This is a genomic window from Paenibacillus sp. Marseille-Q9583, from assembly GCF_976954365.1.
This window is the reverse complement of sequence record NZ_CDRJTB010000057.1, coordinates 1-47298: the sequence shown is the minus strand read 5'-3', so window position 1 is coordinate 47298 and position 47298 is coordinate 1. Positions and strand designations below refer to the sequence as shown.

General features: G+C 45.3%; 42 protein-coding genes and 9 tRNA genes. 48 read left to right on the top strand and 3 right to left on the bottom strand.

The features are described from left to right. Positions 1–75: 75 nt before the first annotated feature. From ACWNM1_RS22395 to ACWNM1_RS22320, 16 genes are all read left to right on the top strand, one after another. A tRNA-Ser gene (locus ACWNM1_RS22395) sits at positions 76–167 on the top strand. A gap of 30 nt (positions 168–197) precedes the next feature. Further along, positions 198–274: transfer RNA gene (locus ACWNM1_RS22390), tRNA-Met, on the top strand. 8 nt (positions 275–282) lie between these two features. Next, positions 283–358: transfer RNA gene (locus ACWNM1_RS22385), tRNA-Val, on the top strand. Between the two features lie 33 nt (positions 359–391). Further along, a tRNA-Thr gene (locus ACWNM1_RS22380) sits at positions 392–467 on the top strand. A 13-nt stretch (positions 468–480) separates the two neighbouring features. Continuing rightward, positions 481–558, top strand: a tRNA-Asp gene (locus tag ACWNM1_RS22375). Between the two features lie 65 nt (positions 559–623). Beyond that, a tRNA-Phe gene (locus tag ACWNM1_RS22370) sits at positions 624–696 on the top strand. A 9-nt stretch (positions 697–705) separates the two neighbouring features. After that, positions 706–791 (top strand) — tRNA-Tyr (locus ACWNM1_RS22365). 5 nt (positions 792–796) lie between these two features. Then, positions 797–869 (top strand) — tRNA-Lys (locus ACWNM1_RS22360). A gap of 139 nt (positions 870–1008) precedes the next feature. Further along, on the top strand, positions 1009–2112 hold the full coding sequence (locus ACWNM1_RS22355) for a PucR family transcriptional regulator (protein ID WP_339302258.1): 1104 nt from the start codon (positions 1009–1011) through the stop codon (positions 2110–2112). 114 nt (positions 2113–2226) lie between these two features. Then, positions 2227–3348, top strand: coding sequence for an ABC transporter ATP-binding protein (locus ACWNM1_RS22350; protein ID WP_042123255.1), 1122 nt, complete (start codon positions 2227–2229; stop codon positions 3346–3348). A gap of 210 nt (positions 3349–3558) precedes the next feature. After that, a complete protein-coding gene (gene hprK, locus ACWNM1_RS22345; RefSeq protein ID WP_421899692.1) occupies positions 3559–4497 on the top strand; it encodes an HPr(Ser) kinase/phosphatase in 939 nt (312 codons plus the stop codon). Between the two features lie 12 nt (positions 4498–4509). Then, on the top strand, positions 4510–5541 hold the full coding sequence (gene lgt, locus ACWNM1_RS22340) for a prolipoprotein diacylglyceryl transferase (RefSeq protein WP_042183990.1): 1032 nt from the start codon (positions 4510–4512) through the stop codon (positions 5539–5541). Positions 5542–5546: 5 nt separating this feature from the next. Then, complete coding sequence (gene ppaX, locus ACWNM1_RS22335) at positions 5547–6203, top strand: pyrophosphatase PpaX (protein WP_449602688.1); 657 nt, start codon at positions 5547–5549, stop codon at positions 6201–6203. Then, positions 6200–6709 (top strand): acyltransferase, encoded by a 510-nt coding sequence (locus tag ACWNM1_RS22330; protein ID WP_179281711.1) that lies wholly within the window; start codon positions 6200–6202, stop codon positions 6707–6709. The genes ppaX and ACWNM1_RS22330 overlap by 4 nt, the downstream gene beginning before the upstream one ends. 293 nt (positions 6710–7002) lie before the next feature. After that, positions 7003–8199 (top strand): acyltransferase, encoded by a 1197-nt coding sequence (locus tag ACWNM1_RS22325; protein WP_449602687.1) that lies wholly within the window; start codon positions 7003–7005, stop codon positions 8197–8199. A 42-nt stretch (positions 8200–8241) separates the two neighbouring features. After that, on the top strand, positions 8242–9396 hold the full coding sequence (locus ACWNM1_RS22320) for an acyltransferase (protein WP_449602686.1): 1155 nt from the start codon (positions 8242–8244) through the stop codon (positions 9394–9396). A gap of 72 nt (positions 9397–9468) precedes the next feature. Here the strand turns inward: ACWNM1_RS22320 and gntK are convergent, their stop codons facing one another. Further along, positions 9469–10998, bottom strand: coding sequence for a gluconokinase (gntK, locus tag ACWNM1_RS22315; protein ID WP_421899782.1), 1530 nt, complete (start codon positions 10996–10998; stop codon positions 9469–9471). Positions 10999–11377: 379 nt separating this feature from the next. Between gntK and ACWNM1_RS22310 the strand changes: the two genes are divergently transcribed. The 26 genes from ACWNM1_RS22310 (at position 11378) to ACWNM1_RS22185 (ending at position 38614) form a co-directional block, all read left to right on the top strand. Beyond that, a complete protein-coding gene (locus tag ACWNM1_RS22310) occupies positions 11378–12595 on the top strand; it encodes an ATP phosphoribosyltransferase regulatory subunit (protein ID WP_449602685.1) in 1218 nt (405 codons plus the stop codon). A gap of 69 nt (positions 12596–12664) precedes the next feature. Beyond that, complete coding sequence (gene hisG, locus ACWNM1_RS22305) at positions 12665–13303, top strand: ATP phosphoribosyltransferase (RefSeq protein WP_042123270.1); 639 nt, start codon at positions 12665–12667, stop codon at positions 13301–13303. Positions 13304–13339: 36 nt separating this feature from the next. Next, entirely contained in the window at positions 13340–14650 is a 1311-nt protein-coding gene (gene hisD / locus ACWNM1_RS22300; RefSeq protein ID WP_076286830.1) for a histidinol dehydrogenase, read from the top strand. Then, positions 14637–15245: an imidazoleglycerol-phosphate dehydratase HisB gene (gene hisB / locus ACWNM1_RS22295; RefSeq protein ID WP_036687073.1), complete on the top strand. Its 609-nt coding sequence runs from the start codon at positions 14637–14639 to the stop codon at positions 15243–15245. The genes hisD and hisB overlap by 14 nt, the downstream gene beginning before the upstream one ends. Position 15246: 1 nt before the next feature. Beyond that, the gene (gene hisH / locus ACWNM1_RS22290; RefSeq protein WP_421899718.1) at positions 15247–15870 is read left to right on the top strand and encodes an imidazole glycerol phosphate synthase subunit HisH; all 624 of its coding nucleotides are present in this window, start codon (positions 15247–15249) and stop codon (positions 15868–15870) included. A gap of 42 nt (positions 15871–15912) precedes the next feature. Then, positions 15913–16650, top strand: coding sequence for a 1-(5-phosphoribosyl)-5-[(5-phosphoribosylamino)methylideneamino]imidazole-4-carboxamide isomerase (gene hisA / locus ACWNM1_RS22285; protein WP_421899721.1), 738 nt, complete (start codon positions 15913–15915; stop codon positions 16648–16650). Positions 16651–17165: 515 nt separating this feature from the next. Then, the gene (gene hisF / locus ACWNM1_RS22280; protein ID WP_042123282.1) at positions 17166–17924 is read left to right on the top strand and encodes an imidazole glycerol phosphate synthase subunit HisF; all 759 of its coding nucleotides are present in this window, start codon (positions 17166–17168) and stop codon (positions 17922–17924) included. After that, positions 17921–18637, top strand: a complete 717-nt coding sequence (hisIE, locus tag ACWNM1_RS22275; RefSeq protein ID WP_421899724.1) for a bifunctional phosphoribosyl-AMP cyclohydrolase/phosphoribosyl-ATP diphosphatase HisIE — start codon at positions 17921–17923, stop codon at positions 18635–18637. The genes hisF and hisIE overlap by 4 nt, the downstream gene beginning before the upstream one ends. Positions 18638–18652: 15 nt before the next feature. Then, positions 18653–19480 (top strand): histidinol-phosphatase HisJ, encoded by an 828-nt coding sequence (hisJ, locus tag ACWNM1_RS22270; RefSeq protein ID WP_421899727.1) that lies wholly within the window; start codon positions 18653–18655, stop codon positions 19478–19480. A 23-nt stretch (positions 19481–19503) separates the two neighbouring features. Beyond that, a complete protein-coding gene (locus tag ACWNM1_RS22265) occupies positions 19504–20454 on the top strand; it encodes a ribose-phosphate diphosphokinase (protein WP_042123288.1) in 951 nt (316 codons plus the stop codon). Positions 20455–20788: 334 nt separating this feature from the next. Then, complete coding sequence (locus tag ACWNM1_RS22260) at positions 20789–22525, top strand: tetratricopeptide repeat protein (protein ID WP_449602684.1); 1737 nt, start codon at positions 20789–20791, stop codon at positions 22523–22525. 41 nt (positions 22526–22566) lie between these two features. Continuing rightward, positions 22567–23520, top strand: coding sequence for a thioredoxin-disulfide reductase (gene trxB / locus ACWNM1_RS22255; RefSeq protein ID WP_421899735.1), 954 nt, complete (start codon positions 22567–22569; stop codon positions 23518–23520). A gap of 306 nt (positions 23521–23826) precedes the next feature. Then, positions 23827–25254, top strand: a complete 1428-nt coding sequence (uxaC, locus tag ACWNM1_RS22250) for a glucuronate isomerase (protein ID WP_421899738.1) — start codon at positions 23827–23829, stop codon at positions 25252–25254. 57 nt (positions 25255–25311) lie between these two features. Further along, complete coding sequence (locus tag ACWNM1_RS22245) at positions 25312–26310, top strand: LacI family DNA-binding transcriptional regulator (protein WP_421899741.1); 999 nt, start codon at positions 25312–25314, stop codon at positions 26308–26310. A gap of 163 nt (positions 26311–26473) precedes the next feature. Beyond that, positions 26474–27943 (top strand): tagaturonate reductase, encoded by a 1470-nt coding sequence (locus ACWNM1_RS22240; protein ID WP_421899744.1) that lies wholly within the window; start codon positions 26474–26476, stop codon positions 27941–27943. A 34-nt stretch (positions 27944–27977) separates the two neighbouring features. Next, positions 27978–29468: a UxaA family hydrolase gene (locus ACWNM1_RS22235; protein ID WP_449602689.1), complete on the top strand. Its 1491-nt coding sequence runs from the start codon at positions 27978–27980 to the stop codon at positions 29466–29468. Positions 29469–29669: 201 nt separating this feature from the next. Then, positions 29670–29897, top strand: coding sequence for a DUF1858 domain-containing protein (locus ACWNM1_RS22230; RefSeq protein WP_421899747.1), 228 nt, complete (start codon positions 29670–29672; stop codon positions 29895–29897). Between the two features lie 40 nt (positions 29898–29937). Next, positions 29938–31197, top strand: coding sequence for a DUF438 domain-containing protein (locus tag ACWNM1_RS22225; protein WP_449602683.1), 1260 nt, complete (start codon positions 29938–29940; stop codon positions 31195–31197). A 209-nt stretch (positions 31198–31406) separates the two neighbouring features. Next, positions 31407–32357 carry an ROK family glucokinase gene (locus ACWNM1_RS22220; RefSeq protein ID WP_421899753.1) on the top strand — a complete coding sequence of 317 codons (951 nt, stop codon included), beginning with the start codon at positions 31407–31409 and terminating at the stop codon, positions 32355–32357. Between the two features lie 45 nt (positions 32358–32402). Beyond that, complete coding sequence (gene rapZ / locus ACWNM1_RS22215) at positions 32403–33302, top strand: RNase adapter RapZ (protein WP_042123306.1); 900 nt, start codon at positions 32403–32405, stop codon at positions 33300–33302. Positions 33303–33359: 57 nt separating this feature from the next. Further along, complete coding sequence (locus ACWNM1_RS22210) at positions 33360–34307, top strand: gluconeogenesis factor YvcK family protein (RefSeq protein ID WP_179085868.1); 948 nt, start codon at positions 33360–33362, stop codon at positions 34305–34307. A 133-nt stretch (positions 34308–34440) separates the two neighbouring features. Next, positions 34441–35370, top strand: coding sequence for a DNA-binding protein WhiA (gene whiA, locus ACWNM1_RS22205; protein ID WP_042123310.1), 930 nt, complete (start codon positions 34441–34443; stop codon positions 35368–35370). A 97-nt stretch (positions 35371–35467) separates the two neighbouring features. Next, positions 35468–35737 carry an HPr family phosphocarrier protein gene (locus tag ACWNM1_RS22200; RefSeq protein WP_036687106.1) on the top strand — a complete coding sequence of 90 codons (270 nt, stop codon included), beginning with the start codon at positions 35468–35470 and terminating at the stop codon, positions 35735–35737. A gap of 151 nt (positions 35738–35888) precedes the next feature. Further along, positions 35889–36644 carry an SIMPL domain-containing protein gene (locus ACWNM1_RS22195; protein ID WP_421899761.1) on the top strand — a complete coding sequence of 252 codons (756 nt, stop codon included), beginning with the start codon at positions 35889–35891 and terminating at the stop codon, positions 36642–36644. 124 nt (positions 36645–36768) lie between these two features. Further along, a complete protein-coding gene (locus ACWNM1_RS22190) occupies positions 36769–37866 on the top strand; it encodes a PdaC/SigV domain-containing protein (protein WP_449602682.1) in 1098 nt (365 codons plus the stop codon). Between the two features lie 109 nt (positions 37867–37975). Next, positions 37976–38614, top strand: coding sequence for a GDSL-type esterase/lipase family protein (locus ACWNM1_RS22185; protein WP_449602681.1), 639 nt, complete (start codon positions 37976–37978; stop codon positions 38612–38614). A 94-nt stretch (positions 38615–38708) separates the two neighbouring features. Here ACWNM1_RS22185 and clpP read toward each other — a convergent pair whose 3' ends face one another. Both clpP and ACWNM1_RS22175 read right to left on the bottom strand, forming a co-directional pair. Beyond that, positions 38709–39305 (bottom strand): ATP-dependent Clp endopeptidase proteolytic subunit ClpP, encoded by a 597-nt coding sequence (gene clpP / locus ACWNM1_RS22180; RefSeq protein ID WP_042123316.1) that lies wholly within the window; start codon positions 39303–39305, stop codon positions 38709–38711. A 193-nt stretch (positions 39306–39498) separates the two neighbouring features. Then, positions 39499–39573 (bottom strand) — tRNA-Arg (locus ACWNM1_RS22175). A gap of 433 nt (positions 39574–40006) precedes the next feature. On the opposite strand from ACWNM1_RS22175, the gene ACWNM1_RS22170 reads away from it, so the two are divergent. The 6 genes from ACWNM1_RS22170 (at position 40007) to eno (ending at position 47151) form a co-directional block, all read left to right on the top strand. Continuing rightward, a complete protein-coding gene (locus tag ACWNM1_RS22170) occupies positions 40007–41059 on the top strand; it encodes a sugar-binding transcriptional regulator (RefSeq protein ID WP_042123320.1) in 1053 nt (350 codons plus the stop codon). A 102-nt stretch (positions 41060–41161) separates the two neighbouring features. Next, positions 41162–42172, top strand: a complete 1011-nt coding sequence (gene gap / locus ACWNM1_RS22165) for a type I glyceraldehyde-3-phosphate dehydrogenase (RefSeq protein WP_036687120.1) — start codon at positions 41162–41164, stop codon at positions 42170–42172. A gap of 116 nt (positions 42173–42288) precedes the next feature. Further along, positions 42289–43470, top strand: a complete 1182-nt coding sequence (locus ACWNM1_RS22160) for a phosphoglycerate kinase (RefSeq protein WP_042184036.1) — start codon at positions 42289–42291, stop codon at positions 43468–43470. A 27-nt stretch (positions 43471–43497) separates the two neighbouring features. Further along, complete coding sequence (tpiA, locus tag ACWNM1_RS22155) at positions 43498–44250, top strand: triose-phosphate isomerase (RefSeq protein ID WP_042123325.1); 753 nt, start codon at positions 43498–43500, stop codon at positions 44248–44250. Position 44251: 1 nt separating this feature from the next. After that, positions 44252–45796: a 2,3-bisphosphoglycerate-independent phosphoglycerate mutase gene (gpmI, locus tag ACWNM1_RS22150; protein WP_042123328.1), complete on the top strand. Its 1545-nt coding sequence runs from the start codon at positions 44252–44254 to the stop codon at positions 45794–45796. A gap of 68 nt (positions 45797–45864) precedes the next feature. Further along, positions 45865–47151, top strand: a complete 1287-nt coding sequence (eno, locus tag ACWNM1_RS22145; RefSeq protein ID WP_042123330.1) for a phosphopyruvate hydratase — start codon at positions 45865–45867, stop codon at positions 47149–47151. Positions 47152–47298: the final 147 nt, after the last annotated feature.

Below are 47298 nucleotides of genomic sequence, written 5' to 3'. Positions count from 1 at the left end.
AACGCAAATTCAATTCGGATTCAGTTTTCAGGGAGTCAAATTCCTGTTTGGATTGCTGTGGTACTGATATCGTTTGGAGAGATACCCAAGTGGCTATAAGGGGACCCTCTGCTAAGGGGTTAGACTGCGTAAGCGGTGCGTGGGTTCGAATCCCACTCTCTCCGCCATTTTCAATCCATAGCATTTCTAATTATTGTGGCGGTGTAGCTCAGCTGGCTAGAGCGTACGGTTCATACCCGTGAGGTCGGGGGTTCGATCCCCTTCGCCGCTACCATAATACCTGGAGGCTTAGCTCAGCTGGGAGAGCATCTGCCTTACAAGCAGAGGGTCGGGGGTTCGATCCCCTCAGCCTCCACCATTATTACTTTTTTAGAATTACTTTTTACACCGTGCCGGTGTAGCTCAACTGGTAGAGCAACTGACTTGTAATCAGTAGGTTGGGGGTTCAAGTCCTCTCGCCGGCACCATTATTATCAATGCGGAACCGTGGTGTAGTTGGCCTAACATGCCTGCCTGTCACGCAGGAGATCGCGAGTTCGAATCTCGTCGGTTCCGCCATTTTTTTCCACAAGACTAGGGTGGGAAGTTAATGCTACCACTTTATTTTTATGTCAATTTAATATGGCTCGATAGCTCAGTCGGTAGAGCAGAGGACTGAAAATCCTCGTGTCGGCGGTTCGAATCCGTCTCGAGCCACTTTTCCCTGGGGGATTAGCGAAGTGGCCAAACGCATCAGACTGTAAATCTGCTCACGTACGTGTTCGGTGGTTCGAATCCATCATCCCCCACCATTTATGAGCCATTAGCTCAGTTGGTAGAGCACCTGACTTTTAATCAGGGTGTCGAAGGTTCGAGTCCTTCATGGCTCATCCCAAACAGAAAGTCATCACCTTATGGTGGTGGCTTTTTTTGTGTTTTTGGTTGTATTATAGTAGCGCGCTACTGTAGCGATTAACATAATATAAGAGAATATGCTAAAATAGGCGAAAAGAGCAAAAGTGGTGGAGCATGGTGACTATGGATAGTGAGACATTGCGGAAAAAATTAGAGCAGCTCACCGGAAAGAGAACCGGAATCAAGCAGTTAGGGAGGCAGCATTCAGCTTCTCTTTTTAGCATGGGATTAGAAGGACAGGATCAGCTGGTAATCCATGAGGGTCATCTCTGGGCACCTTTGTATGAGAGTGACGGACGTATAACCGCTGTCTGGGTAGAAATGGAGGGGCTCACCTCTCTGGAAGTACAACTGGTCAACTATGCAGTTCGAAATTTTGCTATTGCACTTAAAGCTACAGGGCTTAGAGAAGAAGGTGAAGTGGAGGCGCGGCAGCTTGGCGCTTGGTTGAACACGGAGCTAGAGCAAGAGAAGAATGACACTGAAATACCCGATGAGATCACCCTAAAGGGGCGTCTGTTCGGAGATATGATTCCATTCCTCCTAAGTAGTGAGATTGCCCATAGTCCACAGATCTCGTATCGTTCACTGATGAAATTACTGCGTAGCTATTTTGAGAACGAGATTCTGCTCATTCCCCTTCAAGAGAAGGAATGGCTAATTTTAGCTCGTAAAGAATTACTTACGGGCGGGGATGATAAGGATGATGAAGAAGAGAGTGTAGATGATCTTCTAGCACAGACTAGTATGGGGTTACATGAGCTGATAGCTAGTGAATGGGTAGGGGTATTCCATTTAGCAGTAGCTCCGGCTATAGTCCCTGTTAAGGGATTGACTGGATCTGTAGCTTTGCTCAGGGAGACGATTGTACTCGGTCGTATTTTTCAAGTAGGAGAGTATATTCATTTACCTTGGGAACTGCATTTGGAACGTCTGGTTAACAGCATTCCAGATGTACGCCGCAAACAGTTGCTTGGACAAATTGGTGACTATTCTTCTGTACTATCAGATAAAGAAATGCTGCTGACTTTGGAGACTTTTTTTGAGATGGACTGTAATGTAAGTGAAACCGCCAAGAAGTTGTATATCCATCGAAATACGCTGCTTTATCGTCTGGATAAGATAAAACAAGAGACTGGAGCAGATGTACGAAGCTTTGGGGATGCTGCTATTGTTAAGCTTACTATGCTTTTGTATAAAGTGACGAAAAGGAAATAGGTTTTTTGTGAACCTTACAAATAGCCATAGTGTCCCGACTGGGGTAATATAAATGTACAAGGAAACAGAATTTTTATATTAACTAATTAATAATTAACTCGAGGGGGAAATACAATGGCAGGCGTACGTTTAGAGCATATTTTCAAAAAATACCCGGGTTCAGATAAAGCAACAGTAATCGATATCAATCTTGATATTAAAGATAAGGAATTTCTAGTATTGGTTGGACCTTCCGGTTGCGGTAAATCCACAACTTTGCGTATGATCGCTGGTTTGGAAGAAATCTCCGAAGGTAAAATGTACATTGGCGATCGTGTAGTTAATGACGTTGCACCTAAAGACCGCGATATCGCGATGGTATTCCAATCCTACGCCCTGTATCCGCATATGAGCGTATATCAAAACATGGCTTTCGGTTTGAAACTTCGTAAAGTGAAGAAGGATGAAATCGACAAGAAAGTTCGCGAAGCTGCTAAAATTCTTGATATCGAGCATTTGCTAGATCGTAAACCAAAAGCGCTTTCCGGTGGTCAACGCCAACGTGTCGCTTTGGGACGCGCTATCGTACGTGATCCACAAGTCTTCTTGATGGATGAGCCTCTTTCCAACTTGGATGCTAAACTTCGTGGTCAAATGCGTGCTGAAATCACTAAACTGGTTAAGCGCCTTGAAACTACTTGTATCTACGTAACGCATGACCAAACAGAAGCTATGACAATGGGTGATCGCATCGTAGTTATGTATGATGGTATCATTCAACAAGCAGCTTCCCCTGAAGAGTTGTACAATGAACCTACAAACTTGTTCGTAGCTGGATTTATCGGATCCCCTACAATGAACTTTATCAATGGTACTTTGTCCGAAGTGAGCGGTTCTATCCGTTTCCGTGCTGAGAACCTTGATGTTGAAGTACCAGGCGGAAAAGCTCAAATCATCCGCAACAAAGGTTACATCGGTAAAGAAGTAATCATGGGCGTTCGTCCAGAAGATATCCATGAAGAGCCAGTATTCTTGGAAGCTTCCCCGAACACAATCTTCACTTCATTGGTTGATGTTACTGAAAACCTTGGTCATGAAATGCTCCTTTACTTGAGCGGCCTTGGTAAATCTACTGTAATCGCTCGTGTAGATGGACGTTCCACTACTCGCGAAGGCAGCAAGCCTAAATTGGCTATTGATATGAACAAAATTCACTTCTTTGATAAAGAATCCGAAGCTAACATTTTGTTGGGATAAGATTGTAAAGATCTTTTCTCTCTTGATAAAGCCACCCGAAAGGGTGGCTTTATTGTTTAGATGGACCCTGTTTGGTTAGGCGCTAAGATTGCATTCATAAGCGTTATCAATTAAGATAGCAGGAGAATTACCTCCGGAATGTAAAGAAATCGCTGCCAACCGGACGCAGTAAGCGGACAAATACCGCAGGTGACGAAAGGACGAAATTACATGGCTAAGAAAGTAAAAGTATCTGAATTGGTACAGCATTTTCAATTAGAGGTTATTTCCGGCCAGGAAGGTCTAAAGAGACCCATTACGGTCGATGACCTGAATCGCCCTGGACTAGAGATTGCTGGTTATTTTGAATATTATCCAGAAGAACGTGTTCAATTGCTAGGCAAAACAGAACTCGCTTTTTTCTCCATGCTGCCCGAAGCTGAGCGGAAAAGCCGACTTCGTGGAATTTGCAATGATAACACACCTTGTATTGTAATTACACGTGGTTTGGAAGTGCCTGAGGAGTTAATTGACATAAGTAATGAAAAGGCCCTTCCTGTGCTTCGCAGCTCGATGGCTACGACTATTTTCTCCAGCCGTTTGACGAGCTTCCTAGAAGGAAAATTAGCCCCTACAGCGACTATTCATGGCGTACTTTGTGATGTATATGGTGTAGGTATGCTAATTACGGGTAGTAGTGGGATTGGTAAAAGTGAAACAGCCCTTGAACTTGTAAAACGCGGTCATCGATTGATTGCTGATGATGCAGTGGAAATCCGTCAGACTTCAGATAACCAGCTGCATGGTACAGCCCCTGAGTTAATCCGTCATTTACTGGAGATCCGTGGAGTAGGTATCATTAATGTAATGACACTTTTTGGTGCGGGTGCCATTCGTAATCATAAACGGATTACACTTGTTGTTAGATTGGAAGCTTGGCAGCAAGACAAGCAGTATGACCGACTTGGACTTGATGAGGAAACGACACGGATCATTGACACAGATGTTCCACTTGTAACGATTCCCGTACGCCCAGGACGTAACCTTGCAGTTATTATAGAGGTTGCAGCGATGAACTATCGCCTGAAACAAATGGGCTTTAATGCAGCCCTGCAGTTCACGAATAAGCTAACTGCGACCATATCTGAAGATATGGATGATCTCGATTAGGAGTGTGAGAGAATGTTCCCATTAGCACTAAATCCTATTGTCTTCTCAATTGGATCACTGCAAGTACACTGGTACGGATTAATACTAGGTTTTGGTGCACTCGCGGGGTTATTTCTTGCGATCCGCGAGGGCAAAAGGTTTGGTATACCACAAGAATTCTTTATGGATATGCTGCTGCTAGGTGTGCCTTCGGCCATTATTGGGGCACGGATTTACTTTGTAGCGTTTAAATGGGAGGATTATAAGGATAATTTAATAGATGTCTTTAAGATCTGGAATGGTGGCATCGCCATTTACGGTGCGTTAATTGGTGCCATTATTTGCGGGATTATTTATTTCCGCTATAAAGGCTACCCCTTCTGGCGTATCGTTGATATTTGTGCACCTGGACTACTTGCGGGTCAAATGATTGGACGCTGGGGAAACTTTGTCAACCAAGAGGCATACGGCAGCGTGGTTGAAGAGTCGTTTTTACGGGATAAACTGCATTTACCTGACTTCATTGTGAACCAAATGTACATAGGGGATGCTTTTCATCATCCGACCTTCTTGTATGAATCTCTTTGGAGCTTACTGGGTATCGCACTACTAATGGTTCTTCGTCGTCAGAAGTTTGTGCGAGCCGGTGAGATCTTCATGTCTTACTTTATATGGTATTCCATCGGTCGTTTCTTCATTGAAGCCATACGTACAGACAGCTTGGCGTTTAATGGAAGTGCAGGCTTGGCATCCTTTATGAACGGATTGTGGAAACCGATGGAATGGTTAGGCTTTGAGCAAGGATACTTGGACCCAAGCTATGGAAATATACGTATTTCTCAGCTGCTTGCTCTACTGATCATCGTCGCAGCTGTACTGCTTATCATTATTCGTAGGGTCACCGGAGAGCCTAAAGCACATTATTCTGATCCTATCGTATGTACTAAACCGATCAAAGCAGATACCATAGTGCCTGAAAGCGCAGTAAATACACCGCAGAAAGCTCGTCACGGGGCTCAACCTGAGCAAGGACAGCCTGCGGATGGAGATAAGAAGGAGCAGTAAAGCTTATGATAGAATGCGTTCTTTTTGATCTAGATGGAACGATTGTCGATACGAATGAGCTAATTATTAGTTCGTTTATGTACGCGCTGAAGGACAATGGTCTAGCTCCACTCACTAGGGAAGAGATTATTCCGCATATGGGCACAACCCTTCAGCAACAGATGAGAGTCTTCTCTGGACTTGAGGATGTAAGTGGTGCGCTTGAGAAATCCTACCGTTCTTATAATTATGAACATCACGATGAGTTAGTACGTCCCTTTCCTCAAGTGAATGAAACAATGGAAGAGCTCTTACGTCGTGGAATTAAAATGGGGATTGTGACTACAAAAATTCGTCCAACAACGATTAAATCGCTTGAGATGTTTGATTTGCTAAAGTACATGGATACGATTGTGACGGTGAACGATGTTACTGAACCAAAGCCACATCCAGAGCCTGTTTTGACAGCAGTCAATAACCTTGGCGTTGATCCTCGTAAAACTCTTATGGTGGGTGACAGTACGGTTGATATTCAGTCAGCAAAAGCTGCTGGTGTATATGCGGCTGGAGTATCGTGGTCTTTAAAAGGCGAAGAGACTCTCCGCAAGTATGATCCCAACTATATCATCCATAACATGAAGGATATTATAGAAATTGTGGAGCGAGGAACGAGTGAATCGTGAGAAACGTAACCCGATATCCTGTAGAAGGTCATAACTCACTTTGGTACATTTACCGTACGGTCAGCCCGTGGAAGGGTGTCCGCAACTTTATTTTTATTCAGATTGCCCGTTATTGCCCGATTCTACCGCTAAAGAACTGGATCTATCGTCGGATTCTCGGGATGAAGGTAGGCAAGCATACCTCCTTCGGTTTGATGGCGATGGTGGATGTGTTTTTTCCGGAAAAAATCACGGTGGGTGAGAACTCTATTATCGGTTATAACACGACGATTCTGGCGCATGAGTATTTAATCAAGGAGTATCGCCTGGGAGAAGTAGTGATTGGTGAAAATGTATTGATTGGCGCGAATACAACGATTCTTCCCGGTGTAACCATCGGTGATTGGGCAGTTGTTGCCGCAGGATCAGTAGTACACAAGAACGTGGCGGCTGGCTCTTTTGTAGGAGGCAATCCACTGCGAGAGCTACGCCCAGCTTCATCAGAAGATTCTTCGGAACAAGTGTAAAAGATGCTTCGTAAACCCTGCAGTTTCATATTGCGTTTTTTTAGCGCAGGATCTGCAGGGTTTCTTGCGTCTTGGAGAAGCTTATTAAGAAAACTTTAAGATCTTCTTAAGTTTTTTATTCCGATGTAGGCGGTATAATTAACCTTAGTAATCACGTAAATCCCACGCTAGGCATTCAGCGTCAAATATCAGAATGTAAATTCAGCAAGTGCAGACTTCCTGGTATGTTCAGTTTCCACATTCCGCTTAGCGTCTCTATGAACAACCATCATAGTAGAGAAGAGGAATTTAATATGAATACTGTGAGACAGGAAAGGCTGCCCCAGCTGGATATTTTCAGAGCTCTAGCTATATTAGGAGTGCTGCATGTGCATGCCTCCTCTTTTGCTGCTGGAGAGCAGGCACTGCATTCACCTTATTATTACTGGCTGAACTGGATTAACATTTTCTTTAAATTCGGTACGCCCTCATTTATTTTCCTTAGCAGCTTCGTATTGTTTTATAATTATTATGGTCGTCCTGTGACACGCAGCTTGATCATTAATTTCTACCGTCGGCGATTAAAGTATATCTTACTGCCTTATTTGCTAGCTTCTATGGGCTATTATGCACTAACTCTTTATGTGAACGGACGATTGATGCAGAACTTTGGAGACAACTTGTTAAGTTTTTCTAGAGCGTTATTCTCGGGTTCCGCATATGCGCATTTGTATTTTGTCTTTATTAGCATTCAGTTTTATTTGCTTTTTCCAGTGCTGCTTAAGCTACTGCAGAGTTCCCGCTTCTTAATGAAATGGGCGATACCGGTGGGTTTGGCGCTCCAGTGGGGTTTTATTTTTTGGAATAAGTACGAACTGCACATTGTTGAAAAAGGGAGCTTGGCAATCTCCTACCTGGCCTATTATATGATGGGTGCTTATCTCGCCATTCACTTTGAGAAGGTGAAGCTGTGGCTGATAAAGCCATGGAGTGAGCTGGGTGCCAAGCAAAAGAGATGGACTGCCTTATTAGGGAGCTTGTGGTTAATTGCAGCCTTTATCCATGTGCAGCTATGGTATGTAGCCCGCCATTTTGGGGTGTGGACGGATTCGCTGTGGTACGAGCTGTTATGGAATGTTCATACGATGTTATCGGCATTGGTTCTGTTGTACGCTACATTTTTGCTTTATCGAAAGGCCCCTCGTGTCATCGTTGCTTTCTTGACTCGTTTAGGTGAGTTGTCATTTGCCATTTATTTGATTCATCCGCTATTGCTGGCGATATATCGCAGGTTCCGTTATCATATTCCCTTGGAATCGCTAACTTATGTTTTCTTCATCTATGGAGGACTTGTAGTTGCACTGGGAGGAAGCTGGTTCATGGTGCAGTTTGCTTTTCGCCGAATTCCTAAGTCATGGATCTTCTTGGGAAGTATTCCTCGGTCTCTAGAGTCTAGTTCCAAGGTAAAGTCAGGACATGCCTCGGAGGAGATGAGGAAGGTTAATACTTGATGTGGCATCATTTTGATGCGGAGCTTAACAGGAGGAAAGATTATGAGACAAAAAGAAAGAATTCCGCAGCTGGATATTTTTCGAGCGATTGCTATTTTTGCAGTGCTAGCTATTCATGCTACTTCGCGAACGTTGGCGGAGACACTAGGTACAAACATGTTTCATCCGTTCTTATTTATTAATAAATTCAGCCAGTTCGCTGTACCTTCATTCATATTTTTGAGTGGGTTCGTGCTGTTCTATAACTATATTGATCGTCCTCTGGGCGGAAAGACGCTGGGAAAGTTCTACAGTAGAAGGCTGCTTTATATTATCGTGCCTTATGTACTATTTTCACTGTTGTATTTTGCATTAAAAATGACGGCGGGACATACATGGAGTTTACCTCCAGGGGAGATGGCTTCTAAGCTTTGGAAGTATTTGTGGACAGGAACAGCATACACGCATTTGTATTATATTATTATCATTATTCAGTTCTACGTATTGTTTCCGCTCATTCTGTGGTGTCTGCAAAAGGTTCGTCATCTGGCGGCTTGGGCACCGCTAATCGGATTGGTTCTACAATGGGGTTTTGTGCTGCTGAATAAATACATGACTAATAACGGGTATTGGCAGTTGTCCAAGGGCAGTCTGGCAATCACTTATTTCTCTTATTTCTTGCTGGGTGCTGGGATTGCAGTATACTATCCTTCTTTGAAAAAGTGGCTGGTTCCTTCACGTGAAGGCTGGCGCGCCGGTAAAGGTCCGGTATGGATTACGTTATGGTTGTTGTGGATCGTAGCAGGGGTTGTTCATGTTGAGCTATGGTTTAACAACTATACGAAGAAAACAGTCATCAATAGTTTATGGTATGAGGGATTCTCTAACCTTCATGCGCTACTCTCTTGTGTGGTGTTGCTACAAGTCTCCTTCTTATTGTACGGAGCGGGCCGAAGCTTGATTACAAGACTGTTGTTATCTGCTGGAGCTTGCTCTTTCGGAATCTATTTACTACATCCATTACTGCTATTTTTCTATAGAAAATTACCGTTTCACGGGGGTTCTCTTGCATATACCGCAGCGATTGCTGGGGGTTGGCTCTTTGCGCTGTTAGGTTCATGGGTGGTAGTAGCCTTTGCCTTCCGATATGTTAAACCGGCTTGGATCATCTTCGGATCGGGTCCTCAGAAAGCAAAAACAGGATCCAAAAGTGCATAGTCTATTATAAGAAAAAATAAAAGCGTCGGTTTTCCTACATATGTGGGTAGACCGACGCTTTTTATTTTTGCCTTATTCTCCAGCTTGTTCTCGCTGAAATTCTGCAATGGCTTGATACTGGCTTTCGAGACTACGGTAGACAGAAATATAGATCGGCAGCAGCTGCTTGTATATTTTGGTATGTTCATCCATTGGATCATGCTTATAGGTTGAACCAATCATGTCAAACACCACATCAAAGGAATCTACACGACCCGTAGCATAAAGGCCAAGTACAACCGCACCGAGGCAGGAGCTCTCGATACTCTCCGGAATGACAACCTCCTGATCAAAAATATCAGCCATCATCTGCCGCCACACTGAGGAGCGGGCGAAGCCGCCTGTGGCAAGGATTCTGCTTGGGCGTCCGATTTGCTCTTCCATAGCAAGAAGCACCGTATACATATTGAAGATTACGCCCTCTAGTACTGACCGAATCATATGTTCTTTATGGTGATTCATAGAAAGGCCAAAGAAGGAGCCGCGGGCATCCGGATTCCACAACGGCGCTCGTTCCCCGGTCAAGTAAGGATGGAATAAAAGTCCCCCGCTTCCCGCAGGAACCTGCTCTGCAATGCGAGTCAGAACCTCGTAAGGATCAATGCCTAGTCGTTTGGCGGTTTCAACTTCAGAGGCCGCGAACTCGTCTCGTACCCAGCGGAACAGCATGCCACCATTATTGACAGGTCCTCCGATTACCCAATGTTTTGGGGTTAAGTTATAACAGAAGGTCCGTCCTTTGGGATCGGTGAGCGGGTGATCCACTACGGTACGAATTGCTCCGCTAGTTCCAATCGTAGCGGCTACTACACCGGGTTCAATTGCACCTACGCCGAGATTGGACAGGACGCCGTCACTGGCGCCAATAACAAATGGGGTTGTAGGGAGCAGCAGAAGTTCCTCAGCTAGACCAGGGAGCAGCCCTTGCATGATGTGCGTGGTGGGAACAAGCCGCGAGAGTTGATCCGCTGTAATATGAGCAATCTCCAAAGCTTCTTTATCCCATTCTAGATTCTCCAGATTGAGTATGCCTGTGGAAGAGGCAATGGAATGATCGATGACGTATTCGCCAAACAATCTTGCGAATATGTATTCTTTAATGGAAATAAATTTATAGGTTCTCTGGAACACGTCAGGCTGCACTTCGCGAAGCCACATTAGCTTGGTGATTGGAGACATTGGGTGTATAGGTGTGCCTGTGCGTAGATACAATTCATGGCCGTTTAGCTCATCCTTCAAACGAAGTGCGCATCCGGCACTACGATTATCAGCCCATGTGATGCAGGCAGTTAGGGCCTTACCCAGTTTATCAACTGCAATGACACTGTGCATGGCTGAACTGAAGGAGACGAATAGAATATCATCCGCAGATACACCGCTTTGCCGCATAACTTCAGAGATAGTATGGAAGACTGCACTCAGGATTTGCTCTGGGTCTTGCTCCGCTATTGAGGGTGAGGGCTGATGTAAGGGATATCCTACATTAGCTTGTGCAGCTATGGCTCCTTTTTCCTCGAAGAGAACTGCTTTGGTACTTGTAGTTCCAATATCAACGCCAATCATATAGGATTTAGTCACGCATTAGCCCTTCTTTCAAGTTGTAAGTAGATTTTTAGAACACTAATTACAGAATTATGAAGTACAATCATATTAGCTCATTATAGTATTGGATAAACGTGGAGGCAAAATAAAGGGATTCCCAAGTATTGGTTCGAAGTACATAAGTATTTGATTTAGATTTTCTTTGTGAACAATTCAACCTAGGTGGACAAGCTTTAAGCATACAAGCATTAGAATGGAAGTCGTAGCTTTACCCCGTTAGATTGACGAAAAAGCATTGACCATGATACGATATTGAAAATACTTTAATTTGCTACCACTTTACCATGGTAAAGTAAATATAAACAGTATCTAATGATAACTGACGAGGTGAACAATGAAGATGTCCAAACCAAAGGGATTTGAGAAGCCGTCTGGCGTTCGGGACTATCTGCCCCGGGCCGTAACGAAATTACGCAAAATTGAGAATGATGTACTGCATTGCATGAGTCGCTGGGGTTATCAGCAAATGATGACTCCGACGCTAGAATATTACGATACAGTTGGCGTGGCTAGCTCTACGTCCGACCAAAAGCTTTATAAATTGCTCAACAATCGTGGTCAGGCGCTAGTGCTTCGTTCTGAAATGACAGCTCCGGTTGCCCGTGTTGTCGCATCTTTATTGAAGGATGAACCGTTGCCTTTGCGTCTCTCTTATCATGCTAATGTCTTCCGTGCTATTGAAGAAGAAGCAGGTCGGGAAGCGGAGTTCTTCCAGACAGGGGTCGAGCTGGTAGGTGACGATTCACCTGAGGCCGATGCTGAAGTAGTGGCGCTCGCAATTTCATCTTTACAGGCTGCGGGTGTGAAGTCTTTTAAAATCGCTATGGGGCATGTAGGCTTTCTGAATGGATTATTTCAAGAGGCACTTCCACAATTGCCGGAGGCTCAGGAGGAGCTCAAAAGCCATTTGTTGGCCCGTGACTACGTCTCTTTTCGGGAGACCTTGCGCCGGCTGGATCTGACGGAAGCTCAGAAGAATGAACTGGATGGACTGTTACGTCTGCGTGGAGGCAAGGAGATTTGTGGACAGGCGCTGGAGCTTAGCGATCATCCGCTTGCCCGTCATTCGATAGATCATTTATGCAAGGTGTGGGAGGTACTGGTCTCTTACGGCGTATCACAGCATGTGCTGATCGATCTGACGATGATCGGGGACTTCTCTTATTATACAGGGATGACTTTCGAAGGCTATGCAGCGGAATTAGGGTTTCCGGTATGCAGTGGAGGCAGATATGATAATCTCCTTCAGCAGTTTGGACGTCCGATCCCTTCTACAGGTTTTTCTCTAAAAACGAATCGTATTCTCGATGGTGTGACTGGATCGGGCGAAGAGGAAGAGCTGCCTATCTTGATCCAATATGATGCTACTCGCAGAAAAGAAGGCCTGGAAGAGGCAACACGCTTACGGTCGGAAGGGCACGCAGTAGTGACTAGACTGGCAGCAGGTCCAGAAGAGCTTGAAACGGTGAAGCGTCTAGATACGGATACGATCGAAGCAGATGGTATGCGGTACGGCGAAATTTATACCTTTGTATCTTTTGTAAGTGAACATGGCTGAGATATCGCTAGCAAGAATGAGCGGTTAAGATAAATTTTGTATGGAAATGGAAAAGGAGGCAACTTAACGATGGCACAGATTTTGAAGGTCGCTATGCCAAAAGGTCGGATTTATGAAAAGGCTGCTGAGCTGTTCCGCCAGGCAGGTCTCCCGATTCCACCGGATGGTGAGGCATCCCGCAAGCTTGTTATTCCGCTGCCTGAGGCAGGCATGGAGTTTATATTAGCTAAACCAGTAGATGTACCTACATATGTAGAATATGGTGTGGCCGACATTGGAATCGTAGGTAAGGACGTATTACTGGAGGAAGATCGTGATGTGTATGAGCTACTTGATCTTGGCATCGCTCGATGCCGGATGTCGATCATTGGATTACCGAACTGGCAGCCGGGGATTCAGCAGCGTGTAGCGACGAAATATCCAAATGTGGCTTCAAAATATTTCCGGGAGCAGGGACAGCAGGTTGAAGTCGTGAAGCTGAATGGTTCAATTGAGCTTGCGCCGCTGATTGGTCTCGCTGATCGTATCGTGGATATGGTAGAGACGGGCCAGACGCTGCGGGATAACGGATTAATTGAAATGAAGAGCATATTTGAAATTACGAGCCGTCTTGTGGCCAATCGTGTGAGCTATCGGATGAAAAATGAAGAGATACAGCAACTGTGTGACCGACTACAGGCGGTTATAGGGGAACCAAATTTGCGGTAGGTGACAGATGTTAAGGGGTAAAGGGAGGAACCGGCGATGAAGGTTGTATCGAGCAAGGATTTTAAGCTAGAGCGAGAAGTCGAGTATGGAACGCCAGAGCAAAATCAGGCGGTAAAGGAAATTGTATTCGCGATTAAAAAAGAAGGAGACACGGCACTTCTTCGCTACACGGAGCAATTTGATCGGGTCACGCTCACGCCAAATCAGCTGCGGGTAACGCCGGAAGAGCTTCAGGCGGCGTATGGCCGAGTAGAAGAATCTTTCGTATCCGCTATTCAAGCGGCTGCAGCAAATATCCGGGCTTTTCATGCTAGACAGAAACGGAATTCGTGGATGGATTTGCAGCCCGATGGCACGATTCTGGGACAGATTATTCGTCCGCTGAAGCGGGTAGGGGTATATGTTCCTGGTGGTAAGGCAGCTTATCCTTCCTCGGTGCTGATGAACGTGATCCCTGCACAGATCGCAGGCGTGCCGGAGATCGTTATGGTAACCCCGCCATCCACCGGTGGCAAAGAAGGGATTGATCCTTACATCCTGGTTGCTGCTGCAGAAGCAGGTGTGAATGAAATCTACCGTGTGGGCGGAGCGCAGGCGGTAGCTGCTTTGGCTTTTGGGACGGAGAGCATAGCGCCGGTAGATAAGATATGTGGGCCCGGCAATATATACGTTGCGCTAGCGAAACGCGAGGTATATGGCGCCGTGGATATCGACAGTATAGCGGGACCAAGCGAAATTGTCGTGCTCGCAGATGAGACCGCTGAGCCGGCCTATGTCGCAGCGGATCTGCTCTCGCAGGCCGAGCATGACGAGATGGCTTCAGCGATTCTGGTCACGCCATCGCAAAGCCTGGCGGATAGCGTGGCTGCCGAAGTGGAGCGTCAGCTGCAGGAGCTGCCGCGACAGGCGATCGCCCGTTCATCCGTAGAAAATTACGGGGCGATCATTGTTGTGGAATCTATGGAGGAGGGAATCTCCGTAGTGAATCGTTTGGCACCAGAGCATCTAGAGATCGTTGTCGAGGATCCAATGGGCCTTGTGGGCAGCATCGAGAATGCTGGGGCGATCTTCCTGGGAGCGTATAGCTCGGAGCCTGTGGGCGACTATTTTGCCGGACCGAATCATATTATCCCGACCAATGGTACGGCACGATTCTCGTCGCCAGTGGATGTGGATGATTTTATAAAGAAATCAAGTCTGATCTATTACAGTAAAGAAGCCCTCCTGCGGGATGGGAAGACCATTATAGAACTGGCGCGTCGCGAAGGGTTAGAAGGCCACGCACGAGCCATTGAGATTCGACTCAAGAACGAAGGAAAAGGTGGAGACGGATATGGAGAACAATAATGAACAGGCCTTGCGCCAAGCAGGATTAAGCCGTAAAACAAACGAGACGGATATCAAGCTATCTCTTAACGTAGATGGAAGTGGAGTTTCCGAGCTGGAGACGGATGTTCCTTTTCTGAATCATATGCTGGACCTATTTACGAAGCACGGCCAGTTTGACCTGTCAGTACAGGCGCGAGGAGATATCGAAATTGATGATCACCACACGGTTGAAGACATCGGGATCTGCCTAGGTCAAGCGCTGCACGAAGCACTTGGTGATAAAAAGGGAATCAAACGTTATGCGAGTGTTTTTGTACCAATGGATGAGGCGTTGGCGCAGGTTGTGATCGATATCAGCAATCGCCCACACTTTGAATATCGCGCAACGTATCCTTCACAGCAGGTGGGCAGCTTTTCGACGGAGCTTGTTCAGGAATTCTTATGGAAGTTCGCGCTGGAAGCTCGGATTACGCTGCATGTGATCGTACACTACGGTTCTAACACACATCACATGATTGAGGCTGTATTCAAGGCGCTCGGACGGGCGCTCGATGAAGCGACACTGATTGATCCACGTGTGAAGGGTGTGCCTTCTACGAAGGGAGTGCTGTAGCATGACTGTTGCAATCGTCGATTATGGCATGGGCAACCTGCACAGTGTGAGCAAGGCGGTAGAACGTCTCGGTTATGAGTGTATAGTGACGGGGGAAGCCGAGCAAATTCTTGCTGCTGATAGTGTCATTCTGCCTGGTGTCGGTGCATTTGGCGATGCGATGGAGCAGCTGCGGGAAAGTGGTTTGGATCGTGTGGTCATACAGGTAGCTGCCGAAACCCAGCCGCTGCTAGGAATCTGTCTTGGTATGCAACTACTGTTTAGCAGCAGTGAAGAGCATGGCAGCCATGAGGGACTTGATATTCTCTCAGGCTCGGTGGTGCGTTTCGCTCCTAGAGATGGCTATAAGGTGCCGCATATGGGTTGGAACAAGCTGAGCTTTAGGCAGCCACAAAGTCCGCTTTTTGCAGATCTTGATGAGGGTCATGTGTACTTTGTGCACTCTTATCATGCGCTTGTTGCGAATGAGAGTGATCTGCTGGCTGTCACCGATTATGGTTACCCAGTCACAGCCATTGTGGGGCAAGATAATGTGTTCGGCATGCAGTTCCATCCTGAAAAAAGTGGGGAGCTGGGAATCAAGCTGCTGGGCAATTTTTTGAAATTAAAGGGAGAGCGGGCGTAAGCTGCGCTATAAATATAATGTAACGAAAGTGGGGAGCGCCAAATGTCTTCTTTTATTGTATATCCGGCGATTGATATCCGGGATGGAAAATGTGTCAGGCTGCAACAAGGGGACTACAGTCAGGAAACGATATACAATGATAGCCCACTAGAGGTGGCAAAATCATGGGAAGAGCAAGGCGGAAAGTTCATTCATTTGGTGGACTTAGATGGCGCGAAAGCAGGTCATCCTGTGAATGATGCGATTATCGGCGCTATTGCTGCTAATGCTAATGTGCCTGTTCAGGTGGGCGGTGGCCTTCGTAATCTTGCGGACGTGGAAAAATTGCTTGGGCTTGGCGTTAGTCGGGTTATTATCGGAACTGCTGCGATTAACGATCATGCTTTTACCGAAGCGGTATTGGCTAAATACGGTGATAAAGTAGCTATCGGTATTGATGCGCGCAACGGTTATGTTGCGACACATGGCTGGTTGAACACCTCTGAAGTACGTGCTGAGGATCTGGCTAAGGAATTGGCTGCAAAAGGAGCTGAGACGTTCATTTACACCGACATCTCCCGCGACGGGATGATGCAGGGTCCGAACGTGGAGGGGATTGTGTCCATGGCGAAGGTCAGCGGTAAAACGGTGATCGCCTCCGGCGGAGTCACCAGTCTTGATGATCTGTTACGTCTAAGCGTGCATAGCGGCAGCGGTGTGGGCGGAGCTATTGTTGGCAAGGCGTTGTACACGGGCAATATTGATCTTTCCAAAGCTTTGCAGGCGCTCGGGCAGAAGTAGTGCTGAGTATGTGCGTTAGTTGACGAACCTGACTAATTAACTCATTCTCACTCTGTGAAAAGTCTCATTTGTGGTTTTGGTTGTATTTTGTGCAATAGAAAGCTGCTTAAAGAGAGTGAATGCTTATCTGACAGCTGGATGATATAAGTGTACTCCATACAACTATTGTTCCAATTAAGAGCGTGTTTGCTAATTTAATTGTATTTCGTGCAGCTATATATGAGAGTTGAGCTTATATCTAAGTTCATTCCCAGATTTAATTGTACAAAATGCAGTTAAACACCTGGTTTGCTGGACGGACGGTGAAATAACTGCACAATGTGCAACTAATTATGCTTATACTTCATGAGCGCGAGCCCACAGGCCGCCTATATGAATGTGATCTTGCAGGTGTCGCAAGTCCGTCGTCCTGCTAGGAGCAAAAATCGTGGGAACATAGTGATTATAGAGTGAGTGGAGCGGGATTTAGGGGGATCAAAATGTTTTAGGGAAACACATGGAAAGGGGGATTAATAATGTTAGCAAAACGTATCATCCCCTGTCTTGACGTTAAGGACGGACGGGTAGTCAAAGGCGTTAACTTTGTGAATCTGCGTGATGCCGGAGATCCGGTAGAGCTGGCGGCGCTGTATGACCGTGAGGGTGCAGATGAGCTTGTGTTTCTCGATATATCGGCTTCCGTAGAAGGCCGGGCGACCATGATTGAGGTTGTGCGGCAGACCGCAGGTGAAATCGCCATTCCTTTCACAGTGGGTGGAGGGATCTCTACACCTGATGATATGAAGCGGATTCTTCGTGCAGGTGCAGACAAAATCGGCATTAATACGGCTGCTATCACCAATCCACAGTTAATTCTGGAAGGTGCACGTCGTTTTGGTTCTCAATGTATTGTGGTAGCAATAGATGCTAAATATAACGAGGCATTTGGTGAATGGGAAGTGTATACACATGGTGGGCGCAAGCCCACTGGCATCCGTGCTCTGACCTGGGCCAAGGAAGCTGAAAAGCTGGGTGCAGGCGAGATTTTGCTCACAAGTATGGATGCAGATGGGACGAAAGATGGCTTCGATCTGAAGCTGACATCAGCAGTAAGCGATTTACTTAGTATTCCTGTGATTGCTTCTGGCGGCGCTGGGAAGAAGGAGCATTTTTACGATGTATTTACGGAAGGGAAGGCCGATGCGGGACTGGCGGCGACCATTTTTCACTATAAAGAGATTGCCATTAACGACTTAAAGGCTGACTTGAAGCAAAAAGGGGTAGAGATCCGATGAGTGAAACAGAAAAGAATACATCCATTAGCCAAAAAGAAGCGCTGGCCGGCATTCGATGGAATGAAGCGGGGTTGGTGCCTACCGTTGTGCAGGATGCTAACACACTAGAAGTTTTGATGGTTGCTTATATGAATTCGGAATCGTTGCAGCTCTCGTTGGAAAGTGGCCAGACCTGGTTCTGGAGCCGCTCACGCAGCGAGCTTTGGCATAAAGGTGGAACCTCAGGCAATACACAAGCGATTACTTCCATATCCTATGATTGTGATAGTGATACGCTGCTCGTGAAGGTTGCCCCTGAAGGACCAGCTTGCCATACTGGAGCTACATCATGCTTTTTCCGTGACATTCCTTTGAATAACCAAGCCGAGGAATCACAGAAATCGGTAGCTACTAGCCTTACGGATGGTGAGCGTTTTGCTGTTCTTGGTGAGCTGGAGCGCGTGATTGCTGAGCGGCAAGTAGAGCGTCCGGAAGGCGCGTATACAACTTATTTGTTCGATAAAGGTGTCGATAAGATCCTTAAGAAGGTAGGCGAAGAAGCCTCTGAAACGATTATTGCCGCTAAAAATAAAGATAATGCCGAGCTGCGTCTTGAAGTTAGTGATCTGATCTACCACTTACTAGTACTGCTACAGGAGCGCAAGCTTCCGCTGGATGAAATCATGGAAGAGCTCAGTACCCGCCACGAGCGCCCACGCCGGGACCAGTACTAGGGAGGGAACTGACGGATGCATATCGATTACCACACACATCATGAGCGCTGCGGTCATGCCGTGGGCAAGCTTGAGGAGTATGTGCAGCGTGGGATACAGCTTGGTCTTCAGCAGCTAGGGTTATCCGACCACTTGCCGCTCATCCATGTTGATCCCGCTAGCTATTACCCTGAAATGGCCATGCCAATGGCTGAACTGCCTCGTTATGTGGAGGAGTGCCTGACACTGAAGGAACGATACCGCGGAGTCATAGACCTGCGGGTAGGGCTGGAAGCGGATTATATTGAAGGTTACGAGGATCAAATTCGTGAGATTTTATCTCCTTACCCATGGGATTATCTGATAGGCTCTGTGCATTTTCTCGGGGAGTGGGATATCACGGATTATCGACAGGTTGATGGCTGGGAAGGCAAGGATGAACTAGAGGTATATCGCCTTTATTATGATGCTGTAAAGAAGTCGGCGTTATCAGGATTATATGATATTATAGGACATATGGATGTTATTAAACGGTTCGGCTATGGTCCTCAGACACCAGAAGGTAAAGCAGAGGTGAGAACGCTGGAGCTGGAAACCTTAAAGGTTATAGCGGATAGCGGAATCGCCATGGAGCTGAATGCTTCAGGACTTACCAAGCCATGTGCTGAGATGTTCCCGGCGGAACATCTGCTACAGGAGGCTTTTAAGCTCGGTATACCGCTTACGCTCGGCTCGGATGCACATGACCCTGCCAAGCTTGGTGACGGCTTGCAAGAGGCACGTAGCATGCTTTGGCACACAGGCTTCCGTGAGCTGGCTGTATTTGAGGGACGCCGTCGTACCACTGTTCCGTTCAAACTATAATTTATAATCCGCAGGAGGGTATTATGCATCATCAACAATTACGTATTTTTTCCGGTTCGTCGAATCCAAAGCTGGCGGCAGATATTGCAGAGCGACTTGGTGTTGAATTGGGGCAGATTAAGCTGACCCGTTTCATGAGCGGCGAGATTTACGTGCATTACGAAGAGAGCATCCGGAACTGCGACGTATTTTTGGTGCAATCCCTATCCCATCCCATTAATGAGATGTTCGTGGAACTGCTCGTGATGATAGATGCTGCTAAACGGGCATCAGCACGTACAGTTAACATTATTGTGCCGTATTATGGATACGCTCGACAGGAACGTAAGTCTGCACCTCGTGAACCGATCTCGGCTAAGATGGTAGCTGATGTACTTACGACCGCGGGCGCAACCCGTGTAATCACTATCGATTTGCATGCAGCGGCAATTCAAGGCTTTTTCAACATTCCGGTCGATCATTTGACTGCTCTCGATTTGATCAGCAGCCATTTGAAAGCCAAGGCAATGTCTGATTTGGTCATTGTTTCTCCGGATGCCGGACGTGCATCTATGGCTGAGAAGCTGGCGAATAAGCTGGATTCACCTTTTGCCATTATGATCAAGAAGCGTCCAGCCCATAATGAATCTGTAATCACTCATGTCATTGGTGATGTCGAGGGACGTACACCGATTATTATCGAGGACCTGATTGATACAGGGACTACCATCGTGAATGTGGTTGAGGGTCTGAAAGAGAGAGGTGCGAAGGACAGTATCGTCTGTGCAACGCATGGATTGTTCTCAGGACCTGCGCTGCAGCGGCTTGACCATCCCTCTGTTCAGGAAGTGGTCATTACGGACTCTATTGCGCTGCCAGATGATCATTCAAGTCGGTTTACGGTCTTATCGGTGGCACCGATGCTTGCACAAGCTACACGTATTATTCTTGAGGGCGGTTCAATCGATAAGCTTTTCAGAGACGCGGGAATTTAATTCCCCGTCTTTTTTTAAATATAAGAAAGTATAAGTTTCAAACCATACTTTATGTCTTATATTTCTCGCATATACGCTTACCGTCCTTATAAGGACGCTGAAGGCGTTTATGCTTGTTTTTACGTGAAAAAGTTGTTGTTTATGGAGTGGTAGAGTCTTTCTCAACTTGAGAATCTCACGGTCACATGTGGTATACTGTGTGAAGATAGCCGCACCCATAAAGGGAACGGAATAGCGATTAAGTTTGGAGCTCCGGTATACCCCATTGGGCGCCGTCCTCCTATTTTTTCGTTAGTATAAAAGGAAGCTTCTTATAAGGGGGTGCCTTGCTTCCATGATGGAGAGAACTTCAGAGTATGAGGAGAATGGTAATGTTATTCCTGTCACTCTGAATGCCAATTTTTTCTTTGAAAGAGCCGTTCGGTCCTTGGATCGCTTTCAATATGATAAGGCATTAAAGAATTTTCGCAAAGCTGTAGAGTACGAACCGGAGAACCCGGTAAATCATTGTAACGTAGCAGGTGTTTTATCAGAGATGGGTAATTATGAGGCGTCTAACGACATTTTGACCCATGTGCTGGAGAATATTGATCCTGGAATGACGGAATGTTATTTCTATATGGCTAACAACTTCGCCAATATGGAAAGCTATGAGGAGGCAGAACACTCACTCGTTAATTATCTCGAAGAAGATGTGAACGGTGAATTTCTGGCCGAATCGGAAGAGTTGATGGAACTTCTGCAATATGAGCTGGATCGTCCTGCACCACTTATCCGGATTAGAAGCCGGGAAGGGGTAATAGAGCATGAGCGGGCCCGAGCGCTGTTGGAGGAAGGCAAGTTTACACAAGCTGTAACTTTGCTTGAAGAGATTGTGAGCAATACGCCAGACTTCTTGGCGGCGCATAACAACCTAGCCCTTGCGTATTTCTATATGGGTCGTTTTACCAAAGCCAAAGAATGCATTATGCGGGTGCTTGAACAGGACTCTGGGAATTTGCACGCACTTTGTAACTTGGCGATCTTTTTGCAGTATGAAGGTGACCGCGGGCAACTGGCTGGATTATTACGTCTGCTAGAGACGACTATTCCTTTTCACCAGGAGCATTTATTCAAGATGGCCACTACGATGGGGATTCTGGGACGGCATAGAACCGCCTATGGTCATTTTCGGCGCCTGCTGAAGGATGAAGAAGTCGGCGGTGACGCTAGTCTGTACCATTACTGTGCGGCAGCAGCAAGTAATAGCGGTCTCTATACAGAGGCTCAGCGTTGCTGGCAAAAAGCTGCTAAGCTGGATCCGGAATCGTCTGTGCCGAGATTTTTTCTGGCCCAACTGCAGGGGGCGCAGGGGGAAGGCAAGGCGTTGTCTCCAATCAGTTACAACTATCAGCTCCCATTTCAAGAGCAGCTGAAGCTGTGGAAAGACAACAAAGGTAGCTTTGCTGAAGAGGTGCGGAACAATCCACTGCTTCGATCTTCCTTCTTCTGGGCACTTCGTTACGGAGATGCCAATACGAAGCTTCAGGTTACGGAAGCTCTGCGCTGGATTGAAGATGAAGAAATGTCCGAGATTCTACAAGGACTTCTAAAGCAACAGCCATTGCAGGAAGAAAAGCTGCAGGAAGCTGCGCTTCTGAGCCTGCAGCGACTGATTGGTAGTGTTCCGGAGGAAAATGTACTTCAGGAAGCCAAAGAAACTTCTACTGCGCGTCTGAAGGGATTACCAGAATGGAGAGAAGATTGGCAAAAAGTCATCGACCAGACGGTAAGTATGATGGACCGGAGATTTGATGCCGTCCAGAAAAAAGATGCTGAATTACTTTGGAAGCAGTTCGTCAGTTGCATATATCCAGATGTTCCTTTTATCCGTCAAACGGAAGGCTGGTGTGCTGCCTTAGAATATCTGATCGCAAAAATGCATAACCTTCCAGTCACCTATCGCGAGGTAGCTCAGCGCTATGACGTATCCGTGTCGATGGTCAGTCGTTATGCTCGGCGTATCGATGATGAATGTAGTTTTCAGGGAAGTGTGAGCGACAATCTTCCCCCGTTTACTGAAAATATCTAAAATTTTTGATGCATAAACCCTATTGTGAGGAGGCCACTGTTATGTACAAAACGATTGTAATCGGAACAGGCCCGGCCGGGCTTACTGCTGCTATTTATCTGGCACGTGCCAACCTTAACCCACTTGTAATTGAAGGGATGCAGCCAGGTGGACAACTGACAACGACAACGGAAGTTGAGAACTTTCCAGGTTTTCCTGAAGGGATTCTCGGCCCGGATTTAATGGACAACATGCGGAAGCAGGCTGAACGTTTTGGTGCTGAATTCAAGAATGGTTGGGTGGATTCAGTGGATTTTTCACAGCGTCCATTTAAAGTGACAGTAGATGGTTTGGGTGTATTAGAGGCAGAGTCGGTAATTATCTCTACCGGTGCTTCTGCCAGATATTTAGGAATACCAGGGGAGCAGGAGAATGTGGGCCGTGGGGTCAGCACTTGTGCTACTTGTGATGGCTTCTTTTTCCGGAATAAGAAGATTATCGTAATCGGTGGAGGAGACTCCGCGATGGAGGAAGCCAGCTTCTTAACAAGATTTGCTTCCAGCGTAACCGTGGTTCATCGTCGTGATGAGCTCAGAGCTTCGAAGATCATGCAGGATCGTGCACGTGATAACAGTAAGGTTGTGTGGGCACTTAACCGTACACCGCTTGAAGTAACAACCGGCGAGTCTGGAGTTAAGGGACTGACGGTTCGCAACAATGATACTGGGCTTGAAGAACTCATCGAAGCGGACGGAGTGTTTGTCGCTATCGGTCATACGCCGAATACCGGATTCTTGGGCGGTCAGATTACGACGGATACCAATGGTTATATTGTAGTAAATCCAGGCACTACTGAGACGAATATTCCGGGTGTATTCGCTTGCGGCGACGTACAGGATACCCGTTACCGTCAAGCGATCTCCGCAGCGGGCACCGGCTGTATGGCAGCAATGGACGCTGAGAAATATCTTGAGGGCACAATGGTACATGACTGGAGCGAAAACTTGGGTAGTTAATGTAACTAAATTAATCGGAATGAATTCAAGCAGGTGATCCTTATCTTAAAGGGGGGCCTGCTTTTTTGTAGCAGGAAGCTGGGTGCTGTTAAAATAACTGTAACAATGTCTTTCGAAAAAGGCTTGCGCATTTAAAAAATACGGTTACAATAAGAGGTAATGTTAACGTTAACAATTTGAATATATTTAGAAACAAAATTATTTTAATCTAAAGAAATAACTAAGTTAAAATATCATAATCCGAATAATGTTCACGTTAAACTATTGTAACTACCATTATGATTATAAAGGAGAGCAGCAAACCTCATGAGCAAAAAATTCATGGATGAGAACTTCCTGTTGTCGAGCGAGACCGCCATTAAGCTGTTTCATAATCATGCGAAAGGTATGCCTATTATCGACTATCATTGCCACCTCAGTCCTCAAGAGATCTATGAGAACAAGACGTTCAACAATATTACCGAAGCATGGCTGTATGGCGACCATTACAAATGGAGAGTGATGCGGGCAAATGGTGTAGAGGAGAAGTTCATTACTGGTGATGCTAGTGACTATGAAAAGTTCTTGGCATGGTCTAGAACCGTTCCTAAGATTATCGGGAATCCGCTCTATCATTGGACACATCTTGAGTTGCAGCGTTTCTTTGGAGTATATGATTTGCTAAATGAGGCTAATGCTCCGAAGATTTGGGATGAAGTGAACAGACAGTTGCAAGGTGAAGGATATGGAGCAAGAGATCTAATTGTTAAATCGAAGGTAACTGTTGTATGCACCACCGATGACCCAGTAGATTCTCTGGAATATCATGAAAAAATCAGCAGTTTGAGTGGATTCAATGCCAGCGTAGTTCCGGGGTTTCGTCCAGATAAAGCCCTTGAGATTAATCGTCCTACCTTCAAGCCTTGGGTAGCTCAGCTAAGCGAAGTCTCAGGAATGGATGTTGAGAATTATGGTCAGTTTCTAGAAGCATTGGAGAGCAGAGTGAGATTCTTCCATGCCAGAGCGGGCCGTGTATCCGATCATGCTTTGGATGCAGTAATGTTTGAGCCTGCTACCTTGGAGGAAGCTACGGCTATATTCAACAAAGCTCTTCGTGAAGGCGCTGTAAGTGAGAGAGAAGAAAAGAAATATAAAGGGTTTACCCTTGTGTTCCTCGGGAAATTATATAGCGAGCTGGATTGGGCCATGCAATTCCATATCCATGCGCTACGCAATAATAACAGCGTAATGTTCGGACGACTCGGCCCTGATACCGGCTATGATTCGATTAATGATGGCGTGATTGCTAAACCGCTGGCAGGTCTGTTAGATGCGCTGGATCGTGAGAATGCGCTGCCTAAGACGATTTTGTACTCGCTGAATCCAAATGATAACCATGTCATTGCTGGTTTAATGGGCTGCTTCCAAGGCGGCGGAACTCCAGGGAAGATTCAATTCGGGACGGCATGGTGGTTCAACGATAACAAGGATGGCATGCTGGAACAGATGAAGACGCTTGCTAATCTAGGTGTGCTTAGCCAGTTTGTCGGAATGTTAACAGACTCCAGAAGCTTTTTATCCTATACCAGACATGAGTATTTTAGAAGAATTCTATGTGATCTTGTAGGTTCTTGGGTAGAGAATGGAGAAGCCCCGGATGATATGGAACTGTTAGGCGGTATGATTGAGAATATCTGTTACAATAACGCTGATCATTATTTCAATTTCTCGAAACAGGCATTGGTGACTAGGTAATCGTTATGATATCCTTACATGGAATAGCCAAACCCGTTTGATAAGGAAGGTTGACCCATGGCACCTACAATCAAGGATATCGCCAAACTGGCGAATGTTTCACATACAACTGTATCAAGAGCACTTAACAACAGTCCCCTAATTAAAGAAGTTACACGTAAAAAAATTGCCGAGATCGCTGCGCAAGTGGGTTATGTCCCCAATTACAATGCCAAAAGCCTTGTGATGCAGCGGTCATACACCATTGGTTTGTTCTTCACAAGTATCGCCAACGGCACAACGTCTGGTTTCTTCTCTGACACGATTCGTGGTGTAAATAGTGTCATAGATGTAGAGTATAATCTGTTCATCCGTGGGATCGACGATTATGCGGAATATTCCTCTATTCATCGCAAACGCTTTGATGGAATTATTCTAATGAGCCAGAGTGAAGCAGATAATAAATTCATTTACCATGTTGTCCAGCAAGGCATTCCAATCGTTGTGCTGAATCGGCAGATAGATGATCGCTCCATTATTAATATCATCTCGAATGACCGGGAAGGCGCTTATCATGCAGGCAAACACCTGATTGAGTCCGGGCATCAAGACATTGCGATCATTGAAGGTGTTGAGGGCTTTAAATCCACGCAGGAACGCAGAGACGGTTTTATAAAAGCTTTGATTGACCATAATATCCCTGTTCGTAACGATTATATGAGAAATGGTAATTACGATATGCAAAGTGGATATGAGGCGATGGGCAAGCTGCTAGATTTGGAAAAACCGCCGACGGCAGTATTCTGTTCCAATGACGATATGGCGATCGGGGCTATGAAATCTGTGTTTGAGCGCGGGCTGCAGGTGCCGAACGATGTTTCTATTGTTGGTTTTGATGATATTGGATTTTCGCTCTTTGCGAATCCTTCGCTTACCACAGTTAAACGTCCTATTGAGAAGATCAGCGAGCAAGGAGCCCGCAAGCTGCTAAGCTTAATTAAAGAACCTTTGGAGAATGACGGGCTAACCTCCATTGATACGGAGTTTATTGCGAGAGAATCGGTTAGGAAACTGTAGAAGCAAAAAGCTGCGCATAGCAGCTTGATCCTTTCACTCGTAAAGGATTTTGAATTAAAATTTTCACGTGTGCATAAATTAATAAAATAGTAACATAAACATTGTATTGTAAAGTACATTTAATTGGTTTTACGTGTGCATTTATAAATTAGGAGGCGTTTATATGAACAGATTAAATAGTGATAGTTGGAGAGCTTACAAGCAATATCCTGAGAAGGTTCTGCAATTTGGAGAAGGCAATTTCATGCGCGCTTTTGTAGATTGGCAGATTCATACCATGAATCAAAGAACGGATTTCAATGGTGGCGTGGTGGTTGTACAACCGCTGGGCAACGGACTTGCAGAAATGCTAAATGCTCAGAACGGTTTATATACGCTTTATCTCCAAGGAATCAAAGATGGAACAGCGGTAAAAGAACATGAGGTCATCAACTGTATTACACGAACGCTTAATCCATTTGCCCAGCATGAGGAGTATATGAAGCTTGCCGAGAATCCAGAGCTGCGCTTTATCGTGTCCAACACCACTGAGGCGGGAATTGCTTTTGAAGCAGGCGACAAGTTAACCGATGCTCCGCAGAGCAGTTTTCCAGGTAAACTGACGGCCTTGTTGTATAAGCGCTTTGAATTTTTTAACGGTGATGCTTCTAAAGGTTTTATCATCATTCCGTGCGAGCTGATTGACCGAAATGGGGATGAGCTTAAGAAGGTTATTTCGAAATATGCTGACCTGTGGAATCTTGGAGAGAGCTTTGTAAACTGGCTGAATGAAGCCAACACCTTCTGCTGTAGTTTGGTAGATCGCATCGTTCCCGGATATCCAAGAGACACCATTGCTGAGATTACGGAAGAATTGGGCTATGAGGATAAGTTGGTCGTTGTCGGCGAGCAGTTCCATCTATGGGTAATTGAAGGGCCGCAGTGGATGAGAGAGGAGTTCCCGGCTGAAGTAGCGGGTCTTAATGTGCTCGTGGTAGATGATATGACCCCTTACCGGACGCGTAAAGTGAGAATTCTAAACGGAGCTCATACCGCGTTGACACCAGTAGCGTATTTGTACGGCATTGATACGGTGGCCGAGGCCATTGAGCACGAAGAGGTTGGGGCGTACGTGAAGTCCTTAATCTACGATGAGATCATTCCGACGCTGGATCTGCCGGTAGAGGAATTGAATTCTTTTGCAGACGCGGTACTGGAAAGGTTCCTGAACCCTTATGTGCAGCATTACTTGATGAGCATCTCCCTTAATTCTATCTCGAAATTTAAGACAAGAGACCTGCCTTCTTTATTGCAATATGTAGAGTCCAAAGGACAATTGCCCGAGAAGCTTGTTTTCTCAATGAGTGCATTAATTGCATTCTATAAAGGACGTAGAGGGGAAGAAGAGATTCAGCTGGCGGATGATGCGGATATTTTGGAATCGTTCGCCTCCTTGTGGGGAGGCTGGGATGGCACAGACACTGGGTTACGCGCACTGGCTGTCGAGGTATTAGCAGCGACAAACCGCTGGGGCTGTGATCTGAATGAAGTGGCTGGTCTTACTGACAAGGTGACAGAAGGGCTCATTGCGATTGAGAGAACAGGTATGAAGCAAGCGCTGCAAGCGTACGTGAAGAGACCTGCACACAACTAATACACAGGAGGTGGATAACGACATGATTAAGACTATGAAAGAGGTACTGCAGATCAACGAGGCTGATAACGTGGCAGTTGCACTTAAAGACTATCAAGCAGGCGACACCATTGTGATTAGTTCAAAAGAGATTAAAATTACGGAAGATATTGCTAGAGGTCATAAAATTGCACTAACCAGCATTAGCGAAGGCGAGAATGTATTGAAGTATGGTTATCCCATCGGTCATGCTAAAGCGCCTATCGTGCCGGGCCAGTGGGTGCATACTCATAATACGAAGACAAACCTAACAGGGGTTGAGGAATATACTTTTGAACAGAAGCTGACACCCAATCCTTTTAAAGTAGAGAATTTGACCTTTAAGGGGTATCGTCGCTTTGACGGATCTGTAGGTATTCGTAATGAGCTTTGGATCGTCCCAACGGTTGGTTGTGTGAATGGAGTGGCGGAGCAGATCATCAATATTTTTAAGGCAGAGGTTGGTGATATCGCTCCGTTCGATAACGTGCTCGTACTGAAGCATAACTATGGTTGCTCCCAGTTGGGTGATGATCATGACAATACCCGTACAATACTTGCTAACGCGGTTAAGCATCCAAATGCGGGCGCCGTACTTGTGCTCGGACTAGGTTGTGAGAATAACAATTTGCATATTTTTAAAGACATGCTGGGTAGTTACGATGAGGATCGAGTGCGTTTTCTTGTCTCCCAAGAGGTTGGAAACGAGATTGAAGAAGGCGTAAAGCTGCTGAAGGAACTCTACAATAACGTACAAGGCGATCATCGGGAAGAAGTCTCACTCTCTGAGCTGAAGATTGGTCTGAAGTGTGGAGGCTCGGATGGCCTGTCCGGGATTACTGCGAATCCGCTTCTTGGACGTTTGTCTGACTATATGGCTGCCCAAGGCGGCACAACTGTACTCACTGAAGTACCTGAAATGTTTGGCGCCGAAAAGATTCTGATGGAACGTGCTGCAGACGAAGCTATTTTCCACAAAATTGTCGATCTCATCAATGACTTTAAGCAGTATTTCATGGACTATAAACAGCCGGTATATGAAAATCCTTCACCTGGCAATAAAGCCGGAGGAATTACTACGCTTGAGGATAAATCGCTGGGTTGCACTCAAAAATCCGGTAATTCTACGGTAATGGATGTACTCAAGTATGGAGAGCTTATCACTAACAAAGGTTTAAATCTTCTTAACGCGCCGGGCAATGACCTAGTGGCTTCGTCGGCTCTGGCTGCTGCTGGCTGCCAATTGGTGATCTTTACGACCGGACGGGGGACACCTTTTGGTACATTCGTGCCAACATTGAAGGTGTCTACCAATACCCCATTGTATGAAGGCAAACGTCACTGGATCGATTTTAATGCGGGTGTGCTGGTTGAAGATGGTTCTCCAGATGAGGTTCTGCGTGACTTCATTAACTACATTATTAGCGTGGCTAGTGGGGAATGGGTAAATAACGAGAAGAATAACTTCCGCGAGATATCCATATTCAAAACAGGAGTAACGCTATAATAAAAAATTTATTACGAACTAGACTGTCCCTTATGCTATTTAGCGTAGGGGGCAGTTTTTTAATTTCACATTATACATAATCCATCTTTAAAAGAACTGGTATTGCTTTCTTCTAATTTAGTGATTGCAATCACTATTGCCTTGTACGGCCTGTGCTAATCTGTTGTTGAGAATAGTTCTCATATAAAGGAGAAGAGTCCAATGGAAAAAATGCTGCGAATGGATGAGTCTATCTTCGAGATGGTATCCCGGCATCCAGAGGTCGTTGAGATTATGGTAGAGCTGGGCTTTAAGGACATTGCTAAGCCAGGTATGCTGCAGACCGCTGGCCGTTTCATGACCTTATCCAAAGGAATCAAGCTGAAGAAAATGGATCTCGACACCGTGAAGTTAGCATTTGAACGACATGGCTTCGAGATTATCAATTAAAGGAATCTATCATCAAAATTTCATTAAGGAGAGATCAATAATGAGTGAACTTATAAATAACCGCGAGGTTGATGTACCGGAGCAAACTCGTCGCCAAGCCATGCTCAAGGAGATTATTAAAGAACTGCATGCAGGCAAAAGTGTTGAAGAGGTTAAGGCACGCTTCGAGGAAGCCGTAGGCGATGTTACCGTAGCGGAAATATCTGCTATGGAGCATTCATTAATGACTGAAGAAGGGATTCCGGTCTCAGAGGTACAACGACTTTGTTCGGTCCATACAGCAATTTTTAAAGGTTCTATTGAGCAAATTCACCGTTCGTCTAAGCCTGAGGAGCAGCCAGGGCATCCAGTACACACCTTCAAGCTAGAAAACCGTGAGATTGAAAGACTTGTGAACTTCCGTTTAGATTTGCATGCAACCAAATTTCAGAAGAATGATAGCGAAGAACTCATCTTCAAGCTGTTGGAGGATCTAAGCCTGCTGCTAGATCTTGATAAACACTACAGCCGTAAAGAAAATCTTCTATTTCCGTACCTCGAAAAATATGGGATTTATGGGCCAACCAAGGTTATGTGGGGAGTGGATGATAACATCCGCCGTATGATTAAAGAGGCAAAAGCGGCGCTTAGCAATTACAGCGGAAACGCAGCAGAAATTGGTGTTCAGCTTGAGGAGATCATTAAGGAAGTTAATGAGATGATCTTTAAAGAAGAGAACATTCTGCTACCTATGTCGCTGGACAAATTGACGGAAGACGAATGGGTCAAAATCGCTCGTGAGAGTGATGAGATCGGATTCTGCCTAACCGCACCGGAACAGGAGTGGATCCCAGAGCGCGCTGCAGAGCCGGAAGGTGCAATGCTGGGAGAAGCAGAGGGTGCGGCTCCACAAGAAGGGTTCATACGTTTTGAGACAGGTCTGTTGTCACTGCATCAGCTCGAGACCGTACTCAATCACCTGCCGGTAGATCTGACATTCATTGATGAGAATGATGTCGTTCGATATTTTTCACACGGGAAGGAACGTATATTTGCTCGGACAAAGGCGGTTATCGGTCGTACAGTACAGAACTGTCATCCTCCGCAAAGTGTGCATGTGGTAGAGAAGCTTTTGGAAGACTTTAAGGCAGGTCTTAAGGATGCTGAAGACTTCTGGATTGCCATTAAGGATAAATTCATCTATATCCGTTATTTCGCTGTCCGCGACGAGACTGGTCGGTATATGGGGACACTGGAGTTTACGCAAAATATTGCTCCAATCCGTGCACTAGAAGGACAAAAGCGTATTTTATCAGAATAAATGTGTGTTTTGGGTTATTTTCCAAATAATAATATAGGTAGAGGACTCTCTTACTTAGCGTAAGAGGGTCTTTTTAGAATATAATAGAGTATACTCTTAAAATAAGGAATTCCCGGGTGTGTTGTCTTTCCTTGACCACAGAGGGGGCTTCTATTATAGTTGGTACTTAGGATTAACTATTTTAGTATAAAAAAAAGGTGGCTTGTTACATGTCTGAGAATATCTACGTTGGCGTGGATTTGGGTGGAACTGCAATTAAGGTTGGGATCTGCAATGCTGAGGGAACTCTACTGCATACTTATGAGGGACCTACAGGAACTGCAGAAGGTGTCGATACTGTTATCGATAATATCGAGAAGTATGTACGCCAAATTGTGGAAGATTCCCCGTACTCTTGGGATCAGCTTGCAGGTGTAGGAGCGGGCGTAGCCGGGTTCACAAATATTCGTGAAGGAATTATTATCCTTGCGCCCAACATAGGATTTAAAGATGTGCCGATTCGCTCCATCTTGGAAGATCGCTGGAACAAGCCTGTCAAAATAGACAATGATGCGAACGTGGCTGCCCTGGGTGAAGCTTGGAGTGGTGCAGGACGCGGGATTGAAAACTGTGTCTGCTATACGCTTGGAACAGGTGTGGGTGGCGGAATCATTATTAATGGGAAAATTTATCAAGGTTTTGCAGGTCTAGCCGGTGAGCTTGGTCATATCACAGTAGTGCCGGATCTGGAAGCTATTCAATGTGGTTGCGGTAATATGGGATGTCTGGAAACCGTTTCCTCCGCTACGGGAATTATTCGTATGGCTAATGATGCAGTAGCACGTGGTGATCGTACTTCCCTCTCTATGGTAGAGAAGATTGCTGCGAAGGAAGTCTTTGATGCGGCTAAGGCTGGCGATGAAGTAGCAATTCGTATAGTAAACCGTGCAGCATACTATCTGGGTAAATCTATGGCTTCTGTTGCGGCCGTGCTTAACCCTGAAGTCTTCATCATTGGTGGTGGTGTGTCTAAGGCTGGAGATATTCTATTTGATGAAGTTCGTCGTGTGTTTGCTAAGTTGGCACCGGCTCCACTTCAGACTGGAGTTACGATTATCCCAGCAGAGCTTGGCAATGATGCAGGTATTGTTGGTGCTGCAGGCCTTTTGCTTCGTTCTTAAAAGATAGGGAGTATTCATATACTAATTTAGGGAGGGGACGCTTTAATGACCGAATTGGACAATACTCCAACGGCTGGAGCCACCCTGATCATTATTACCGGAATGTCAGGTGCGGGTAAGACAATTGCTGTGCAGAGTCTGGAAGACCTAGGGTTCTTCTGTGTCGATAATTTACCGCCGGTGCTGATCCCTAAGTTTGCAGAATTGATTGAGCAGTCGAAGGGTAAGATCGCCAAGGTAGCTCTTGTGATTGACTTGCGCGGTAGGGAATTCTTCACTGCTTTGTCCGAGTCTCTAGCCTATATCAAAGATGAGTCAACTATTGGCTGTGAAATCTTGTTCTTGGATGCTACGGATTCGGTACTTGTGCAGCGTTACAAGGAAAGTCGGCGTCATCATCCTCTAGCACCTAAAGGACTTCCGCTTGATGGTATCAAGCTGGAACGTAAAATGCTTGAGGAATTAAAGAATTCAGCTACATTATGTCTGGATACTAGCAGTATGAAACCAGTGCAGCTCAAGGAGAAGATCGTTTCTCGGTTCTCGCATTTAGGAAAAAGTACACTCTCCGTCAACATTACATCGTTCGGATTTAAGTATGGTATTCCTATTGATGCAGACCTCGTCTTCGATGTTCGCTTTTTGCCTAACCCACATTATGTGGATCATCTGCGGCCAAAAACAGGTCAGGACAGCGATGTCTATGACTATGTAATGAAGTGGCCTGAAACACAGGTGTTCCTGACTAAACTGCTCGATATGCTTCATTTCTTAATTCCGCAATATCGTAGGGAAGGTAAATCCCAGATTATTATCGGCATTGGCTGTACAGGCGGGAAACACCGTTCAGTAGCCATTTCTGAATATTTGGGAAAAATGCTGGGCGTCAGCGAAACGGAATCCGTAGCCGTTAGTCATCGGGATTCCGAGCGTGATCGGCACTAATGAGAGAAGGGGTCCATAGTGGCTGAAGAACAAAGACAGCGTCCACGTATCGTCGTTATGGGCGGTGGCACGGGGCTATCTGTCATGCTTCGCGGCTTAAAAGAAAAGCCGCTAGATATTACAGCAATAGTTACCGTAGCAGATGATGGAGGAAGCTCGGGCATTTTGCGAAGTGAACTGCAAATGCCACCTCCTGGGGACATCCGTAACGTATTAACAGCTATGGCTGATGTAGAGCCGCTCATGGCGGATATTATGAGATATCGTTTCAACACGGGCGAAGGCTTGGCGGGTCATAGTCTTGGTAATTTAATTCTTGCCGCGCTTACAGATATATCTGGCGATTTTGTCACAGCTGTTCGTGAGCTTAGCCGATTATTTGCTGTTCGCGGACGGGTATTACCCGCTGCGGGGGATGCCGTAGTATTGCGTGCAGAAATGTCGGACGGCACGATTATCACAGGTGAATCTAAGATACCGGAAGCAGGCGGGATCATTAAACGGGTTTCTTTGGAGCCTGCTGATGTGGAACCGTTGCCTGAAGCACTTGAAGCGATTCGAAATGCTGATGCAATTCTTTTGGGTCCAGGGAGTCTATATACGAGCATTCTTCCGAACCTACTTGTTCCGAAGCTAGCAGAAGCAGTTGTATCTTCTGATGCAATCAAAATTTTTGTCTGCAATGTAATGACTCAGCCTGGTGAAACGGATAATTATACTGTAAATGACCATCTACAAGCCGTTTATGATCATATTGGGATTCATTTATTTGATTATATTATTGTGAATGACGGTGAAATTCCAGAGCAGGTGCAGTCGAAGTACGCTGAGAAGGGTGCGCGTCCGGTACAGCTTGACAAGGATGTACTAGAAGGCAGTGCATATAAAGTTATAGCGGATAAGCTAGTGTTATTCCGAACTTATTTAAGGCATGATACCGATAAGCTTAGTCATCATATCTATCAGCTTGTGCAAGATTGGATAAACAGAAACCCTAGGGTATAACTTAAAATATAAGTTTTACACCTATACTTTCTTATATTTCTCGCTTAAACGCTTACCGTCCCCAAAAGGACGCCGAAGGCATTTATGCTTGTATATATGAATGACGTACTTATTTCAGAAAGAGGTGAGACCCTTGTCTTTTGCGGCCCTTACCAAAAAAGAGCTGACGATGGTGGAGAGTGAGCCCTGTTGTGAGAAGGCGGAAATGTCAGCGCTTATCCGTATGAATGGATCTGTGCAGCTTTCAAGCAAAAAGGTGATTCTCGACATTTCGACGGAGAACGCCGCGATTGCAAGGCGGGTATATTCTTTGCTTAAGAAATATTACCAGGTCCATATTGAGCTACTCGTGCGTAAAAAAATGCGTTTGAAGAAAAATAACGTTTATATCGTTAGAATCCCTAGTCGCGTACAGGAAATCTTAAATGATCTCAGAATTGTGTCCGAAGGATTTATTTTTACTGACGGTATTGATAAAGAGATTGTTGGGAATAACTGCTGTAAGCGTGCTTATTTACGGGGTGCCTTTTTGGCGGGCGGATCCGTTAATAATCCGGAGGGTTCCTCTTACCATTTGGAGATTTCCTCGATGTATGAGGAGCATTGTAAGGCGCTGGTCGATCTGGCTGGTGAATTTCACCTAAACGCACGCTGCATTGAACGTAAAAAAGGGTTCATTCTATACATTAAAGAAGGCGAGAAGATTATCGAATTCTTAAGTTTGATCGGGGCGCATCAAGCGTTGTTCAAATTTGAGGATGTAAGAATTATGCGTGATATGCGTAATTCCGTGAATCGGATCGTGAACTGCGAGACCGCGAATCTCAATAAAACGATAAGTGCCGCGGTGCGGCAGATTGAGAATATCAAACTGCTGCAGCGAGAAGTGGGGCTGGAGAGCTTGCCGGATAAACTGCGGGAAGTTGCAGAAATCCGAATGGCACATCCAGATATCAACCTTAAAGAGGTTGGTGAAATGCTGAAAGGTACGGTTAGTAAGTCCGGAGTAAATCATCGACTTCGTAAGATTGATGAACTGGCGGACAAGGTTCGAGGCGGCTAGTCACTTTTTTTCTAGTGTGGTTTACGTTATAATGATATAATAATATAAAATTAATGTGAAATTTTTGGGGAGAACTCAATTAGGGGGTAAGCGTTTCATGACAAAGCACCCGGTAGTTGTTCGGTTGAAGACAGGGCTACACGCTCGACCGGCAGCATTGTTTGTGCAAGAAGCTAACAAGTTTTCGTCGGAGATTTTCGTGGAAAAAGACGATAAAAAAGTAAACGCCAAAAGTATTATGGGTATTATGAGCCTAGCGATCAGTTCCGGCACGGAGATCTATATCAGCGCGGATGGTGCAGACGCCGATCAAGCTGTAAACGCTTTGACGAGTCTCGTTAGCAAAGAAGAGCTTGAAAACCAATAATCTTTTGAAATGACTTTTTATTGCATGACTAAAAAGCCCCTAGGGGCTTTTTTTTAATACCAAAAAATAGATTTAAAGCGTGCAACATTTACCAAAAAGACTCGTCTAGAGGATAATAACAAATTACAAAAGGTGAAAGGGGCTGGCAAATATGAAAGGTTTGGTAAAGAAGATTGGTTCAGTGTTGATTGTAGGGAGTTTGTTAATTGGAGGAATTGGTATGAGTGGTGTCACCCAGGGTCCTACAAAGGCTTACGCAGATGAAGTGCAGAAAAATGTTGTTAGTGTAGTAGGTAAAGGCGAATTGTCCATCAAGCCGGATATTGTATACTTGTCCATCGGAGTAGATACTACGGCGTCAACTGCGCAAGAAGCGCAAAAAACAAATGCTGCTAAAATCCAAAAGATCACTACCCTACTGAAAGGGACTTGGAAAATCGCAGATAAAGATATTCAAAGCACCCAATTCTATGTGCAACCCAACTATAGTTATAGCGAAAAAGAAGGACAGCAAGTGAAAGGATACAACGCGAATCATACGCTGTTAGTGTCTTATAGAGATCTGACTAAGGTTGGTGAATTGCTTGACGCTGCATCTGCAGCAGGGGCAAACAATCTCGGAAATGCACGTTTTTCCGTGGAAGATACTTCTGCCTTTGAAGCTCAGGTGATTGAAAAGGCGATGGCGAACGCAGATGTTAAAGCAGGTGCTATTGCTAAGGCAGCTAAACGTAGCTTGGGTCAAGTAATCACGGTCAGCCAAAATGATGGCAATGTCACTCCGGTTTATTTTGAACAAAATCTAAAAATGGATATGGCTGCAGCAGATGCTGGTGCAAGCACATCCGTTCAACCGGGAGTAGTTAAAGTTACAACACAACTGAGCGTAATGTATGAATTGAAATAGTAGCAGAACAAGATGGTTGCAGAGAGGAGAGGTGATCTTCCACTAGTAATAGTGGGGGCGCCTCTTTTTTGTGTAAGTTCTCTGGGATTATGTTTAAATAATTGGAAAGGAGAGGGAAAATAAGATGATGAATATCTCAAAAGAAATCGTACGCAAATTGGGCATAGGTTTGATGTCGACGGGGTTATTGCTTGGTGGATTACTGCCTAGTGATACGGGTTATGCAGCATCTGATCAGGCGAAGAGCAAGGCTAATGCTTCAAGTATAGTATTAAAGGCGAACGGGGTGATTTCGCAGCAGACAGGTATTGTGCAGGAAGGGAAGGTCTGGGTCCCAATTACCTTTATGCGTGATGTGCTGGGATTACCTCTCACTTATGATAAAGAAGAAAATGCATACACGATCGGAAAGGGAACGACTAAGGCCAAGTTGCTGTTATCTAGCTATGGTACTTCAATTTGGGTGAACAATTATTACATTCGAGAGTATGAAGGAAAGCTAATAAACAACCGACTCTATGTTCCATCCGGTCTGTTAAATGATTATTTGGGCTATAAAGTGGATTGGAGTCGGGGCTCTAATGGGTTGAATGTGGTGAATAGATCACAGAATGCGTTGATAGTAACCACGGAGACCTATGCTAAGGATCGAAAAGAGGCTTTGATCCAGCTTGATTATCCGAAGTTTAGTGGATTAAGCAATTCCAATGCACAGCAGGCCATGAATGATATTTTGAAAGAAAGTGCCATGAAATTCGCTGCAGGCGCAGAGAAGGATATCTCGAATCGATCCGGGTTAGAGCCTAAGTATACCTATGATATAGATTATGTGGTGACCTACAATCAGGATGGTGTGATCAGCTTAGTAATGTCACAGTATAGCGATACGGGCGGCGCTCATGGTATGACCAATCGGGAGGCTTTTACCTTTTCGCTCAAGGATGGCAAACGTCTGCTGTTGGGTGACCTGTTCGGAGCTAACCCAAACTACAAAAAAGAGTTGAATGCTAAGTTGAACAAGCTAGTAAAAGCGGAGGAAAGTTATTTGGGAGGGTTCAACGGATTGAATACGGAAAAGTATTTTTATCTGAAGGATGATCAGGTCGTTCTGTTCTTCCAATTGTATGAATACACAGCTTATGCTGCGGGGTTCCCGGAATATCCCTTTACTTTCAAAGAACTGTTGCCGGAAGGCGGTAGCCCATTTGCTGCTGTAAAATAAATAGAGAAGTCGTAACCGCTAGTGTCACCACTGGACATCTCCCCCTTACCAGAATCACCTCCAAATCATATGCTAAATGAAGTAACTAGTTTATGAACGGGGGAGAGCTATGAGCTATCAATACACTGCAATTGGCGATTCCTTGACGACTGGATTTGGCGCTCTGCCAGGGAACGGTTTTGTACCGGTGTACCGTAAAATGGCGGAAGGGAGACTGCGTTCTAATGTAGCCTCTACGAATTTGGGCGTGAATGGATTGACTACTTCTGAACTGGAACAGCGGCTACGGGGGAGTGCAATGACTCGCGAAGCCATTCGAGCAGCCGACATCATCACTCTATCCATCGGTGGCAACGATTTAATCCATGCTGCGAAGGCTGCTGCTAGACAACCTGAAAATTTATCTAAAGAGCTGCGAAGATCATTGCAAGAATGCAAGCAAAATTTTGCTGCAATTATGAGTATCCTCTTCCAATTGAAGACGGGAACGCGTAGACCTTTTATCATTCGGATTGTGGGACTATATAATCCTTATCCTCAGGTAGTGGGTGCTACAGAGTGGGTGCGGCAGTTTAACCGCTATGCCTCACAGTACAGTAACCGAGTATGTGGGTTTGCTTCTATCTATAGTGAGTTTGCAGGAAATGAGAGAGGGCTATTATCGATTGACCACTTACATCCGAATGGCCGAGGCTACCGTGTGATTGCTGAGAAACTCGATGCGCTTGGATATGGTGGCTTGATTTAATTGAGATTCGTATGAAGTGGTGCCCTGAAAAGTAAAGAGGCTGTGCGCTAACCATCAAGTGGATAGGCACAGCCTCTTTGTGTTGTTTTATAGCTTACACACCGCTAGGCAGTGTTTTCTCGATGACTTTATCAACGATACCGTAAGTTGCCGCATCTGCAGCAGTCATGAAGTAATCACGATCTGTATCCTTCTCAATACGTTCTAGCGGTTGACCCGTACGTTCAGCAAGAATACGATTCAACTTATCACGCAATTTGAGGATACGGCGGGCACGGATTTCAATATCCGTTGCTTGACCTTGAGCACCACCCAGAGGTTGGTGAATCATGATCTCACTGTTAGGCAGTGCGAAGCGTTTGCCTTTAGCGCCAGCGTTAAGCAGGAATGCTCCCATGGAAGCTGCCATACCTACACAGATGGTGGAAACATCCGGTTTAATGTACTGCATTGTATCAAAAATAGCCATACCTGCAGTAATGGAACCGCCGGGGCTATTCACGTAAAGGTGAATGTCCTTATCCGGATCTTCGGCAGCCAAGAACAGCATTTGTGCGATGATAGAATTGGCTACCACGTCATTAACCTCCGTTCCAAGGAAAATGATGCGGTCCTTCAGCAGGCGGGAATAGATGTCATAAGCGCGCTCACCGCGGTTGCTCTGTTCTACTACCATAGGAATATAACTCACGTGGAAAACCTCCTTGATATTGGTTCTTCAAATGTATTCATTTTTACTCTTGCCGTATTACCCACATGATAAACAAATTCAAACAAAAAGTCAAAGAAAGTCAAACTTATATTCAAAAAAAAGAGCCGACACGCGGCTCTTTGGTTAAGTAGTAGTATAGACACTACTAAATTATGTACAAAGGTGAAATTAATGGCGCGCCCGCCAAGAATCGAACTTGGATCTCAGGCTTCGGAGGCCTACGTCATATCCATTGGACCACGGGCGCAACAAAAATGATTATAATACAAATTCTGTGCAATTGCAATGGACAAGAAGAAACGACGCTATCGTCCTTTATTGACGATAGCCGTTTCTCGTAGAAATATAAGGATAATATATAAGGTGAAACTTAAAATTTCTTATATTTTTAATAATACTGTGCTCAGGCTCTATCCCTTGTCTTCAAGTTGGACAAGCATACATTGTGTTTCACTCAGCGAAAGAATCTGGATTGTTAATGACAGGTTTTTTGGAGCTGAACCTCTTTCCCAATCTTATAAATGTATAAGAAGACAAGCGCTTGAGAATTCTACTCTCGGAAGACTTGCACTTCGAGCAATATTTGGTTAGAATATGAGTGGGACTTAAAAAGTTTACCCGGGACATTTTGAGACCATGAACAAGGGAATAGAGGAAGACGAAGTTGCAGGAGTGAAAGTATGCGTAATTTATTAGATATCCAAAAGCAGCTTCTGCCTGATCTCATGGAAACCCTTAAGAGACGGTACACGATTCTTCATCAGATCATGCTGTCCGATATCATTGGACGCAGAACGCTTGCCGCTTCGCTTGATATGACTGAGCGGGTACTGCGTGCCGAGACGGATCTTCTGAAATCGCAAGGGCTCATTGAGATCGAGAGTGTTGGCATGCGCATTAGCGCTGCTGGACGTAGACTGCTTGATTTGCTAGAGCCGGTCGTTAAGAGCCTGTTTGGTCTGGATGAGCTGGAAGAGAAAATTCGGGCAACGTACGGTCTGGATAAAGTTATTGTGGTGCCGGGTGATTGTGAGTCATCGCCATTCACTAAACGTGAGCTTGGCCGAGCGGGTGCAAAAGCGCTGCTCAGTGTACTTCGTACAGATGATATAGTTGCTGTCACAGGTGGATCAACGCTTGCCGATATGGCTGATCAACTGACACCGCCGTTATCCCTTTCCTATAAGAACGCTTGGTTTGTTCCGGCGCGTGGTGGATTAGGAGAGAGTATGGAGATTCAAGCCAATACGATTGCCTCAACAATGGCAAAACGGGTAGGAGCGAATTACCGGTTGCTGCATGTACCTGATTTACTTAGTGGGGATGCCTACCAGTCACTAGCACTTGACTCTAATATCGGAGAGATTGTACAAATCATCCGCAGTTCGCGTATTATTGTACATGGGATTGGGGATGCCATTGAAATGACTCGCCGCCGCAAGCTGGATGAGGCAACTGTCTCAGAAATCCAGGGTGAGGGAGCCGTGGCTGAATCCTTTGGGTATTACTTTAACGAAGATGGTCAGGTTGTCCATACGATGCTTACGATGGGACTACGTCTAGAAGATATTGTTCGGACGGAGACAGTCATCGGTATCGCTGGAGGCAAACCAAAGGCCAAAGCTATTCATGCCATGCTGCGTTTCGGGCAGGAGAATATACTCGTCACCGATGAGGCTGCTGCTGTGGAGATCGGCAAGGAAATTGATAATCAGTTACAGATATCCTCGTAACTCACTAGAACATATATTTTGCATTATACTTAACATTGTTGTCATGACAGGCTTCACGGTCTGTTTTGAATAAATAAAACGAATTCTAGGAGGAACTATTCAATGAGTGTAAAAGTTGGAATTAACGGATTTGGACGTATTGGACGCCTTGCTTTCCGCCGTATTCAAAATGTAGAAGGTATCGAAGTGGTAGCAATCAACGACTTGACTGACGCTAAGATGCTTGCTCATTTGCTTAAATATGATACAACTCAAGGTAAATTCCAAGGTGATGTTGAAGTTCATGATGGCTTCTTCAAAGTCAATGGTAAAGAAGTTAAGGTTCTTGCTAACCGCAACCCTGAAGAATTGCCATGGGGCGACCTAGGCGTTGATATCGTACTTGAGTGCACAGGTTTCTTCACAACTAAAGAAGCAGCTGAAAAACACTTGAAGGGTGGAGCTAAGAAAGTAGTTATCTCCGCTCCAGCTACTGGCGACATGAAAACTGTCGTTTACAACGTTAACGATGACATTCTTGATGGTACTGAGACTGTTATTTCCGGCGCATCTTGCACTACTAACTGCCTAGCTCCAATGGCAAAAGTATTGAACGACAAGTTCGGTATCGTTGAAGGCTTGATGACTACAATTCACGCTTACACTGGCGACCAAAATACTTTGGATGCTCCACACGCTAAAGGTGACTTCAGACGTGCTCGTGCAGCAGCTGAGAACATCATCCCTAACACTACTGGTGCTGCTAAAGCAATCGGTCTTGTTATTCCAGAACTTAAAGGTAAATTGGATGGTGCAGCTCAACGTGTTCCAGTTGCAACTGGTTCCCTGACTGAGCTTGTAACTGTTCTTGATAAGAGCGTTACTGTTGAAGAAATCAACGCAGCTATGAAAGCAGCTTCCGATCCAGACACTTATGGTTACACTGAAGATGAAATCGTATCTTCCGATATCAAAGGTATGACTTTCGGATCCCTGTTCGATGCTACACAAACTAAAGTATTGACTGTTGGCGACAAACAACTCGTTAAGACTGTTGCTTGGTATGACAATGAAATGTCCTACACTGCACAATTGGTTCGTACTTTGGAGAAATTCGCTAAAATCGCTAAGTAATTGACTTGATATAAGTAACATCTATAGAGCGGAAACAGAAGTTCCTTGTTTCCGCTCTTTCTAAATGTATTTCTTGTTTCCTGCTAGAAACAACTTTGGGTGTGGAGGAATTAATCATGAACAAAAAGAGCGTCCGTGATGTAGAAGTAAAGGGTAAACGCGTATTTGTACGCGTGGATTTCAACGTTCCTGTAGAAGACGGTAAGATTACTGATGATACTCGTATTCGCGAAACCCTTCCAACCATTAAATATTTGATTGAGAACGGTGCAAAGATCATTCTTGCGAGTCACATGGGTCGTCCTAAAGGTCAATTCGTAGATTCCATGCGTTTGACTACTGCTGCTGAACGTCTGTCCGAGCTTCTCGGCAAACCAGTGGCTAAAGCTGACGAAGCTGTTGGCGAAGCTGTCAAAGCAAAAATTGCTGAGCTAGGCGAAGGCGACGTACTTGTACTTGAGAATGTTCGTTTCTACCCAGGCGAAGAAAAGAACGATCCTGAATTGGCTAAACAATTCGCTGAACTGGCTGATTTGTTCGTCAATGATGCGTTTGGTGCGGCTCACCGTGCACATGCATCGACAGAAGGTATCGCTCATTTCCTACCAGCTGTATCCGGTCTTTTGATGGAGAAAGAATTGACCGTTCTTGGTAAAGCTCTTACTAACCCAGAACGTCCTTTCACTGCGATCATCGGTGGTTCGAAAGTTAAAGACAAGATTGATGTTATTGATAACTTGTTGTCTTTGGCTGATAACGTCCTGATCGGCGGTGGATTGTCTTATACATTCACTAAAGCACAAGGCTTTGAAATCGGTAAGTCACTTGTAGACAACGACAAACTTGACGTTGCTCTTGGATTCATCGAAAAAGCTAAAGCACTTGGCAAAAACTTCATGCTTCCTGTTGATGTTGTTGTTGCTGATAAATTCGGTGCTGATGCTAACACTAAAATCGTTAATTACAATGAAATCCCAGAAGGTTGGGAAGGACTTGATATCGGACCTAAGACTCGTGAACTTTATGCCGATATTATCAAGAACTCCAAGCTGGTTGTCTGGAATGGACCTATGGGCGTATTCGAAATCGATAAATTCGCTGAAGGTACACTTGCAGTAGCAAAAGCTTGTGCAACAACTGAAGGTTACACTGTTATTGGCGGCGGAGATTCCGCAGCAGCAGCAGAAAAATTCCACCTGGCTGACCAAATGGATCACATCTCCACTGGTGGCGGTGCATCCCTTGAGTTCATGGAAGGCAAGGCGCTTCCTGGCGTAGAAGCACTGAACGACAAGTAAGACGTATAGAAGGAGGCAATTTAATTCATGAGAACACCAATTATTGCGGGTAACTGGAAGATGTTCAAAACAGTTCCTGAAGCAGAAAGCTTTATTGCTGACATCAAAGGCAAAGCAGAAGTAGAAGGCGTTGAGACTGTAATCTGCGCCCCATTTACTAACCTGCCTGCACTTGTAGCAGCTGCAAAAGGTACAGATATCAAGATTGGCGCACAGAACCTGCACTTTGAAGATAACGGTGCTTACACAGGAGAAATCAGTGGTGTAATGCTTAGCGATCTTGGCGTAGACTATGTAATCATTGGTCACTCAGAGCGTCGTGCTTATTTTGGCGAAACAGATGAAATCGTGAATAAGAAAATGCATGCTGCATTCCGTCACGGTATCACTCCAATCGTATGTGTTGGCGAAAAGCTCGAAGAGCGTGAAGCTGATCAAACTAAAGCAGTATGTAAAGTACAAACTGAAGCTGCATTCCAAGGACTTAGTGCCGAGCAAGCAGCAAAAGTTGTCATTGCATACGAGCCTATCTGGGCTATTGGCACAGGTAAATCTTCCACTTCCCAAGATGCTAACGAAGTTATTGCTTACATCCGCAGTCTTGTAAAAGATTTGTATGATGTTGCAACAGCTGAAGCTGTTCGTATTCAATACGGCGGCAGCGTAAAGCCTGAGAATGTAACTGAGTACATGGGCCAAAGCGACATCGATGGTGCGCTTGTTGGCGGTGCCAGCTTGCAGCCTGCTTCCTTCGTTCAATTGGTTGAGGGGGCGAAGTAAGATGTCAGCTCCAAGACCTGTAGCTTTGATCATCATGGATGGTTTCGGTTTGCGTGGAACATCTGAAGGTAACGCCGTTGCTCAAGCTAACAAACCTAACTATGACCGTTACTTGAAACAATATCCTAATACCACCCTTACTGCTTGTGGTGAAGCTGTTGGTCTTCCAGAAGGCCAAATGGGCAACTCTGAAGTAGGGCACTTAAATATTGGTGCAGGACGGATTGTATACCAGGATTTGACTCGTATCGATAAATCGATCCGTGAGGGCGAATTCTTCGATAATGAAACACTGGTAGCCGCAGTTAGAAATGCTAAGAACACAGGTAAAAAGCTTCATCTTTACGCGCTTGTATCCGACGGAGGGGTACATAGCCATATTAATCACCTGTTTGCTATGCTTGACCTGGCTAAGAAAGAAGATATGCACGAAGTGTATATCCATGCTTTCATGGATGGCCGGGACGTACCTCCAGATAGTGGTAAGAAGTTTGTTCAAGATCTGGTTGCTAAGATTGAAGAAGTTGGAGTAGGTACAATTGCAACGGTATCCGGGCGTTATTACGCAATGGACCGTGACAAACGTTGGGATCGTGTAGAAAAAGCCTATCGTGCTATGGTTTATGGCGAAGGACCGAAATACACAGATGCTCTGCAAGCTATCACTGCATCTTATTCAAATTCCGTGTTCGACGAATTCGTTGAACCTAGCGTGATTGTAGACAGTGAAGGCAAGCCGGTAACGGCAGTAGAGAGCGGCGATTCCGTCGTGTTCCTCAACTTCCGCCCTGACCGTGCTATTCAGTTGTCACAAGTGTTCACGAATCAAGATTTCCGTGGTTTCGACCGGGGTCCTTTGTTCCCGCAAGACTTGCACTTCGTATGCCTGACTACTTTCAGTGAAACGGTACAAGGTTATGTAGCCTATTCACCGAAGAACCTGGATAACACATTGGGTGAAGTACTTGTGCAACACAACAAGAAGCAACTGCGCATCGCGGAAACTGAGAAGTATCCGCACGTAACGTTCTTCTTCAGTGGTGGACGTGATGAGGAACTTCCAGGAGAAACTCGTATCTTGATCAACTCTCCTAAAGTGGCAACCTATGATCTTCAACCTGAGATGAGTGCTTACGAAGTGGCTGCAGCCTGCGTAGCAGAAATCGAAGCGGAAAGACAGGATGCTATTATCCTTAACTTTGCAAACCCTGATATGGTTGGACACTCCGGTATGTTGGAGCCAACAATCAAGGCTGTAGAGGTTACTGATGAGTGTGTAGGTAAAGTAGTGGACGCAGTAGTTGCCAAGGGTGGCGTTGCGATCATTATCGCCGATCACGGTAATGCTGACATGGTATTTGATGAGAACGGTCGTCCGTTCACAGCTCATACCACTAACCCGGTTCCGTTCATCCTTACGGATGAAAATGTTGTATTGCGCGATCGCGGTATCCTTGCTGATGTAGCACCAACCATTCTGGATCTGATGGGAATTCCGCAACCTGCGGAAATGACTGGTCAATCCATGATCGCTAGTCGCAAATAAGGAAACAATACCTAAGATTAAGCTTTAACAATCAAAACCAAAACATTGTTTAAAGGAGATTAACTAAAATGACTATTATTTCTGATGTTTATGCTCGCGAAGTCCTTGACTCCCGTGGTAACCCTACTGTAGAGGTTGACGTTTATCTTGAATCCGGTGCTAAAGGCCGCGCTATCGTTCCTTCCGGCGCTTCCACTGGCGCTCATGAAGCTGTAGAGCTTCGTGATGGCGACAAATCCCGTTACATGGGTAAAGGCGTTCTGAAAGCTGTTGAGAACGTAAATGAAATCATCGCTCCAGAAGTTATTGGTATGGACGCTCTTGACCAAGTGGGCATCGACAAATTGATGATCACTTTGGACGGAACTCATAACAAAGGTAAATTGGGCGCTAACGCAATCCTAGCTGTATCCATGGCCGTAGCTCGCGCAGCTGCAGCAGCATTGGATATTCCTTTGTACGTATACCTAGGCGGATTCAACGCTAAAACTCTTCCAGTACCAATGATGAACATCATCAATGGTGGTGAGCATGCGGACAACAACATCGACGTTCAAGAGTTTATGGTTCTTCCTGTAGGAGCTCCAAGCTTCAAAGAAGCTCTTCGTACAGGTGCTGAAATCTTCCACAACTTGAAATCCGTACTTCAATCCAAAGGCCTGAACACAGCTGTTGGTGACGAAGGTGGTTTCGCACCAAACCTTGGTTCGAATGAAGAAGCAATCACTACAATCATCGAAGCTATTGAAAAAGCTGGTTACAAACCAGGTGTTGACGTATTCTTGGGTATGGACGTTGCTTCCACTGAGTTCTACAAAGACGGTAAATACACCCTTGCTGGCGAAGGTAAATCTTACACTTCCGCTGAGTATGTTGACCTTCTTGCTTCATGGGTTGAAAAATATCCTATCATCACAATCGAAGACGGTATGTCCGAAGACGACTGGGATGGTTGGAAATTGCTTACTGAAAAATTGGGAGACAAAGTTCAATTGGTTGGTGACGACTTGTTCGTTACAAACACTGAGCGTCTTGCAACAGGTATCGAAAAAGGTATCGGTAACTCCATCTTGGTTAAAGTTAACCAAATTGGTACATTGACTGAAACTTTCGATGCTATCGAAATGGCTAAACGTGCTGGTTACACAGCAGTTATCTCTCACCGTTCCGGTGAATCCGAAGATAGCACAATCGCTGACATCGCTGTTGCGACTAACGCTGGTCAAATCAAAACAGGTGCTCCTTCCCGTACAGACCGTGTTGCTAAATACAACCAATTGCTACGCATCGAAGACGAGTTGGGTGAATTGGCTCAATACAACGGCCTGAAATCCTTCTACAACCTTAAAAGATAATCTGTTTTTATAGCAGAGTACGAAGACCCGCCATTATGGCGGGTCTTTTTTTTTTTTTGTTTTTTCTTATATTTTTAAAAAAAAAAAGACCTTAAAATGTATTTGGGTTTGTTTTTTGGGCCGGTATTGTTAAAAAAAAAAAAAAAT

Excerpts from the sequence above, each read along its gene's own strand:
- hisD (WP_076286830.1), top strand. The coding sequence starts at position 13,340 with ATGAAGGTTGTATCGAGCAAGGATTTTAAGCTAGAGCGAGAAGTCGAG.
- uxaC (WP_421899738.1), top strand. The coding sequence starts at position 23,827 with ATGAGCAAAAAATTCATGGATGAGAACTTCCTGTTGTCGAGCGAGACC.
- ACWNM1_RS22170 (WP_042123320.1), top strand. The coding sequence starts at position 40,007 with ATGCGTAATTTATTAGATATCCAAAAGCAGCTTCTGCCTGATCTCATG.
- ACWNM1_RS22160 (WP_042184036.1), top strand. The coding sequence starts at position 42,289 with ATGAACAAAAAGAGCGTCCGTGATGTAGAAGTAAAGGGTAAACGCGTA.
- hisA (WP_421899721.1), top strand. The coding sequence starts at position 15,913 with ATGTCTTCTTTTATTGTATATCCGGCGATTGATATCCGGGATGGAAAA.
- rapZ (WP_042123306.1), top strand. The coding sequence starts at position 32,403 with ATGACCGAATTGGACAATACTCCAACGGCTGGAGCCACCCTGATCATT.
- ACWNM1_RS22200 (WP_036687106.1), top strand. The coding sequence starts at position 35,468 with ATGACAAAGCACCCGGTAGTTGTTCGGTTGAAGACAGGGCTACACGCT.
- ACWNM1_RS22225 (WP_449602683.1), top strand. The coding sequence starts at position 29,938 with ATGAGTGAACTTATAAATAACCGCGAGGTTGATGTACCGGAGCAAACT.
- hisJ (WP_421899727.1), top strand. The coding sequence starts at position 18,653 with ATGCATATCGATTACCACACACATCATGAGCGCTGCGGTCATGCCGTG.
- ACWNM1_RS22325 (WP_449602687.1), top strand. The coding sequence starts at position 7,003 with ATGAATACTGTGAGACAGGAAAGGCTGCCCCAGCTGGATATTTTCAGA.
- lgt (WP_042183990.1), top strand. The coding sequence starts at position 4,510 with ATGTTCCCATTAGCACTAAATCCTATTGTCTTCTCAATTGGATCACTG.
- ppaX (WP_449602688.1), top strand. The coding sequence starts at position 5,547 with ATGATAGAATGCGTTCTTTTTGATCTAGATGGAACGATTGTCGATACG.
- hisIE (WP_421899724.1), top strand. The coding sequence starts at position 17,921 with ATGAGTGAAACAGAAAAGAATACATCCATTAGCCAAAAAGAAGCGCTG.
- hisG (WP_042123270.1), top strand. The coding sequence starts at position 12,665 with ATGGCACAGATTTTGAAGGTCGCTATGCCAAAAGGTCGGATTTATGAA.
- ACWNM1_RS22355 (WP_339302258.1), top strand. The coding sequence starts at position 1,009 with ATGGTGACTATGGATAGTGAGACATTGCGGAAAAAATTAGAGCAGCTC.
- hisH (WP_421899718.1), top strand. The coding sequence starts at position 15,247 with ATGACTGTTGCAATCGTCGATTATGGCATGGGCAACCTGCACAGTGTG.
- gap (WP_036687120.1), top strand. The coding sequence starts at position 41,162 with ATGAGTGTAAAAGTTGGAATTAACGGATTTGGACGTATTGGACGCCTT.
- ACWNM1_RS22210 (WP_179085868.1), top strand. The coding sequence starts at position 33,360 with ATGGGCGGTGGCACGGGGCTATCTGTCATGCTTCGCGGCTTAAAAGAA.
- gntK (WP_421899782.1), bottom strand. The coding sequence starts at position 10,998 with ATGATTGGCGTTGATATTGGAACTACAAGTACCAAAGCAGTTCTCTTC.
- ACWNM1_RS22240 (WP_421899744.1), top strand. The coding sequence starts at position 26,474 with ATGAACAGATTAAATAGTGATAGTTGGAGAGCTTACAAGCAATATCCT.
- ACWNM1_RS22185 (WP_449602681.1), top strand. The coding sequence starts at position 37,976 with ATGAGCTATCAATACACTGCAATTGGCGATTCCTTGACGACTGGATTT.
- ACWNM1_RS22220 (WP_421899753.1), top strand. The coding sequence starts at position 31,407 with ATGTCTGAGAATATCTACGTTGGCGTGGATTTGGGTGGAACTGCAATT.
- ACWNM1_RS22195 (WP_421899761.1), top strand. The coding sequence starts at position 35,889 with ATGAAAGGTTTGGTAAAGAAGATTGGTTCAGTGTTGATTGTAGGGAGT.
- hisF (WP_042123282.1), top strand. The coding sequence starts at position 17,166 with ATGTTAGCAAAACGTATCATCCCCTGTCTTGACGTTAAGGACGGACGG.
- ACWNM1_RS22310 (WP_449602685.1), top strand. The coding sequence starts at position 11,378 with ATGTCCAAACCAAAGGGATTTGAGAAGCCGTCTGGCGTTCGGGACTAT.
- ACWNM1_RS22260 (WP_449602684.1), top strand. The coding sequence starts at position 20,789 with ATGATGGAGAGAACTTCAGAGTATGAGGAGAATGGTAATGTTATTCCT.
- hisB (WP_036687073.1), top strand. The coding sequence starts at position 14,637 with ATGGAGAACAATAATGAACAGGCCTTGCGCCAAGCAGGATTAAGCCGT.
- ACWNM1_RS22265 (WP_042123288.1), top strand. The coding sequence starts at position 19,504 with ATGCATCATCAACAATTACGTATTTTTTCCGGTTCGTCGAATCCAAAG.
- gpmI (WP_042123328.1), top strand. The coding sequence starts at position 44,252 with ATGTCAGCTCCAAGACCTGTAGCTTTGATCATCATGGATGGTTTCGGT.
- eno (WP_042123330.1), top strand. The coding sequence starts at position 45,865 with ATGACTATTATTTCTGATGTTTATGCTCGCGAAGTCCTTGACTCCCGT.
- ACWNM1_RS22320 (WP_449602686.1), top strand. The coding sequence starts at position 8,242 with ATGAGACAAAAAGAAAGAATTCCGCAGCTGGATATTTTTCGAGCGATT.
- hprK (WP_421899692.1), top strand. The coding sequence starts at position 3,559 with ATGGCTAAGAAAGTAAAAGTATCTGAATTGGTACAGCATTTTCAATTA.
- trxB (WP_421899735.1), top strand. The coding sequence starts at position 22,567 with ATGTACAAAACGATTGTAATCGGAACAGGCCCGGCCGGGCTTACTGCT.
- ACWNM1_RS22245 (WP_421899741.1), top strand. The coding sequence starts at position 25,312 with ATGGCACCTACAATCAAGGATATCGCCAAACTGGCGAATGTTTCACAT.
- ACWNM1_RS22190 (WP_449602682.1), top strand. The coding sequence starts at position 36,769 with ATGATGAATATCTCAAAAGAAATCGTACGCAAATTGGGCATAGGTTTG.
- ACWNM1_RS22230 (WP_421899747.1), top strand. The coding sequence starts at position 29,670 with ATGGAAAAAATGCTGCGAATGGATGAGTCTATCTTCGAGATGGTATCC.
- tpiA (WP_042123325.1), top strand. The coding sequence starts at position 43,498 with ATGAGAACACCAATTATTGCGGGTAACTGGAAGATGTTCAAAACAGTT.
- ACWNM1_RS22350 (WP_042123255.1), top strand. The coding sequence starts at position 2,227 with ATGGCAGGCGTACGTTTAGAGCATATTTTCAAAAAATACCCGGGTTCA.
- ACWNM1_RS22235 (WP_449602689.1), top strand. The coding sequence starts at position 27,978 with ATGAAAGAGGTACTGCAGATCAACGAGGCTGATAACGTGGCAGTTGCA.